General features: G+C 68.4%; 52 protein-coding genes and 2 tRNA genes (1 of these 54 running past the window's edge). 20 read left to right on the forward strand and 34 right to left on the reverse strand.

Annotated features, from left to right (window positions below):
* Positions 1-375: 375 nt before the first annotated feature.
* From ACSG06_RS00005 to ACSG06_RS00030, 6 genes are read right to left on the reverse strand one after another with little or no spacing between them, the layout of a single operon-like run.
* Positions 376-795 carry a NusA-like transcription termination signal-binding factor gene (locus tag ACSG06_RS00005; protein WP_440988207.1) on the reverse strand — a complete coding sequence of 140 codons (420 nt, stop codon included), beginning with the start codon at positions 793-795 and terminating at the stop codon, positions 376-378.
* Positions 795-1997 carry a DNA-directed RNA polymerase subunit A'' gene (rpoA2, locus tag ACSG06_RS00010; RefSeq protein WP_440988208.1) on the reverse strand — a complete coding sequence of 401 codons (1203 nt, stop codon included), beginning with the start codon at positions 1995-1997 and terminating at the stop codon, positions 795-797. Before rpoA2 ends, ACSG06_RS00005 begins: the two co-directional genes overlap by 1 nt.
* The gene (locus ACSG06_RS00015; protein WP_440988209.1) at positions 1990-4926 is read right to left on the reverse strand and encodes a DNA-directed RNA polymerase subunit A'; all 2937 of its coding nucleotides are present in this window, start codon (positions 4924-4926) and stop codon (positions 1990-1992) included. The genes rpoA2 and ACSG06_RS00015 overlap by 8 nt, the downstream gene beginning before the upstream one ends.
* 1 nt (position 4927) lies before the next feature.
* A complete protein-coding gene (gene rpoB, locus ACSG06_RS00020) occupies positions 4928-6757 on the reverse strand; it encodes a DNA-directed RNA polymerase subunit B (protein WP_440988210.1) in 1830 nt (609 codons plus the stop codon).
* Between the two features lie 3 nt (positions 6758-6760).
* Positions 6761-8326 carry a DNA-directed RNA polymerase subunit B'' gene (locus ACSG06_RS00025; RefSeq protein WP_440988211.1) on the reverse strand — a complete coding sequence of 522 codons (1566 nt, stop codon included), beginning with the start codon at positions 8324-8326 and terminating at the stop codon, positions 6761-6763.
* 4 nt (positions 8327-8330) lie between these two features.
* Complete coding sequence (locus tag ACSG06_RS00030; protein WP_440988212.1) at positions 8331-8558, reverse strand: DNA-directed RNA polymerase subunit H; 228 nt, start codon at positions 8556-8558, stop codon at positions 8331-8333.
* 277 nt (positions 8559-8835) lie between these two features.
* Between ACSG06_RS00030 and ACSG06_RS00035 the strand changes: the two genes are divergently transcribed.
* The 3 genes from ACSG06_RS00035 (at position 8836) to ACSG06_RS00045 (ending at position 9699) form a co-directional block, all read left to right on the forward strand.
* Positions 8836-8908: transfer RNA gene (locus ACSG06_RS00035), tRNA-Asp, on the forward strand.
* A gap of 230 nt (positions 8909-9138) precedes the next feature.
* Positions 9139-9558 carry a group I intron-associated PD-(D/E)XK endonuclease gene (locus ACSG06_RS00040; protein ID WP_440988213.1) on the forward strand — a complete coding sequence of 140 codons (420 nt, stop codon included), beginning with the start codon at positions 9139-9141 and terminating at the stop codon, positions 9556-9558.
* A gap of 68 nt (positions 9559-9626) precedes the next feature.
* Positions 9627-9699 (forward strand) — tRNA-Asp (locus ACSG06_RS00045).
* Between the two features lie 274 nt (positions 9700-9973).
* Here the strand turns inward: ACSG06_RS00045 and ACSG06_RS00050 are convergent.
* A complete protein-coding gene (locus tag ACSG06_RS00050; RefSeq protein ID WP_440988214.1) occupies positions 9974-11494 on the reverse strand; it encodes a DUF7343 domain-containing protein in 1521 nt (506 codons plus the stop codon).
* 336 nt (positions 11495-11830) lie between these two features.
* On the opposite strand from ACSG06_RS00050, the gene ACSG06_RS00055 reads away from it, so the two are divergent.
* Positions 11831-12040 carry a hypothetical protein gene (locus tag ACSG06_RS00055; RefSeq protein WP_440988215.1) on the forward strand — a complete coding sequence of 70 codons (210 nt, stop codon included), beginning with the start codon at positions 11831-11833 and terminating at the stop codon, positions 12038-12040.
* A 185-nt stretch (positions 12041-12225) separates the two neighbouring features.
* On the opposite strand, the gene ACSG06_RS00060 is transcribed toward ACSG06_RS00055, so the two are convergent.
* The gene (locus ACSG06_RS00060; protein ID WP_440988216.1) at positions 12226-12927 is read right to left on the reverse strand and encodes a nuclear transport factor 2 family protein; all 702 of its coding nucleotides are present in this window, start codon (positions 12925-12927) and stop codon (positions 12226-12228) included.
* 134 nt (positions 12928-13061) lie between these two features.
* Here ACSG06_RS00060 and ACSG06_RS00065 point away from each other — a divergent pair, with 134 nt between their 5' ends.
* On the forward strand, positions 13062-16058 hold the full coding sequence (locus ACSG06_RS00065) for a bacterio-opsin activator domain-containing protein (protein WP_440988217.1): 2997 nt from the start codon (positions 13062-13064) through the stop codon (positions 16056-16058).
* Between the two features lie 264 nt (positions 16059-16322).
* On the opposite strand, the gene ACSG06_RS00070 is transcribed toward ACSG06_RS00065, so the two are convergent.
* Positions 16323-18185 (reverse strand): ABC transporter substrate-binding protein, encoded by a 1863-nt coding sequence (locus ACSG06_RS00070; protein ID WP_440988218.1) that lies wholly within the window; start codon positions 18183-18185, stop codon positions 16323-16325.
* 287 nt (positions 18186-18472) lie between these two features.
* The gene (locus ACSG06_RS00075; RefSeq protein WP_440988219.1) at positions 18473-19513 is read right to left on the reverse strand and encodes an ATP-binding protein; all 1041 of its coding nucleotides are present in this window, start codon (positions 19511-19513) and stop codon (positions 18473-18475) included.
* An 83-nt stretch (positions 19514-19596) separates the two neighbouring features.
* On the opposite strand from ACSG06_RS00075, the gene ACSG06_RS00080 reads away from it, so the two are divergent.
* Positions 19597-20043, forward strand: coding sequence for a DUF7382 domain-containing protein (locus ACSG06_RS00080; protein WP_440988220.1), 447 nt, complete (start codon positions 19597-19599; stop codon positions 20041-20043).
* Here the strand turns inward: ACSG06_RS00080 and ACSG06_RS00085 are convergent.
* From ACSG06_RS00085 to ACSG06_RS00100, 4 genes are read right to left on the reverse strand one after another with little or no spacing between them, the layout of a single operon-like run.
* Positions 20040-20768 carry a protein-L-isoaspartate O-methyltransferase family protein gene (locus ACSG06_RS00085; protein ID WP_440988221.1) on the reverse strand — a complete coding sequence of 243 codons (729 nt, stop codon included), beginning with the start codon at positions 20766-20768 and terminating at the stop codon, positions 20040-20042. The two genes, ACSG06_RS00080 and ACSG06_RS00085, sit on opposite strands and share 4 nt — an antisense overlap.
* A 23-nt stretch (positions 20769-20791) precedes the next feature.
* Positions 20792-21805, reverse strand: coding sequence for a methyltransferase domain-containing protein (locus ACSG06_RS00090; protein ID WP_440988222.1), 1014 nt, complete (start codon positions 21803-21805; stop codon positions 20792-20794).
* Positions 21806-21857: 52 nt separating this feature from the next.
* Positions 21858-22484 carry a protein-L-isoaspartate(D-aspartate) O-methyltransferase gene (locus ACSG06_RS00095; RefSeq protein ID WP_440990279.1) on the reverse strand — a complete coding sequence of 209 codons (627 nt, stop codon included), beginning with the start codon at positions 22482-22484 and terminating at the stop codon, positions 21858-21860.
* A 2-nt stretch (positions 22485-22486) separates the two neighbouring features.
* Positions 22487-23140: an HVO_0476 family zinc finger protein gene (locus tag ACSG06_RS00100; RefSeq protein WP_440988223.1), complete on the reverse strand. Its 654-nt coding sequence runs from the start codon at positions 23138-23140 to the stop codon at positions 22487-22489.
* 461 nt (positions 23141-23601) lie between these two features.
* Between ACSG06_RS00100 and ACSG06_RS00105 the strand changes: the two genes are divergently transcribed.
* The 7 genes from ACSG06_RS00105 (at position 23602) to ACSG06_RS00135 (ending at position 28817) form a co-directional block, all read left to right on the forward strand.
* Complete coding sequence (locus tag ACSG06_RS00105; RefSeq protein ID WP_440988224.1) at positions 23602-23733, forward strand: hypothetical protein; 132 nt, start codon at positions 23602-23604, stop codon at positions 23731-23733.
* Positions 23734-24177: 444 nt separating this feature from the next.
* A complete protein-coding gene (locus tag ACSG06_RS00110; RefSeq protein WP_440988225.1) occupies positions 24178-24606 on the forward strand; it encodes a 30S ribosomal protein S12 in 429 nt (142 codons plus the stop codon).
* A 2-nt stretch (positions 24607-24608) separates the two neighbouring features.
* A complete protein-coding gene (locus ACSG06_RS00115; protein WP_440988226.1) occupies positions 24609-25223 on the forward strand; it encodes a 30S ribosomal protein S7 in 615 nt (204 codons plus the stop codon).
* A gap of 96 nt (positions 25224-25319) precedes the next feature.
* Positions 25320-26645, forward strand: coding sequence for a PQQ-dependent sugar dehydrogenase (locus ACSG06_RS00120; RefSeq protein WP_440988227.1), 1326 nt, complete (start codon positions 25320-25322; stop codon positions 26643-26645).
* Between the two features lie 72 nt (positions 26646-26717).
* A complete protein-coding gene (locus ACSG06_RS00125) occupies positions 26718-27380 on the forward strand; it encodes a biotin transporter BioY (protein ID WP_440988228.1) in 663 nt (220 codons plus the stop codon).
* On the forward strand, positions 27377-28078 hold the full coding sequence (locus tag ACSG06_RS00130; protein ID WP_440988229.1) for an energy-coupling factor ABC transporter ATP-binding protein: 702 nt from the start codon (positions 27377-27379) through the stop codon (positions 28076-28078). The genes ACSG06_RS00125 and ACSG06_RS00130 overlap by 4 nt, the downstream gene beginning before the upstream one ends.
* Positions 28079-28097: 19 nt before the next feature.
* Positions 28098-28817 (forward strand): energy-coupling factor transporter transmembrane component T family protein, encoded by a 720-nt coding sequence (locus ACSG06_RS00135; RefSeq protein ID WP_440988230.1) that lies wholly within the window; start codon positions 28098-28100, stop codon positions 28815-28817.
* Between the two features lie 7 nt (positions 28818-28824).
* On the opposite strand, the gene fer is transcribed toward ACSG06_RS00135, so the two are convergent.
* Together fer and ACSG06_RS00145 are read right to left on the reverse strand one after the other, a co-directional pair.
* On the reverse strand, positions 28825-29472 hold the full coding sequence (gene fer / locus ACSG06_RS00140; RefSeq protein WP_440988231.1) for a ferredoxin Fer: 648 nt from the start codon (positions 29470-29472) through the stop codon (positions 28825-28827).
* A gap of 523 nt (positions 29473-29995) precedes the next feature.
* Positions 29996-30748: a DUF5781 family protein gene (locus tag ACSG06_RS00145; RefSeq protein WP_440988232.1), complete on the reverse strand. Its 753-nt coding sequence runs from the start codon at positions 30746-30748 to the stop codon at positions 29996-29998.
* A 220-nt stretch (positions 30749-30968) separates the two neighbouring features.
* Here ACSG06_RS00145 and ACSG06_RS00150 point away from each other — a divergent pair, with 220 nt between their 5' ends.
* From ACSG06_RS00150 to ACSG06_RS00160, 3 genes are all read left to right on the forward strand, one after another.
* The gene (locus tag ACSG06_RS00150) at positions 30969-33158 is read left to right on the forward strand and encodes an elongation factor EF-2 (RefSeq protein WP_440988233.1); all 2190 of its coding nucleotides are present in this window, start codon (positions 30969-30971) and stop codon (positions 33156-33158) included.
* Positions 33159-34155: 997 nt separating this feature from the next.
* The gene (locus tag ACSG06_RS00155; RefSeq protein ID WP_440988234.1) at positions 34156-35403 is read left to right on the forward strand and encodes an aminotransferase class V-fold PLP-dependent enzyme; all 1248 of its coding nucleotides are present in this window, start codon (positions 34156-34158) and stop codon (positions 35401-35403) included.
* A 56-nt stretch (positions 35404-35459) separates the two neighbouring features.
* The gene (locus ACSG06_RS00160; RefSeq protein ID WP_440988235.1) at positions 35460-36095 is read left to right on the forward strand and encodes an HD domain-containing protein; all 636 of its coding nucleotides are present in this window, start codon (positions 35460-35462) and stop codon (positions 36093-36095) included.
* Between the two features lie 9 nt (positions 36096-36104).
* On the opposite strand, the gene ACSG06_RS00165 is transcribed toward ACSG06_RS00160, so the two are convergent.
* Positions 36105-37652, reverse strand: coding sequence for an LVIVD repeat-containing protein (locus ACSG06_RS00165; protein WP_440988236.1), 1548 nt, complete (start codon positions 37650-37652; stop codon positions 36105-36107).
* A gap of 115 nt (positions 37653-37767) precedes the next feature.
* Here ACSG06_RS00165 and sufU point away from each other — a divergent pair, with 115 nt between their 5' ends.
* Positions 37768-38193, forward strand: a complete 426-nt coding sequence (sufU, locus tag ACSG06_RS00170; RefSeq protein WP_440988237.1) for a Fe-S cluster assembly sulfur transfer protein SufU — start codon at positions 37768-37770, stop codon at positions 38191-38193.
* 73 nt (positions 38194-38266) lie between these two features.
* Here the strand turns inward: sufU and ACSG06_RS00175 are convergent, their stop codons facing one another.
* From ACSG06_RS00175 to ACSG06_RS00240, 14 genes are all read right to left on the reverse strand, one after another.
* Positions 38267-38875 (reverse strand): helical membrane plugin domain-containing protein, encoded by a 609-nt coding sequence (locus tag ACSG06_RS00175; protein ID WP_440988238.1) that lies wholly within the window; start codon positions 38873-38875, stop codon positions 38267-38269.
* A 10-nt stretch (positions 38876-38885) separates the two neighbouring features.
* Positions 38886-40028 carry an NAD(P)/FAD-dependent oxidoreductase gene (locus ACSG06_RS00180; RefSeq protein ID WP_440988239.1) on the reverse strand — a complete coding sequence of 381 codons (1143 nt, stop codon included), beginning with the start codon at positions 40026-40028 and terminating at the stop codon, positions 38886-38888.
* Between the two features lie 3 nt (positions 40029-40031).
* Positions 40032-40271 (reverse strand): sulfurtransferase TusA family protein, encoded by a 240-nt coding sequence (locus tag ACSG06_RS00185; protein WP_440988240.1) that lies wholly within the window; start codon positions 40269-40271, stop codon positions 40032-40034.
* A 61-nt stretch (positions 40272-40332) separates the two neighbouring features.
* On the reverse strand, positions 40333-40731 hold the full coding sequence (locus ACSG06_RS00190; RefSeq protein ID WP_440988241.1) for a hypothetical protein: 399 nt from the start codon (positions 40729-40731) through the stop codon (positions 40333-40335).
* A 114-nt stretch (positions 40732-40845) separates the two neighbouring features.
* Positions 40846-41217 (reverse strand): DUF8147 domain-containing protein, encoded by a 372-nt coding sequence (locus ACSG06_RS00195; RefSeq protein WP_440988242.1) that lies wholly within the window; start codon positions 41215-41217, stop codon positions 40846-40848.
* Between the two features lie 283 nt (positions 41218-41500).
* Complete coding sequence (gene radA / locus ACSG06_RS00200) at positions 41501-42532, reverse strand: DNA repair and recombination protein RadA (protein WP_440988243.1); 1032 nt, start codon at positions 42530-42532, stop codon at positions 41501-41503.
* 128 nt (positions 42533-42660) lie between these two features.
* Positions 42661-43632, reverse strand: a complete 972-nt coding sequence (locus ACSG06_RS00205; protein ID WP_440988244.1) for an ABC transporter permease subunit — start codon at positions 43630-43632, stop codon at positions 42661-42663.
* 39 nt (positions 43633-43671) lie between these two features.
* Entirely contained in the window at positions 43672-44763 is a 1092-nt protein-coding gene (locus ACSG06_RS00210) for an ABC transporter permease (protein WP_440988245.1), read from the reverse strand.
* A gap of 127 nt (positions 44764-44890) precedes the next feature.
* Positions 44891-45976, reverse strand: a complete 1086-nt coding sequence (locus tag ACSG06_RS00215) for an ABC transporter permease (RefSeq protein ID WP_440988246.1) — start codon at positions 45974-45976, stop codon at positions 44891-44893.
* A 117-nt stretch (positions 45977-46093) separates the two neighbouring features.
* Positions 46094-46291 (reverse strand): hypothetical protein, encoded by a 198-nt coding sequence (locus ACSG06_RS00220; protein WP_440988247.1) that lies wholly within the window; start codon positions 46289-46291, stop codon positions 46094-46096.
* Positions 46282-46887: a PspA-associated protein PspAB gene (gene pspAB / locus ACSG06_RS00225; RefSeq protein ID WP_440988248.1), complete on the reverse strand. Its 606-nt coding sequence runs from the start codon at positions 46885-46887 to the stop codon at positions 46282-46284. The genes ACSG06_RS00220 and pspAB overlap by 10 nt, the downstream gene beginning before the upstream one ends.
* A gap of 36 nt (positions 46888-46923) precedes the next feature.
* Complete coding sequence (locus ACSG06_RS00230) at positions 46924-47382, reverse strand: hypothetical protein (protein ID WP_440988249.1); 459 nt, start codon at positions 47380-47382, stop codon at positions 46924-46926.
* 4 nt (positions 47383-47386) lie between these two features.
* Positions 47387-48262 (reverse strand): zinc metalloprotease HtpX, encoded by an 876-nt coding sequence (gene htpX, locus ACSG06_RS00235; RefSeq protein WP_440988250.1) that lies wholly within the window; start codon positions 48260-48262, stop codon positions 47387-47389.
* A 48-nt stretch (positions 48263-48310) separates the two neighbouring features.
* The gene (locus tag ACSG06_RS00240; protein WP_440988251.1) at positions 48311-48685 is read right to left on the reverse strand and encodes a hypothetical protein; all 375 of its coding nucleotides are present in this window, start codon (positions 48683-48685) and stop codon (positions 48311-48313) included.
* Positions 48686-48800: 115 nt separating this feature from the next.
* On the opposite strand from ACSG06_RS00240, the gene ACSG06_RS00245 reads away from it, so the two are divergent.
* From ACSG06_RS00245 to ACSG06_RS00255, 3 genes are all read left to right on the forward strand, one after another.
* The gene (locus ACSG06_RS00245) at positions 48801-49934 is read left to right on the forward strand and encodes a 60S ribosomal export protein NMD3 (RefSeq protein ID WP_440988252.1); all 1134 of its coding nucleotides are present in this window, start codon (positions 48801-48803) and stop codon (positions 49932-49934) included.
* Position 49935: 1 nt separating this feature from the next.
* The gene (locus tag ACSG06_RS00250; RefSeq protein ID WP_440988253.1) at positions 49936-51075 is read left to right on the forward strand and encodes a class I SAM-dependent methyltransferase; all 1140 of its coding nucleotides are present in this window, start codon (positions 49936-49938) and stop codon (positions 51073-51075) included.
* 65 nt (positions 51076-51140) lie between these two features.
* Positions 51141-51422, forward strand: a complete 282-nt coding sequence (locus ACSG06_RS00255) for a hypothetical protein (protein ID WP_440988254.1) — start codon at positions 51141-51143, stop codon at positions 51420-51422.
* A 172-nt stretch (positions 51423-51594) separates the two neighbouring features.
* Here ACSG06_RS00255 and ACSG06_RS00260 read toward each other — a convergent pair whose 3' ends face one another.
* The 3 genes from ACSG06_RS00260 to ACSG06_RS00270 all read right to left on the reverse strand — a co-directional run.
* Positions 51595-53439 carry a helicase C-terminal domain-containing protein gene (locus tag ACSG06_RS00260; protein WP_440988255.1) on the reverse strand — a complete coding sequence of 615 codons (1845 nt, stop codon included), beginning with the start codon at positions 53437-53439 and terminating at the stop codon, positions 51595-51597.
* An 862-nt stretch (positions 53440-54301) separates the two neighbouring features.
* Entirely contained in the window at positions 54302-55504 is a 1203-nt protein-coding gene (locus ACSG06_RS00265) for an HD domain-containing protein (protein ID WP_440988256.1), read from the reverse strand.
* 77 nt (positions 55505-55581) lie between these two features.
* Positions 55582-55970: the end of a DUF7979 domain-containing protein gene (locus ACSG06_RS00270; RefSeq protein WP_440988257.1), read on the reverse strand. Its footprint extends 595 nt past the window's final position; only the last 389 of its 984 coding nucleotides appear in the window; its start codon lies beyond the right edge, outside the window; it ends in the stop codon at positions 55582-55584.

Below are 55970 nucleotides of genomic sequence, written 5' to 3' on the forward strand. Positions count from 1 at the left end.
TCTCTCGTCATTGCCGGACTACGTCCGGCTGGCAGCCAGAGATCGGAGATCTCTGGCCACATCACGAAAGACGCCTCCGGCGTCTTTCGAACGACAGCGCCAGCGAGCATCGGTCACGAGACGCTTGCGTCTCGTGAGCCCGCCGGAAATCTCTGATTTCCGGTTAGCAGACAGAAAGCTCCGCTTTCTGTCCACATCCAGCGAGAGCTTCGCTCTCGCGTGACAGCGAGCCGCGGGAGTCGAGACGCTCGGGGCTTTCTGGCTGTTCGCGGGTTGAGGCGACGCACTCCCAGTAGAAGGAGCAGGAACGCTCGAACTCGTTACAGGTACGCTACACAGTCGAATCTCAACGGGAGCAAAACGAACGTTCCGATTCTAGGCCAGCTGGATGTCGTCGACGTCGAAGTGCCGCTTCGCCAGCTCGCGTGCGGTGTCGATGTTCCGGCCGTCCGCGCCGATGGCGACGCCGGTGTCGGCCTCGTCGACCTCGGCGTAGGCGACCACGTCACCGTTCTCGCTGATGGTGACGTGGTACACCGCTGCCGGGGCGAGGGCGTTGGCGACGAAGTCCGCCGCGGTGTCGGCGTCCTCGACCAGCTTGACGTCGCGGCCGAGGCGCTCCTCGACCTCCGCGACGTGCTGGCCGCCCGGGCCGATGGCGGTGCCCATGTCGCCGGCGGCGACGAGGACGACGACGCGGTCGTCCTCGACCAGGCAGTCCCGGCCGCTCGCCCCGGTGACCTCCTCGAACAGCCCGAGGATGCGCAGCGCCTCGTCCGTCAGCGTGACCGCCATCAGTCCGCTTGCGAGGACCGGTTGACCGACCCCATCTTGAGGTTCACGTCGCCGGTGCCGAGCTTGATCGGCTTGCCGACGATGACGTTCTCGGTGACCCCGTTGAGGTCGTCGACCTCGCCGTGGATGGCGGCGTCGAGCAGGTGGTTGACCGTGACCTCGAACGCCGCACGCGCGAGGACGGACTCCTTCGAGCCGGAGATGCCGTGACGGCCGATGGACTCGATCTCGCCGCGGTTGGTCATGATGTCCGCGACGAGCATCAGGTGGCGGACGTTCACGTCGTCGAGACCCTGCTCTTCGAGGGTGGTCTTCGTCTCCTCGATGATGATCTCGCGGGCCGCCTCGATGCCGAGCTCGGAGCGGATCTCGTGGATGTTGTTGCAGGTGGTCCGCGAGGCGTCGACGCCCTCGATGGTGAGCACGTCGCCGAACGCCGAGCCCTCGGTGTAGAGGACGAACTCCTCGCCGTCCTCGGTCTCCTCCTTGCGGATGACGACGCGGGCGATCTCCTCGATGCCCTTGAACGTCACGTCGCGGAGCTCCTCGACCAGCTGCAGCAGGTCGCGGTAGGACGGCTCCTCGGGGCCGAACTCGACGCTCGTGCCCTGCTGGACCGTCTGCACACCGAGGGAGTCCTCGATGATGTCGGCGACCTCGCCGGCGATCTCGTCGACGTCGTCGACGGTCGGCCAGCGCTCCTGGAGCGTGTCCGGGTTGAGGTCGATGTGGACGCGCATGTCGGCGACGTTCGTCGAGATGTCACCCAGTGCGAGGATCTTCGTCGCCTCGATCTTCCAGACGACCTCGTGGGCCTTCTCGCGGTTCGTCGCGTACTCGTCCTCGAGGTGGACCGTCATCGTCGGCGTGTCGGGCGTCTTCCGGGCGTCCACCAGCTCGATGAGCCGGGGCAGCCCCTGCGTGACGTCGATCTCCGCGACGCCCGCGTAGTGGAACGTGTTCATCGTCAGCTGGGTGCCCGGCTCCCCGATGGACTGGGCGCTGACGGTGCCGACGGGGTCGAGCGCGTCGACCCGCGTCTCCAGGTAGCGGTGCTCGACGGCGCGGGCGATCTCGTCGGCCTGCTCGACGCTGGCGTCCCGGTCCTCGACGGTCCGGTACACCTCGGCCTTCAGCTCCTCGGGCAGCTCGGTGTCCTCGACGACCGCCTCGACGTCAGCGGAGACGTCGAACTCAGTCATCGGACTCCACCTCCGAGAGGAGGTCCGGGTTGCGACGCGACTCCCCGTGTTCGGAGAGGTTCGTCGGCCGGGCCTTGTCGCCCAGGAACTCCTGCTTCGAGTCGTCGTCCTCGAACTCGGCCTCGATGACGCGGTCGGCGATCTGCTCGACGTCGATGCCGTGGTCGTCGTCGTAGGCGACCTTCGTCGGCGACGTGCCGTCCTCGCCGAACTCGAACTGGACGATGGTGTCGCTCGTGTCGCGCACCGTGCCGTCGTACTGCGTCTCCAGCTCGGAGAGCGCGTTGATGAGCCGGCGCTGCAGGTAGCCGGACTTCGAGGTACGGACTGCCGTGTCGACCAGGCCCTCGCGGCCACCCATCGCGTGGAAGAAGAACTCCCGCGGGGTCAGGCCGCCGGTGTAGGAGTGCTCGACGAAGCCGTGAGCCTCCGCGCTCAGGTCGTCCTTCTGGTAGTGGCTGAGGGTGCGGTCCTCGTACCCGCGGTTGATGCGGGTCCCACGGACCGCCTGCTGGCCGACGCAGCCGGCCATCTGGGTCAGGTTGAGCATCGACCCACGCGCACCGGAGTTGGCCATCACGACCGCCGGGTTGTCGTCCTCGAAGTGCTCCTCGGCGATGTCACCGGCGTTGTCACGCGCCTTCCCGAGCGTCTGCATGATCTTCATCTCCAGCGTCTCGTCGACGGTCCGACCCGGCAGCGACTCGAGCTCGCCTGCGTCGTACGTCTCGATGAGCTCCTGGACGCGGTCGTAGGCGTCCTCTATGGTCTCGTCGATGCGTGCCTGTGCCTCCCCCGGGATGGTCTCGTCGTCGATCCCGATGGAGAACCCGAAGTGCATGATCGAGCGCATCGCGAGCGTCGCGACCTCGTTGATGAAGATACGGGCACGCGTCTCGCCGTACACCTTCGCGAGCGTGTCGACGACCTCGCCGCCGAACGCGCCGACGCCGTCCTCGTCGATGGTTCCCTCCACCAGCTGGCCGTCCTCGATGACGACCGTGTCGCCGGTGTTCGACTGGAACTCGAGGTTGAGGTCGTCGGGCAGCAGCTCGGAGAACAGCTGGCGACCGGTCCAGTACGGCCGGTCGTCGTCGTCGATACCGGCCTCCTCGGGCAGTTCGTCGATGCGGGTCGCCCGGAGCAGGTCGAGCGCCTGCGTCTCGTTGAACTGGGGATTGTCGTGGGTCAGCAGGTACGTCCCACTGATGTGGTCCTGGATGGCCCCGATGATGTTCTCGCCCATGCGGGGGCTCAGGATCTGCTCCTGTACGCGCATGAGGACGCGTGCCTCGGCGCGAGCCTCCTCGTTCTGGAGCGCGTGCATGTTCATCTCGTCGCCGTCGAAGTCCGCGTTGTACGGCGGGCAGACGACGGTGTTCAGCCGGAACGTCTTGTACGGCATCACGACGACCTCGTGGGCCATGATGGACATCCGGTGCAGCGACGGCTGCCGGTTGAACACGACGATGTCGCCGTCGATGAGGTGCCGGTTGACCTCCCAGCCGGCCTCGACCTTCTCCGAGAGCTCCTCGCAGTTCTTCTCGGTCACCTTCAGGCGGCGACCGTCCGGCCGTCGGACGTAGTTCGCGCCCGGGTGGCCCTCCGGCCCGTTGCTGACGTAGCGCCGGGCGTCCTCGAGGTTCCGCTCGGTGACGTTCATCGTCTGGGTCATCTCGGTCGCGACCCGGTCCGGCACGCCGACCTCGTTCAGCGAGAGGGTCGGGTCAGGCGAGATGACGGTACGCGCCGAGAAGTTCACACGCTTGCCGGACAGGGAGCCACGGAAGCGGCCCTCCTTGCCCTTCAGGCGCTGGGACAGCGTCTTCAGCGGACGGCCGGAGCGGTGGCGCGCCGGCGGCGTCCCCGAGATCTCGTTGTCCATGAACGTCGTGACGTGGTACTGGAGCAGCTCCCATAGGTCCTCGATGATGAGCTGCGGTGCACCCGCCTCGCGGTTCTCCATGAACCGCTGGTTGATGCGGATGATGTCGACCAGCTTGTGGGTCAGGTCGTCCTCCGAGCGCTGGCCGTTGTCCAGTGTGATGGAGGGACGCGCCGTCACCGGCGGGACCGGCAGCACGGTCAGGATCATCCACTCCGGACGGGACTTGTCCGACGAGATGCCGAGCACCTCGATGTCCTCGTCCGGGATGTCCTCGAACCAGTCGCGGATGTCCGAGGGCATCAGCTTGTTCATGTCCTCCTCGGTGAGGTCGATGTCGAGCGCCTTCTCCAGCGCCTTCCGGTCCGACTCGCGCGGGCGGAACTCGCCGGAGAGAATCTGGTTGACCCGGGAGAGCTCGATGCCCGTCTCGTTGGCGAGCGCCTCGCGGCTCATCGGCTCGTCGTCGTCGTCCTCGCCCGGCTGCATCGCGGCGGCGATGCGCTGGGAGTACTCCGAGGTCAGCACCTGCTGGACCTCGTAGTACGTCGTCGGCTTCTCGTGCTGGATGTCGAACTGGACCTCGCCGCAGAACGGACAGCGGTCCTTCTTCCGGGCCTGCCGGATGGCCGCCTTCGTCACGTCGTTGAGGTCGCGACCCAGCTTGCGCGTCTGGTCGAGCTGGCCGCGGAACTCGTCGCGCTCGTCCTCGGTGAGACAGAGCCGGGCGCACTCGCGGCAGGTGCCACGGAGCAGGCGTCGGATGAGCTTCGTGAAGCCGACGTGGATGACGGGCGCGGCCAGCTCGATGTGGCCGAAGTGCCCGTTACACGAACCCGAGTGCTTCCCGCAGGTCTTGCACTCCAGACCGGGGTCGATGACGCCCAGTCGCGGGTCCATCAGCCCCATGTCGATGGGGAAGCCGTCGTCGTCGTAGGTGTCCGCCGTGATGATCTTCGTGGCGGACATGTCGCGGTACTCCTCCGGGTCCATCAGCCCGAAGTCGATCTCGCCGATCTCCTTGGGTGTCTGTGAGCTTACCATGTTAGACTGCGTCCTCCAGTTCCAGTCGCGGAGCGATGCCGAGCGCCTTCATCTCGTCGAGCAGGAGCTTGAAGGCGTAGCTCATCTCTATCTCGTGGATGTCGGTCTCCTCGCCGCAGTTCGGGCAGTACACCCGACGCTGGTCGACGTTCTCGACCGCGCTCATCCCACACTGCCCGCAGACGTGGATGAACTCGCGGTCGGACTCGTCGAGCAGGCGCTCCTTCAGCGCCATCGCCGCGCCGTGCCCGATGAGCACGTCGCGCTCCATCTCCCCGACACGCAGGCCACCCTCGCGGGCACGCCCCTCGGTCGGCTGCCGGGTGAGCACCTGCACCGGCCCGCGCGAACGGGCGTGCAGCTTGTTCGAGACCATGTGGTACAGCTTCTGGTAGAAGATGACCCCGACGAAGATCTCCGCCTCGATCTTCTCGCCGGTGACGCCGGAGTAGAGGCGCTCCTTGCCCGAGGACTTGAAGCCGGCCTCCTCCAGCCCGCCACGGAGTTCGTGCTCGTCCTCGCCGGTGAACGGCGTGCCGTCGACACGGCGACCCTCCAGTGCGCCGATCTTGCCGCCGAGCATCTCCAGCACGTGGCCGACCGTCATCCGCGACGGCAGCGCGTGCGGGTTGACGATGAGGTCCGGGACGACGCCCTCCTGCGTGAAGGGCATGTCCTCCTGGGGTGCGATGTGGCCGACGACACCCTTCTGGCCGTGCCGGGACGCGAACTTGTCGCCCATCTCCGGGATGCGCTCGTCGCGCACGGAGACCTTCGAGAGCTTCGAGCCGTCCTCGCCCTCCATCAGCGTGACCGTGTCGACGACCCCGGACTCGCCGGAGCGCATCGTCACGGAGGTCTCACGTCGCTTCTGCGGGGAGAGGCCGCCCATGTCGTCGGGCTCCTCCAGGAACCGCGGCGGCGAGGTCTTCCCGAGCAGCACGTCGTTCTCGCCGACGCGCGTCTCCGGGTTGACGAGGCCGTCCTCGTCGAGGTGTGTGTACGCGTCCTCGCCGCGTGCGCCGCGCACGTCCTGGCTCGGGATCTCGAAGCGGTCCTCCTGGCCGCCGGGGTAGCGCCGTTCCTCGCCCTCGTAGGTCCGGAAGAAGTGCGAGCGGGCGAGTGCGCGGTCGACCGACCCCTGGTTGAGAACGAGCGCGTCCTCGATGTTGAACCCCTCGTAGCTCATGACGGCGACGACGAAGTTCTGCGCCGCGGGGCGCTCGTCGTAGCCGATCTGCTCCGTCGTCTGGGTCTTGACCATCGAGAGCTGCGGGTAGTGCAGGAGGTGCTGGCGCGTGTCCGGCCGGATCCGGTAGTTCGCGCTCGGCAGCCCGAGCGACTGCTTGATCATCCCCGCACCCATCGTGATGCGCGGCGACGCGTTGTGCTCCGGGTACGGGATCATGCCCGCACCGATACCGAAGATGAGCTGCGGGTCGACCTCGAGGTGCGTGTGGTCCTCGGTCAGGTCCTCGCGGTCGACGGCGACGTAGATGTCCTCCTCCTCCTCGGCGTCGATGAACTCGACGTGGCCGTGCTCGACGAGGTCGTCGAACTCCAGCTCGCCGTTGCGGACCGCCTCGATCTCCTCCTCGGAGATGCGGGTCTCGCCGTTCTCGACGACCAGCAGCGGGCGACGTGCCCGGCCGGCGTCCGCGTTGACGATGACCTCGCGGGTGCGGTCCTTGACGGAGACGTTCACCATCTCGCTCACCTCGCCGAGCCGGCGGGCCTCGCGGATCTGCTCCGCGAGCTCGTGCGGCTCGGGGTGTGTCCCGACCAGACTACCGTTGACGTATACCTTCGCTTCGCGCTGTTGACTTGCCATGTGTTAGTCGTCTGCGGGTGTTTCCTGGCCCTGTCCTTCGAGCCCGGGGATACCCTTGACCCCCATCGACGCCAGTTCTCGTTTGAGTCCCTGTTCGTCCTCGATGTTCTGTGACAGCTCCATCGCCTGGGCGAAGTTCTTCACCAGCCCACAGTTCGGCCCCTCGGGCGTCTCGGAGGGGCAGATGCGACCCCACTGTGTCGCGTGCAGGTCACGCGCCTCGAAGTGGGGCTGGCTGCGCGACAGCGGCGAGCGCAGCCGGCGCAGGTGCGACAGCACGCCCATGAAGTCCGTCCGGTCGACCAGCTGGCTCACGCCGGAGCGGCCGCCGACCCAGTTCCCCGTCGCGATGGGGTGCTCCAGGCGCTCGGTGAGCACGTCCGAACGGACGACCGTGCTGACCGAGAGCTGCCGGTTCCGCATGTTGGCGCGCTCCAGCTGGTACTTCACGTCGCGTGCCAGCTTGTTCAGCGCCGTCCGGAACAGGTCCTTCATCAGGTCGCCGGAGACCTTCAGGCGCTTGTTCGCGTAGTGGTCCTTGTCGTCGGACTCGCGCCGCCCGAGCGCGAGCTCGAAACACGCCTCGGCCATCCGGCAGAGGTAGTACGACTTGTTGATGCGGACGTCCTCCTCCTCGACGCCTTCCTCGTGGAGGTGCGGCAGGAGGTACCGGTCGATGACGTAGTTCGCCCGCTTGAGCTGGTAGTTCTTCCCCTGGCCGGAGGCGACCCGCTTGCCCAGCGTCTCGATGGCCTCCTCCTGCGTCTGGACCTCGGCGGCCTCCAGGTTCTCAAGCATGTACTTGACGACCTCGGGGTCGTCGCTGACGCGGTGGACGATCTCCTCGTCCGACTCCAGGCCGAGCGCACGCACGAGCGTGACGAAGTTGATGCTCCCCGAGACGGAGGGGAACGACACCTCGAGCAGGCCCTCGCGGTTGCGCTCACACAGCACCAGTGCGCGGTAGCCACGGCGCTGCGAGAACGTCTTCGCGACCTGGATCTCGTCGCCGTACTTCGTGTCGTACTCCGCGAGGATCTTGTTCGGTGCGAGGTCCTCGCTCGTCATCAGCACGCGCTCGGAGCCGTTGACGATGAAGTAGCCACCGGGGTCGGCGGGGTCCTCGCCGATCTCGATGAGCTCCTCGTCCGAGAAGCCCGCGATGTTGCACTTCTCCGAACCGACCATGATGGGCATCCGGCCGATCTTGGTCTCGGTGGAGTCGACGACCCGCTCCTCGCCCTCCTCGCCCTTCACGATGGACATCTCCATGAAGACGGGCGCGGAGTACGTGATGTTCCGGAGGCGGGCCTCCTGCGGGTAGAGCAGTTCCTCGGAGCCGTCGGCCTCACGCACGCGCGGGGTCACGACACGGACGTCGCCCAGTTCGACGTGGACGGGCTCCTCGCCCTCCTTGTCGCCGATGTCCGTGTCGATGGTCTCCTTCTCGTCCACGACGCGTTGCATCCCCCGGGTGAGGAACGCGTTGAACGAGCGGAAGTGGTGTTCTGCGAGTCTGTCCTTCGAGAAGTACTCACGCGAAATCGCGCGTCGGTTTGCTCTGTCCATTCTGTCAGTCCACCACGAGTCGGTACACGACCGCTGTGTCTGTCGTTCGCGATTCTCGGATGATCTTCACCACGTCACCCATCTCCGCTTCGTCGGGGAGCGCCGGGTCGGTGCGCTTGATCTTGGGAAGGTCCGTCCTGTCGATGTCGTACTCGTCGAGCACGTCGTCGAGCTCGTCCTCGTCGAGGACGACGTGCTCCGGCACGAGTTCGTGTTGGCTTACGTCTACCATGGTTGTGTCTGACCGGAGAGAGAAGCTGCTGTCACGAGATACTACAGGGCACTACCGGCGGGAGGCATTTAACGTTTGCCAAGTACGCGCGGGAGCGTCCGCTACCGGTGCCCGCCTCGTCGGCGGGTGCGAACCCGCGGCCGGGACGACGCGAACGATCTCAGTTTCGTCCGGAAGATTGCGCTACGACCCTAAAGCGTTTGTGCCGCGGTGGACACACGCACACGTCCTCCGATTGGAAAGCCTTAAGCGTACAACCCGGGTACGATAGGGTGAAGCCCGGGTGGTGTAGTGGCCCATCATACGACCCTGTCACGGTCGTGACGCGGGTTCAAATCCCGCCTCGGGCGCTTTCTCAGCAGACAACGTGAGTGAGGAGCGCCAGCGACGAGCGAACCGTCTGCTGAGAAACGCCACGAAGGGATTTGGACTAGCGAGCACGCAGCCGAGCGCAGCGAGGCCCGTGCGAGTGAGGTTCAAATCCCGCCTCGGGCGCTTCTTCGATCTCCTGTTCTGGCGCGAGTCGTCTCTCCGGTGACTCCCGGCCAGCATTCAAACCGGAAGGCGACTCAACGTCGGCATGAATCCCTCTCGACGCGGTGACGAGACGGAAGCGATCCTCCTCGCCAGGCTGCTCGAACTGGGCAATAGCGTCGCGGTCCCGTTCGGCGACAGCGACCGGTACGACCTGCTCGTCGACGACGACGGCTACCTGTTCCGGGTGCAGTGCAAGACCGGGAGCTGGGTGAACGGGACGGTGCGGTTCAAACTGTACAGCTCGACGGTCGACGACGGCGAGCGAGTCGATGCCGACTACACGGCGGCGGAGGTCGACGCGTTCGCGGTTTACGCACCGGAGACGGACGAGGCCTACTGGGTCCCGGTAGCCGAGACGGGAGTCGGTGAGATGCGGCTCCGCGTCGAGGAGCCGGAGCCGAAGGCGCCGCGGTCGCGGTTGAACTGGGCGGACGAGTACCTGCTGGCGGACCGGTTCGGGTGACGGCTGGGCATCGTTCCGAATCGACACCGATTAATAAGTCCAGCAGGAACGAGGAGACGCGTTCGAAAGCCCGGGTGGTGTAGTGGCCCATCATACGACCCTGTCACGGTCGTGACGCGGGTTCAAATCCCGCCTCGGGCGCTTTCTCAGCAGACAACGTGAGTGAGGAGCGCCAGCGACGAGCGAACCGTCTGCTGAGAAACGCCACGAAGGGATTTGAACTAGCGAGCACGCAGCCGAGCGCAGCGAGGACCGTGCGAGTGAAGCTCAAATCCCGCCTCGGGCGCTTTTCCGGACACAACACGAACGAGGAGAGCGTGGTCCGAGCGGAGCGAGGACCACGGCGAGCGGGGAGCGAAGCGACCCGCGAGCGGCGTGACCCCGCGGTTCGGATCGCCCTCGTTCGCGGGCAGGGTCAGGCGCCGGGTTGCACCGTGGCGGCAGCCGGTTCGTCGCCGGGTCTGGTGACGAGGTTCCGGCGGCCGATGGTGATCTTCTGGATGGTCCCGGCATCGGCCATCCGCGAGAGGACGCGGCTCACCTTCGACTTCGACCAGTCGGTCCAGTCGACGATCTCGCTCTGCCAGAGCCGGCCGTCGTTCTCGTCGAGCAGCCGGCAGATCTGGTCCTCGTCGCTGAGCGGCACCGGTTCGCGGGCGTCGTCGTCGGCTGCCTCCGGAGCGGTCGTCTCCCCTTCGGTGTCCACGTCCCGATCGTCGTCGTCGTCCAGCGTTGGCTCGACGGACCACGTCGGGGTCCCACGGCGGACGGTCCACCAGCCGGCCACCGTCGCGAGCACCGCGAGGCCGCCGCCCACGACGGCCAGCGTCGGGAAGCCATCGGACGAATCGGGCGACATCCCGGCGGCGGCTTCGGCGTCCCCGACACCGTCGCCGTCGGTGTCCGGCCGGGTCGGGTCGAGGCCGTACCGCAGCTCCTCGCTGTCGAGTAGGCCGTCGCCGTCGGTGTCCGGGTCGCGCGCGTTGGTCCCAAGTGCGACCTCGCGGCCGTCGTCGAGGCCGTCGCCGTCGGTGTCTGCGACCGTGACGTTGGTCTCGTGGCGGTTGACCTCCGGCCCGTCGTCGAGGCCGTCGCCGTCGGTGTCGGGCGTGGTCGGGTCGGCGCCCCGTGCGAGCTCCTCGCCGTCGTCGAGGCCGTCGTCGTCGGTGTCGGCCGCGGTCGGGTCGGTCCCTTCTGTGACCTCGCGGCCGTCGTCGAGGCCGTCGTCGTCGGTGTCTGCCGCGTTCGGGTCGGTGTCGAGATCGTTCACTTCGCGGCCGTCGTCGAGGCCGTCGCCGTCGGTGTCGGGCGTGGTCGGGTCGGTCTCGTGGACGTTGACCTCGTCGCCGTCGTCGAGGCCGTCGCCGTCGGTGTCCGCGACCCGGAACTTCGTGCCGGCGTCGAACTCGCGGCGGTTGCTCAACCCGTCGTCGTCGACGTCACCGTCGGCGGAGACCAGCCGGAAGTCGAGGCGTTCGCTGGCGAGTTCGGTCGCCGAGCCGTCCGTGGAGGTCGCGACCGCTTCGAGCGTCTGCTGACCGGTCCGGTTCGCGGGGAACTCGGTGACGGTGACGCTGACGGTCTGTGCGCCGTTCGTCCCGTCGACGGTCCGGCACGCGAGTTGGTCGGCGTCGGTGTCTCCCGTCCGCAGACACAGGCGGGTGTCGTTGCTCCCCGTCTCGAGCTCGACGGTGACGGTGACCGGCTGCCAGTCGGTGAGGTAGGGCAGCACGGTCTCGGTCTCGACGACGCCCTCCCCCGACAGCTCGACGTCCTGGATCGTGACGGAGCTGTCCTGCGTCGTGGCGGTCGTGTCCTGTACGGTGGTCGGACTCCCTGCGGCGGCTGCGCTGGCCAGTGGCGTGGCACCCGCGGCCAGAACGAGGAGCGCGAGCAGCACGTATGTCAGCCGTCGTGAACGTGGGGGGCTCGTCATGGGGGGTCATCGCGGCCATTCGGGAGCGTCGTTCATAGTCCTTTGTCATCGGCTGACGGACGTCCGACAGTTGTGGCGGGGACCGACGCGTGAAACAGTGTGAAACAGTCGGATAGGTGGCTGCAACGGTCGGGACGACTGCCCCCGTTTATCGAACACTCCGGCGTATCCCCGGGTGGCGTCATGACCTGGACACCAGACCGACGAACCTTCGCGACCGCACTAGTGTCCCTGCTACTCGTCACCGCTGGGTGCGCTTCGCCCAGTGACGATGGGGGGAACAGTACAGTCGGTAACGAAACCGACGCAGAGGGACCGATCGCGACCGACGACCCGATGAACGGGACCGAGACGACCGGCGACGACCCGACGAGCGGGACCGAGACCAGCGACGACCCGACGAACGGCACCGAGACGACGAGTGACGGACCGACGAACGGCACCGAGACGACCGACGACCCGATGAACGGCACCGAGACGACCAGCGACGGCCCGACGACGAACGGCACCGACGGCGGTACCACGACGAACGGGACCGTCAACTGATCATCCCGGCCTGTCATCCCTGACGACGGCCCCTGCGGCCTCTTCTTCTAGTATTTCACCACGAAGGCCCGGTGTTAGCGTGTCGCGAGCGCGACCGAGGCGCGACCACAGCGGGAATCTTGCTCCCGACGAGCCGGGCTGTCGAGCAGCCTGACCGCCCACCGAGGGTGACCGACGGCCGGCTGTTACGCTCGGACGTCGTACGTGTGGACCCCGATCAGCTGGGACCGTTCGCCGTTGTCCCAGCGGAGCTCGAGTTCGCCCACGGTGTCCTCGGGAACCGAGATGGTCCCGGAATCACCTGGCTCGATGGGTGATCCGATGATCTCGTCGAGCGTGTCTCGCGGTTCTCCCTCGACCCGGACCGTGATCCGTTCGGGCTCCTGCAGGATGTCCCCGCCGGCGTGGACGATGGTGACGGTGTCCGCCGCCGGGTCGTCGGTGTAGTCGAACGCGACACTGGGTGCCCCGTCACCGGGGAATCCGGCATCCCACACCCGCCAGTCGCCGTTCTCCGTCCTGAGTTCGTACTCGACGCGGTCGGTCCTGGAGTTCCCCTGCTGGTCCGAGAGCGTGTACTCGGCGATCACCATCGCGGTACCGTTCTCCTGGGTCCGGATCTCGGTCTCCTCGATGGTGAGTTCCAGGTCCTGGTCGTTCTGCTCCTGGTCGCCGTCCCCCGTGGTCTCGTTCATCGGCCCGTCGGGATGAATGAGTTCGCGTGCCCTGTCCCGGTCCCCCTCGACAGCTTCCGTGAGGAACGCGCGGAGCGTCGCTTCCGGGTCGTCGCCGACATCGCTGTCTTCGCCACCACCGAGGAGGCCTGTACAGCCGGCGAGTGAGGTCAGGGAGAGCGTGGTCGCTGTCAGATAGGTCCGTCGTCGCATGGGAGCCGGGTTCAAGTGGGGGCGTGAAAAGTGTACATATTCTATCCTGTCTGTCGGTCACCGATACCGACGACCAACGACGTGCCACCTCGCCGACTCTAATCCTTTAGTAGTCGTGTGACCTAACGGGTGCCATGGCAAGAGACGGCCCCGGCGAGATGGTGGCCGGGACGCCGACCGTCGAGGAGGTCTCGGTGCTGTTCGTGGACAACGACGCGGACTTCGCCGAGGTCTCGAAGACGATGCTTGAGCGGGCGGACGAGAGCATCTCCGTGACGATCGTCCCGAACGGGGCGGCAGCAATCGAGGTGGTCGAGGACCCGGAGCGCCAGGTCGACTGCATCGTCAGCGACTACGACATGCCCGAGATGGACGGGCTCGAGCTGCTGCAGGCGGTGCGCGAGCGGGACGACCGGCTGCCGTTCGTCCTGTTCACCGGGAAGGGTAGCGAGGAGATCGCGAGCGACGCCATCGCGGCGGGCGTGACCCAGTACCTCCAGAAGAAGCCGGGTCGCGAGCGGTACGCGCTGCTCGGGAACCAGATACGGAACGCGGTGGCGCAGTACCGGACCCAGAGCGCCCTGCAGGACCGGGTCCGCCAGCAGGAGGCCGTGGCCACCATCGGTCAGCAGGCGCTGAACGAGCCACAGCTGGACGTGCTGTTCGAGACGACGGTTCGGCGGGTCGCACGGGCGCTCGACGTGAGTCACGTCCGCATCCTCTCGGAGACTGACGAGGCGCTCCGGACGGAGGCGGCCGTCGGCTGGCGACCGGAGGCGCTGCCGTCGGGGCAGGCCGAGTACGCGGTCACCGACGGGAAGCCGGTGGTGGTCGTCGACGACCTGTCGGCCGAGGACCGGTTCGACGCGAGCGACGCGGCCGAGGTGGAGGGCCTCCGGAGCGGTGCCTGTGCGACCGTCGGTCTGCGCGGCTCCGACTGGGGGGTCCTCGAGGCTCACGCCCGGACGCATCGTCGGTTCACGCAGGACGACGTGACGTTCCTGCAGAACGTGGCGACGGTGCTCGCGAGCGCCATCGAGCGCAACGTCATCGAGGGCGAGCGTCGCGAGAGCAGCGAGCGGTACCGGACGCTCGTCGAGGTGTCGCCGAGCGCGGTCGTCGTGCACAGAGACGGCGACCTCGTCTACACGAACCCGGCGTTCGTCTCGCTCGTCGGGGCCGCCGACGAGTCGGAGCTCCTCGGGTCCGAGCTGGCATCCCTGGTCCACCCCGAGGACGAGGATGCGGTCACGTCCGCGATGGCGCGGACCATGGCGGGCGAGGCCGAGCCGACACGCCGGGAGCGCCGGGTCGTCGGCCACGACGGGTCGGTCGTCCACGTCGAGATGACCTCGCGGGCAATCGAGTACGAGGGCGAGCGGGCGGTGCTGACGGTGGCGACGGACGTGACCGAGCGAAAGCGCTACGAGCAGACGCTCGACACGCTCCACGAGACCTCGCGGGACCTGATGCGGGCGGAGACGCAGGCGGATATCTGCGAGACGGCGGCGGAGACGGCGGCGGACCTGCTGGGCCTGAGCGCGCTCGTCGTCTACACGTTCGAGAGCGACACCGGCACGCTCGAACCGGCCGCGACGACGCCGAGTACGACCGATCTGCTGGGGTCGCCACCGACGGTCGAGCGCGGGACGGGCTACGTCTGGGAGACGTTCAGCGCGGGCGAGTCGCGGTACTTCCCGGACGTGGCGGACGAACCGGGGGCGCTCGACGACGTGGTCGAGAGCCAGCTGGTGATACCGCTCGGGACCCACGGGGCGCTGGTGGCCGTCTCGGACGTCGTCGAGGGGTTCGAGGAGCCGACCATCGAGCTGTTGCACATCCTCGCGGCGAACACCGAGGCGGCGATGGACCGTGCCGAACGCGAGCAGCTCCTCCGGGACCACGACAGCCGGCTGAGCCAGCAGAACGAGGAGCTGCGGAAGCTGAACCACACGAACAAGATCGTCCGCGACGTGAACCGGGCGGTCGCGCAGGCGTCGACCAGACGGGAGATCGAGCAGGCGGTCTGTGACCGGCTGGCCGAGGCCGAGCCGTACGTCGCCGTCTGGGTCGCCGAGGCGGAGGGGCCGAACGGCGCGATGACCCCCCTGGCGTGGGCCAACACCGACGCCGACTACGTCGACCGGATCGCCGACGACCTCGACGACCCGACGCCGGAGGGTAACCTCGTCCGGCAGGCGGCCGACGATCAGGCGGTCGCCGTCGTCGAGGACGTGCTGACAGACGAGTGGAGCGAGCGCCGGACCGAGGCGCTCACGTACGGCTTCCAGACGGTCGTCGCCGTGCCGCTCGTCGACAACGAGCGCGTCTACAGCGTCCTCGTGCTGCACGTCGCGACGCCCGAGACGGTGACCGAGCAGGAGCTGGCGGTGCTCGGCGAACTGGGCGAGACCATCGGCTACGCCATCCACGCCGTCGAGCGGACACGGGCGCTCGTCACCGACAGCGTGGTCGAACTGGAGTTCGAGGTGGCCGACGAGCGCTTCACCTTCTCGCGGCTGTCGGCGGCGGTCGGTGGCTCGATCCGACTCGACGGGGCGGTCTCCCGGCCCGACGGGACGCACCTCTGTTTCGTCCGGACCGAGGGCGTCGACGCGGAGCTCGTCGAGACGACGCTCGCGGACTGGTCGTCGGTGCCGTCGGTGACCTGCATCAACGAGGACGACGACACGGCGCTGTTCGAGATCAGGCTGACGGAGCCACGGCTGTTCGAGCTGCTCCGGGAGTACGACGGGACAATCCGGTCGCTGGAGGCCGAAGACGGCGTGGCGACGCTCTTCGTCGAGCTCCCGCAGGGCGGTGACACGAGGGGGCTGTGGAACGACCTGAGCGAGTCCTACCCGACGACGGAGCTCGCCGCCCGTCGGGAGACGAGCCAGAGCAACCGTCAACACCGCGACCAGCGGTCCTGGGTCGAGAGCGAGCTGACGGAACGACAGTTCGAGGCGCTCCAGACCGCCTACTACGCCGGTTTCTACGCCTGGCCGCGCGAGGTGACCGGGGAGGTGCTCGCCGACGCGCTCGACGTCACGCCGCCGACGTACCACTACCACCTCCGGGCGGCCGAACGCAAGCTTGTGAGCGGTGTCTTCGAGCCCGGTTCTAACTGATTAGTGTCGGTGATTGCGTACCACTAACTGGATAGAATAAAGTGTTAATCCGATTCCATCCTTACCATTGGTTGGCGAAACAGCAGCGAAGCGCTGTCGCCACCCCCATACTCCCCCCAACCCCCCCTTCCTGAAGCATCACCCGACCAGCGACGTCACTGTGGCGTGGCTCGCGACGAGGCCGCAGTCATCCGAAGAAAGAGCGACGGCGCCGACGACCCCGGTGTCGTCGACGGCGGGAGCGCGGACCGGTCGACGCGGGAGTCAGCTCCGCTCGCCGATGGTCACCTGGTTGTACTTCTGGCGGCTGCCGCCGGCGGCACCGTACGGTTCGATGTCGACCCAGTCGTACGCGAACCGCTCGTCACGACGGTGGTAGCAGGGCAGGAGCACCATGTCCTCCCAGTTCGCCTCCTCCATCTGGACGTAGGCGTCCCCACGGGTCGAGGCGGCCTCCTCGTTCGGTGCCTGGTTGTTCTGGACGGTCTCCCAGGCGTTGTTCATCTGCTCGACGGCGTCGCCCTCGGCGTCGTCCCAGTCGACGTACGCACCGCGGGCACCGCCCTCGCGGTCGGTGTTCGTGAGATCGGGGACGAGCTGGCCCCAGAAGTTGTCCGGGGCCGGCCAGTCCATCGCCCAGCCCAGCGAGTAGGCGGCGAGGTTGCCGTTCTGACCGCGGCTGAGCAGCGTCGAGAACGGCGCCTCCTCGAGGTTCATGTTGACGTGGGCGTTGACGAGCTTGTCGCGGAGGATGGTGCCCAGCCCCTGCCACGTCGGGTCGGGGTACGTGGTGAACGTGATCTCGTACTCGTTGTTGGGGCCGTAGCCGGCGTCCTCCATCACCTGGCGGGCATCGCCGATGCGCGTCTCGCCGTAGCCGTAGGGGTAGTTCTGCTCGGCGTGCTCGTCGTACGCACTGGTGCCACCGGGGTAGATGCTCGGCGGGCTGTAGTGGTACGCGGGCGTCCCGCGACCCTTGAACACCTGCTCGACGCCCTCGTGCTGGTCCATCGCGTACGCGATCGCCTGCCGCACGGGCTTGGGGACGTTCTTGGCGTTCAGGCCGATGTAGAACGTGTTGATGGTCGGGATGGCGGTGTAGTCGACCGTCTCGCCGTTCTGCATCGGACCGTATGTGCCGAGCTGTCGCCCGGCCTCGTCGGACTCTTCGATGCTGACCAGGTTCGGGTCGTACTTCGAGGTCGGCATCGGCGGGAGGTCCGCGTTCTTGTTCTGGCCGTAGTTGTACCGGGCGTCGGTGTCGGTGATGATCTGCCAGTGGACGCCCCCGATGAACGGTCCGTCACCGTGGTAGTCGTCGAACCGGCTGACGTCGGCGCTGTTGTTCGTCTCCCAGGCATCGAACGTGAACGGCCCGGCGCTGATGGGGCTGCGGCGGGCGAACTCGTCGTAGCTCATCTCGCCGTCGTAGCCGGGCGTGTCGTCGACGAGTCCTTCGGGGATCGCACCGAAGGCTGTGTACGCGAGCATCTCGAGCGTCGAGTGGAACGGCGCCTCGAGCTGGATCTCGAGTGTCGTCTCGTCGACCGCCGTGACGCCGAGACTGCCGGGTTCGTAGTTGTCCTCGCTGTCCGTCTCGTGCTGGATACCCATGGCGGACGTGACGAAGTACGCGCGCCGGGAGTTCGGCGAGGCGGTGAGGCGCTCGAACGAGTAGACGAAGTCCGAGGCGGTGACGGTGTCACCGTTGTGGAACTTCGCGTCCTCCTTGAGCGAGAACGTGTAGGTGGTGTAGTCCTCGGACACCTCGTACTCCGTCGAGAGCAGCGTCTCGACCTCGATCTCGCCGTTCGGGTAGTTCATCAGCCCGTCGAACACCTGCTGGATGACCCGGCCGTTCGCCGTGTCGGTCGAGGCGACGGGGTCCAGCGTGCTCATCGTGGCGTTCGTGAGCTGGAGGATCCGGTCGCTCTCGCCGAAGCCGTCGTCCTCCTCTTCGGTGCCGGTCCCGGGGTCGTCGGTCCCCTGGGTGTCGGTTCCGGGGGTGTCGGTACCGCCGTCGTCGTCGTTGTTGTCGCCCGTACAGCCCGCGAGGGCCAGGGCGGTCGCTGCGCCGCCGGTCGCTTTCAGGAACTTCCGGCGCTGGAGGGACTGGTCGTCTGACATACACCCACCGGTTCGGTCTTTCGTGTCAAAAAACGACTGTAAGCACTAGTCGTCTCTAGTCCAAAAGAAAATCTTATAAGGGGAATTCAGTTCGTATAACTGGAAAAAGTTAAAATCTCATTTTACTAACTGTGCAAAAGACGAAGCAGCGGCTGTCGACAGGAGCGAACTGGTCTGAAACGCAGTCGCGGAGGCCGAATCGGGGTGGGGATGACAGCAGGCGGCGTTCCTGTCGACGACAAATCCTTGTCCCGGACGGGTATTAAGACCGGTGAAGGGTCAAACCGTCACTTGAGACTTCGACCGGCCAGGGCTGCGCTCGCCGTCGGGCTCCCCCCGTCGTGTGGCGTGTGTCGCTCGCGGACCTGCACCGCGTGGAGTCGCTCGGTGGCGTCGTCGACCACCCTGACCGCGCCCGGTTCGGTGGGCATCCGTTCCGTCAGGTCCTCGTCGACGAACGAGGGCCGTGCCCGTGCCAGTGCCTCGCGGTCCCGTCGGTCGGTGAGTCGGTGGGCGACCAGCAGGTCGGCCTGCGACGCGGCCACCGGCGGCAGCGCACTCGGACGCTGGGTCGCCGCGACGAGGCTCACACCCGGCTGACGCCCACGCGTGAGCAGTGTCCGCAGCGCCGGGGCCGCGACGCCGTCGAAGAACGCGTGGGCCTCGTCGACGAGCAGCCACGGGAGCCGGGCGACCGTGTCCTGCACCCGCGCACGGTACAGCGCCGTCGCCGTCGCCCGGACCACCGCGTTCGCCGCCGCCGTCGGCAGTCCAGAGACGTCGAGCACCGTCGCGGTCCGCGACGAGAGCGCGCTCGCGTCGAGTCCGTCCGGGTCGAACACGTCCCACGACGCGGCGAGGTCGAGGTGGTTCCGGGCCGCGCGTCGCGCCGCCTGGTCGCAGTCGAGCCCGGCCAGCGTCGCCCCCACCTCGGCGACGGTCGTCCCCGTCGCCGCCGCCCGCCACAGTGCCGCACCACCCGGCGACTCCGGGTCGAGCCCCACCAGTTCGCACCAGGCGGTCGGCGGCAGTGCGTCGGGGTCTACCCGTGGCTCCCTGACGACCGTCGCCGACCCGTCGGTCGCGAGCGTCCCGAACACGCCCATCGGGTCGACGACGACCGGCGCGACACCCCCGGCCGCAGCCAGTCCCTCCGCCAACACGCCGAGCGTGTACGACTTGCCGTAGCCGCGTTTGCCGACGACGAGCGCGGCGTGCGGTGACTCGCAGTCCAGCTCGACCGTCGCGCCAGCGCTCCCGTCCGGCGCGCGGTAGTGCCCGAACTCGACCGTCGCACCCGGTCCGCCGTCGCGTCCGATGACGACCATGCCCCGTCTGGTCCCGTGATGGTACTTCAACGGGCGGACGAGCCGGCCGACCATTCAAATACCATCGCGGGCCCAACGATGGCGTGCAACTCACACCGCTCCGGCGCGACGACCGCGCCATCGAAGGACTGCCAATCCGTCTCGTCATCGCGCTCGTCGTCGGTGTCGCCAGCCTCTCCGTCATGATGAACATGATATCCGGTATCGGCGGTCTCGCCGTCACCGAGGTCGACGCACAGCCGACGCCGGACGTCATCACGCCCGGCGAGCAGACCGTCGACATCCGCGTCGTCGACAGCGACGGCAACCCCGTCGAGGGCGCGACCGTCGTCGTGAAGGGTGCGACCGCGCGGCTCGACGGTATCGAGACGGCGAGTACGGGGGCAAACGGCACCGCCGCGATCGAGATCGACCCGTCGCTCGGACCGAATCAGGCCGAGGGCACGCTGGAGATAGACATCAAACCGCCCGCAGGCAGCGAGTACGCCGACCAGCGCGCGAACACGGTCATCCTGGTGGTCGAGGATTAGTCCCAGTCGATCCACTCGTGCTCCCAGCCCGCGCCGAGGGCGGTCTGGGCGCGTTCGCGGTCCTCGCGGTCGGTCCGGTTGCGCTCGAGCGCCCCCGCCTGCTCGCCCTCGACGAGCAGCGGCGCGAACGCGACCGGGCCGTGCTCGTCGACGACCTCCCCGGTCGAATCGATGGAGACGAGCGTCTGCCCGCCCGCGCCGCGGGGCATGACGAGCCGGCCGTCGTCGGCGAGCTGGGAGACGAGCGCACGCGGCGGTTCGACGGCCGCGGCTTCCACCAGTACGCGGTCGAAGGGGGCGTACTCCGCGAGGCCGTGGGTGCCGTCGCGGCAGTCGACGAGCACGTCGCCGTAGCCCGCGTCCGCGAGGTTCGACCGGGCGTCGTAGACGACACGGCGGGTGATGTCCACCGCGTGGACGTTGCGTGCCCCGGCGAGTTCGGCGGCGACAGCGCTCGTGTAGCCGACGCCCGCGCCGACGACGAGCACCGCGTCGTCCGGCTCGACGCGGAGCGCCTCGAACAGCCGTGCGACCGAGCTGGGCGAGAGGATCCGGGTGCCGGCGTGCTCGTGTGACTGGTCGGTGTACGCGCGCTCCGCCTCCGGAACGAACTCGTGGCGGGGCACCTCCCGCAGCGCGAGGCCGACTGCATCGCTGTGCACGACGCCCTTCGCGTCGTGTTCGAGGCTGTCGACCATGTCGTCCCGCAGCGCCGCCTGCTCCATACCCGAAGGTCCGGGATGCTCCGTTAAGAATCTCGCGCCTGTCCCAGCACCGCCTGCCGATCCGTGCCCGGCACCTCGCGCACCTGTACCGCCCGTAATCCCGCGGATTCGAGCCACTCGCGGTAGGCGCCGGGGTCGTGTGCCTCGCCGGCGCCGAGCGCGAGGCGACGGACCGTCTTCCCACGCGCGGCGGGCGAGCGCCCGCGAAGGTAATCGACGATCACGAGCCAACCACCCGGCGCGAGCGCGTCGGCCGCCGCCGCGACGAGTCGCCGGTTCGCCGCCGCCGACCGATCGCTCGTTCGCACGGGGACGAACGCGCAGTCGACGCCGTCGACCGGGAGCGCTGCGGCGTCGGTCCCGTCGTTCTCGCCGTCGCCGTTCCCGGCATCGTCGTTCCCGCCGTCGTCGGGCAGCCCCCACGCGACCGTCTCGACGGGCTCGCGGGCGAGCAGCGACGCCGACGCGTCGAGCCGGTCGGCGGCGTCGAGCAGCGTCACGTCGTAGCCCCGCCGAGCGAACTCCACGGCGTAGGGCCCCGGTGCGCCGCCGACGTCGACGACACGGCCCTCGGGTGCGACGTGCTGGGCGGTGGTGACGCAGGCTCGAACCGTCGCCTCGTCGGTCGCCTGCACGCGACCGAGACGGTTCCGGGTCCACTCGGTCGTGGTGTCCTCTCGCGCCGGCTCCGTGCCGTCGTCGTCGTCGCCGACCGGTGGGGCTGCGCCGCGCATCGTCTCGGGGAGTGCGCGAAGGGCGGTGAGGTCGTCGAGTTCGGCCGGGAAGCGACCCACAGAACGGAGGTCGGCCGCCGCGAGGAAGCCCAGCGCGCGGTTCGTCGGCTCGTAGACGCCGCCCACGTCGCGGAAGAAGCCGGCGTCGGCGAGGCCCTCGACGGTGAGGCGGGCTGCGCGCTCGGTCACGTCGGTCCGCTCGGCGACCTCGCTCGGCGTGTCGGCGTCGGAGAGCAGGGCGTCGAGCACCCCCGTCTCGCGGGCGGCCCACAGCAGGAACAGCGTCTCCCGATCCTCGGTCATGGTCGGAGCGACGGACTGGAGGGGAATAACTCCGGCTACTGCCCGCGGGCGATCACTGCATCCGGACGAACCGCACCCCGCCGCGGTCCTCGCGATCGAGCGAGCCGTCGGCCCGGCGGGTCGCGTGGACGAGCGTCTGCCGGTCGGTGCCGATGGGGGCCAGCAGGACGCCACCCGGTCTGACCTGCTCGACGACCGCGGTCGGGAGCTCGGGCGCGGCGCAGGTCAGGTAGGCCGCGTCGTAGGGCGCGTGCGCTGGCCAGCCACCGCTGCCGTCGCCGGTCCGGATGGCGATGTCGCCGTAGCCGAGTCGGTCCAGTCGCTCGCGGGCCTCGCCAGCGAGCTGCTCACTGTACTCGACGGAGAAGACGTTCTCGGCGCCGACGACCTCGGCGGTGACCGCGGCGTGGTAGCCACAGCCGGTGCCGATCTCGAGCACCCGTTCGCCGGGCGAGAGGTCGAGCGCGTCGACCATGATGGCGACCATGTGCGGCGCGCTGATGGTCGCGCCGTCGCCGATGGGGAGCGGGCGGTCCGCGTACGCCTCGCTCCGGCGTGACTCGGGGACGAACTCGTGTCTCGGGACCGCACGCATCGCCTCGAGCGTCGACTCCCGCCGGATGTCGCTCCGGCGGGCGAGCCGGTCGACCAGCGACTCACGGGCGGCCTCGAAGTCCATGCTCACCAGGCGGACCAGGCCGTGGTCTCCTCGTCCCACGCGTAGACGCGCTTCGTGTCCTTGGCGATGACCGTGTCGCCGTCGTGGTCGAGCTTGTCGTGGTAGTAGCCCTCCGCGTCGGCCCGCACCGCGATGCCGCTGATGGTGAACTCGTCGTTGTCGAACGTCTCCGTCTCGCCCACGACGAACTCGTAGTCGCCGGGGACGTACACGCGCTCCGAGCGCGTCTCGTTGTTGCGGCCGTCGCGCGGGTGGATGGTCACGTTGACCCCGACGTTCCCGACCGCACGGGTCCAGAACGTCTCCACGTCGCCCGCCTCGGCCTCCTCGACGCGGCGGTCGCCGTCGAGTTCGAGGCTGGTGATGCGGACCGTCATGATGGCCTCGTCGGTGTCGAGGATGAACTCCTCGCCCGTCGCGACCGTCTCGTCGACCGGGGCCTCCACCGTCGCGGTGAAGGAGTCCCCGTCCTGACTGACCACGACGTCGACCTCGACCGTCTCGTCCGGCTCGATTCGCTCCTTGTGGACGTGTCCGCACTCCGTACAGCGGACCGTGTACATCTGGCCGCGCTCCTTCAGCACCTCGTGCGCCCGCTCGAACTCGGGCGAACACGAGGGACAGGGCAGCGCGAGCCTGTCGGCGACTTCGCTCATACCCGTTTCTACAGGGCGACGCGGTAAAAGCCGTCGGACCGCTCGTGGGTGTGCTGATGGTTGTCGTTATCGCGTGCTGTTCGTGGCTCCGTGGCCGCGTTTCACTTCGTTTTGGCTGTCCGGAACGGCCGGGATGGCGTGGCAACTGGCCGGGCCGTCAACCGCCAGAGAGCCCCGCTGACCACCGGAATGACCTGGACCGCAAAGAACCAGAGAGCCCCGCTGACCACCGGAATGACCTGGACCGCAAACAACCAGAAAGCCCCGAGGTTCTCGGCTCGGGGGGCTCGCTGCGGTCCTCGCTGCGCTGCGGTCCTTGCGTCGCCCACCTTCGCCGAGAACCTCGCCCCTTTCAGTCCCGCCCCGCACGGCACCGCGACCGCACCGCGCCAGCCCTCCCCCTCGACACCCACGCGCCTGCCGGCGCGGGGTGTCTTGGCCATGTGGCTGGTGACCGTGTCGTGGAACCAACCGGGTGGCGCGCGGGTGGCGAGCGTGCCGAGCGCAGCGAGGTCTCCGCGAGCTTGCGAGCGGAGGGCAGCGAGACGACGGAGGAGTCTCGCCAGGCCGCGAGCCATCCGCGCGAGGGATGAGCGAACCGGAGCGCAGCGGAGGTGAGCGAATCGGCTGGGGAGGCGTGAGGTGCGTGGCGGTGCCGTCGCGGGCGGGACTGAAAGGGGCTGCTGGCTCGGCGAAACAGGAGCCCGCAAGCACCGCAGGAACGAGGAGCGCAGCGTGGCTCCCGGGAGTCGAGCCAGCAGGGGCTTTCTGGTTCTCGCTATCTCCGGTTCACGCTCTCAGCAACCAACTACCGACCAAATCATCCACTACGCCAACCAGAACACCCGAACTCGACGGATGACCAAACGAGCGAGTCTGCGAACCGCTTTCGAGATAAGGAGCGCGCAGAGCGCGTAAATCCAATCCCCGAAACGCCCTCAGATTCCTCCTTCGACCCCTCTCGCGCTCGCTGGGGCCGTAACTCCCGGGGCCAAAAGGGTGGGCTTAAGTGCCTCCGTAAGATAGCGACTGGTACTATGGCGAACGGCAAATACGCCGCGCGCAAGCTCAAGAAGGACCGCCAGAACCACCGGTGGTCCGACTCCGAGTACGCTCGACGCGAGCGCGGACTTCGCAAGAAGTCCGACCCGCTCGAGGGCGCGCCCCAGGGTCGAGGTATCGTGCTGGAGAAGGTCGGCATCGAGGCGAAGCAGCCGAACTCCGCGATTCGGAAGTGCGTCCGTGTCCAGCTCATCAAGAACGGCAAGCAGGTCACGGCGTTCTGCCCGGGCGACGGTGCCATCTCGTTCATCGACGAGCACGACGAGGTCACCATCGCGGGTATCGGTGGGGCGAAGGGTCGCGCGATGGGTGACCTCTCCGGCGTGAACTACAAGGTCGAGAAGGTCAACGGCGTCGCGATGATCGAACTCGTCCGCGGGAACGCGGAGAAGCCGGTGCGCTAACCATGGCGGCCGAAGACACACCCGAGCCGGACAAGCCGGCGGGCACGGACGACGAGGGCGCACGCGCCCAGCTGTTCGGCACGTGGGACGTGACCGACATCGAGTACAACGACCCGTCCACCGAGCGCTACATCTCGGTGACGCCGGTCGCGCACACGATGGGCCGGCACTCCTCGAAGCAGTTCAAGAAGTCCGAGATCTCCATCGTCGAGCGGCTCATCAACCGTCTGATGCAGACCGAGGAGAACACGGGCAAGAAGCAGAAGGCGATCCAGATCGTCCGCGAGGGCTTCGAGCAGATCCACGAGCGCACCGAGGAGAACCCCATCCAGGTGCTCGTCACCGCCGTCGAGAACGCGGCGCCCCGCGAGGAGACCGTCCGCCTGAAGTACGGTGGCATCTCGGTCCCGAAGGCCGTCGACGTCGCACCGCAGCGCCGCGTCGACCAGGCCCTGCTGTTCCTGACCGACGGCATCTACAAGGACTCGTTCAAGACGCCGACGTCCGCGTCCGAGGCGCTGGCCAACCAGCTCATCGGCGCGGCGAACTACGACGTCCAGACGTACGCCGTCAGCCAGAAGGAAGAGAAGGAACGCGTCGCGGCCGCGGCACGCTAACGCTCTCTCTATCTCCCGTTCTCGGTGCGTCCGGAGCCGCTGGCTCGGTGACCGGATAGCACGAAGTATTTACCTGTCCTGTCGATAGCACGTGGTATGGCATCGAACCCTCCATCCCGCCGCCAGTTCCTCGCGGCGGCCGCGGCGGCCGGTCTGGCCGGCTGTCTCTCCGACGTCACCGGCAGCGACGGCACACCGACCGACCCGCCGACGTCGTCGTACGACCCGACGGTCGAGGACGGCGAGTGGCCGCGGTACGACGAGGACTGGGACGCGCCGACGGACTCCCCGCTCGACTACGAGTACGAGACCGAGGTGCTGATCGAGAACCTCGAGATCCCGTGGGACATCTCCTTCACGGGCGAGGACGAGCTGTTCCTGACCGAGCGCACCGGCACCATCCGACGGTTCGAGTCGGGCGACGTGGTCGACGTGGTCGAACCGGACGAGGCCATCGACGCGAGCGCCATCGACAGCCCCGACGAACAGACCTGGTGGGTGGAGGGCGGCGAGGGCGGCCTGCTCGGCGTCGCGGCCCACCCGGACTACCCGGAGCCGCCGCTGGTGTACGCCTACTACACGTACATGGACGGCGGGACGAAGAAGAATAAGGTGTCGTCGTTCGACGCCACCGCGGACGACCCGCAGTCGACCGTGACGCCCATCGTCGAGGGTATCCCGGGCGAGACGTATCACGACGGCGGCCGTATCGCGTTCGGCCCGGAGGGACACCTCTGGATCACGACGGGTGACGCGGGGACGGCCTCGCGCAGCCAGAACATGGACTCGCTGGGCGGGAAGTTGCTCCGCGTCAGCGCCTCGGGCGAGCCGGTCGACGGCAACGCCGAGGGCGGCGACGCCCGCATCTTCTCGCTCGGCCACCGGAACCCCCAGACCATCACGTGGCTGCCGGACGCGACGCCGGTCGCGGCCGAGCACGGCCAGACCGCCCAGGACGAGGTGAACCTGCTCTCGCCCGGCTGGAACGGCGGCTGGCCCGAGGCCCGGACGGCCGACGAGTACCCGGGTACCGAGTTCAACCGCCCGGTCGCACACACCGGGAGGTCCACGTGGGCGCCGAGCGGGGGCGTCTTCTACACCGGCGACAGCGTCCCCGGCCTCCAGAACCGGCTGCTGCTCGGCGGGCTCCGCAGCCAGCGCATCAACGTCGTGACGATATCGCCCGCGGACGCGGAGCTGCCGCCGGTCGGGAACGGCCGCCGGCACGACGCCGACTGGATGACCAACGACTACGTCGCCACCTCGCACCACCTGTTCGAGGACGAGTTCGGTCGCATCCGCCACGTCGAGCAGGGCCCCAACGGCGACCTCTACTTCATCACCTGCAACCGCGACGGCCGCGCCGAGGGCGACTTCCCGAAGGAGAACGGCGACCGGCTCATCCGCGTGCGGCAGGCCTGAGCTGTCGGTCCACTGGTGCTTCGCCGTCCGTAAACCGGTACGCTATTACTGGTTGACGGGGATTCGAGGTGTATGTCCGACTCGCACGAATCGGTCGACCTCGTCGCCGACGAGACGGTCGAACGACTCGCGCTGGCGGCGGTCGTCGCCGCGTTGACCGCCGCGCTCGCACAGGTGTCGATCCCCGTGCCGGGGCTGCCGGCACCGGTCTCGTTCCAGCCGTTCGGCGTGTACGCCGCCGGGCTGTTGCTCGGGGCACGCTGGGGCGGCTTCTCGATGGTGCTGTACCTGCTCACCGGCCTCGCCGGCGTCCCGGTGTTCGCGAACGGCGGGGCGGGGCTGGGCTACGTCCTCGGGCCGACCGGCGGCTACCTCGCCGGCTACCTCGTCGCAGCGGTACTCATCGGCCTCGTCGCCCACGGCGGCCTCGACGCGAAGCCGCCGTCGTCGATGCCGGCGTGGCGACAGACGCTCGCGCTCGGCGTCGGCATCGCCGTCATCTACGCGCTCGGCGTGCCCTGGCTCGCGGAGACGTCCGAGCTGTCGCTGACGGGCACCGCGGCCCTCCCGCTCGACGTGCCGTTCGTCGACGTGCCGCTCGTGGACGCGCCGACGCTCACGATGTCACCGGCGCTCGCGTTCGGGGCGGCCGTCTTCCTGCCCGGCGACGTGCTGAAGATCGCCGCGACGCTCGCCGTCGTCCGCAGCGGCGGCCTCGACCCGCTCGTCGAATGATCCGCGTCGAGGGTCTCTCCCACAGCTACGGCGACACGCAGGTGCTCGACGACGTGTCGACGACGGTCGACGACGGCGCGTTCGTCCTCGTCGTCGGCGCGAACGGCAGCGGGAAGACGACGCTCGTCCGGCAGTGCAACGGCCTGCTCGAGCCCGACGCGGGCCGGGTCGTCGTCGACGGCACCCCCGTCCACGAGAACCTCGTGCGCGCCCGCACCCGCGTCGGCATGGTGTTCCAGCACCCCCGCGACCAGCTCGTCGCCGCGACCATCGGCGCGGACGTGGCGTTCGGCCCCGAGAACCTGGGCCTCGACCGCGACGAGGTGGACGCCCGGGTCGTGGATGCGCTCGACGCCGTCGGGATGGCCGGCCGCGAAGACGAGCGCGTCGACGAGCTCTCCGGCGGGGAGGAGGCCCGGGTCGCCATCGCCGGTGCGCTGGCGATGGACCCGGCACACCTGATACTCGACGAACCGCTCGCCGGGCTGGACGCGACCGGCCGCGAGTCGGTGCGTTCTCGCCTCCTCGAACTCCACGCCGACGGGACGAGCGTCGTCGTCGTCACGCACGACCTCCGCGAGTGGTTCGACGTCGCGGACCGCGTCGTCGCACTCGCCGACGGTCGCATCGTCGCCGACGGCCCGCCCGAGTCGGTGCGCGAGGCACTCGCCGGCGTGGCGGTCGACGTGCCGCCGTGAGTACCCACCCACAGCCCCGATGATCAGCTACACCCCCGGCGACACGGTCGCCCACCGGCTCGACGCGCGCTCGAAGCTCCTGTTCCAGTTCGGCTTCGCGCTCGCCGCGTTCGCCAGCCCGACACCGCGCTGGCTCGTCGCGGTGGCGGTCGTCGCCGGGCTCGTGCTCGCCGGCTCGCGGACCTCGCCCGTCGCCGTCGTCCGGACCTACTGGTTCGTGTTCGTGCTCCTGTGCAGCGGCCCCGTGCTCGACCTCGTTGCGCTCTCGCCCCTCCGGCTCACTCCCGAGCGGGCGGTCGCCCCGACGCTCGACGTCAGTAGGATCGGCCTCGTGCTGTTCGTCGGCGCGGCGTACGTCCGCACGACGCCCATCAGAGAGACCCGGGCGACCATCCAGCGGTACGTCCCCGGGAAGGCGGGCCGGCTGCTCGGCGTCGGCGTCGCGCTCACAGCGCGGTTCCTGCCGGTGCTCCGACGGGACCTGCTCGCCACGAGGACCGCCATGCGTGCCCGCCTGGGTGACCAGCGGCCGGTGACCGACCGGCTGGGACGCCTCGGCCGGGTCGGGCTCGCCCGGGCGTTCGAGCGCGCCGACCGGCTGGCCCTGGCGCTCCGGGCGCGCTGTTTCTCGTGGGAGCCGACCCCACCGACCTTCCGGTTCACCGCCGCCGACGCGGCCGTCTCGCTCGCCGGCGTCGGGCTGGCGGCCGCGGGGCTCTCGGTCACGCTCTCGCCGTGACTCTGAATCAGCGCATCCGAGACGGCAGCTGCAGCTCCTCCAGCCCGGGCAGGTCCTTCACGTTGAACACGACCTGGAGGTCGTCGGTCACCGGTGTCCCGATGCAGGAGAGCTGGATGCCCTGTGCGACGAGGTCGTCCGAGAGCACGTTGTCGACGGTCATCTCCATCTCGCCCCCGACGACCAGCACCGCACAGTTCGCACACGCCCCGCCGCGACACGAGAACGGCCAGTCGAAGCCGGCCTCCTCGGCCGCCTCCAGCAGGTAGTCGCCGGGCTCGACCGTCAGCTCGCCGTAGGCATCCTCGTCGAGGCCCGCCCGGCGTGCCTTCCTGAACAGCTCGTCGTCGCCGAGCTCCCAGCCGTTCGCCACGACCGCCTCGTAGTCGAGGTACTCGACGTACACGTTCGGGTCCGGCTCCGGTTCCGGTGCGGACTCCGCCGCCGTCGCCGGCTCGGCGGTGCCGTTGGTCTCGTACCAGCTGTCAGCGGTCCCCTCGACGATGGTCTCGTAGGCCGACTGGACCAGCTGGAACTCGCGCGCGGACCCACCCTGGTCCGGATGGACCTCCTTCACCCGTCTGCGGTACGCCTGATGCACCGTCTCCTCGTCGGCGTCGGGGTCCACCTGCAACACGTCGAAGGGCGAGGGCACGCGTAGCGCTAGCGATATCAGCGTAATAAGTCTCTCCCACTCAGCAAGGTCTGCTGGGTGGTCGGTGGGTATGCTGGTCGGGGAACTCGCCGGGTCTGGAAGTTGCTCCTTTCTTGGGGCGTTCTGGGACCGCGAACAGCCAGAAAGCCCCGAGGGGCTCGGCTCCCGCGACTCGCTGCGTCCCCGGAAATCGGAGATTTCCGGTGTGCTCACGAGACGCTCCGCGTCTCGTGACCGCTCCTCACTTCGTTGCGGTGCCTGAGCGCTACGCGCTCAGACTAGCGAGAGCTTCGCTCTCGCGTCGCTTGCTTCGTCGGGGTTCGCCGAGCCCCTCGCCCCTTTCAGTCCCACCGTGCGACAGCACCGTACCTCACACCTCCCCAGCCTCTTGCGATGCTCGCTGGCGCTGCGCTTCTCATCCCTCGCGCGCCGACTGGCTCGACGCGCTCGCTATCGCTCGCGCAGTCTCGCCAGCGCGCGCCGGTGGGGAAAAAGCAGGCTCTCGTCGTACCCGGATACTGCCTCAGTCCGCCGCCTGCTGCCCGCCCAGCGCGAACGCCCGGGTGACGTCGACGAGCGCCTTGCGGTACTCGCTCTCGGTGGGGTCGTCGACGAGCGAGACGAACCGCTCCTTGAACCGGTCGAGGCGCACGTCGGGGGCATCGCTGGCGGCGGCGGCGGCGAGATCGTAGAGCCGGTGGTCGGGGCCGGCGAGGTCGTGCCGTTCGACGAGTGCGAGGGCGAAGGCGGCGTTGACCGCGGTGATGTCGGGGTCGGAGCCGGGGTTCGCGGGGACGAGCCCGCCGCGGAACGGGCGGGGCTGGTCGGCGACGGCGGCGGCGAGCCCGGATTCGAGGAAGGACACCAGCTTGTCCGCCGAGGCGACGCGCATCGTGATGTCGTCGGCGTAGATGTCCTTCATGTGGTTGGCGATCTGGTAGCACTGGGCGATCTTGTGGCGCTCGACGCTGTTGCCGGCGAGCCCGAGGAACAGCGCCTCCTCCGTCGACTGGGTGTGCGAGGGATGCGACTCCTCGTACCGGACCATGTGGGCGAACTCGTGGAGCGCGAGCTCGCGGGCCATCGCGCTCGTCGCCGCCCGTTTCGAGATGTTGAGCACGTGGTGGTCGTCGTAGTGACCCGTCCACGTGCGCTCGTCCGGGTTCTCTCGCACGTGGACCCGAACCGGCAGGTCGAGGTCGCACTCGGTCTCGAAGACGTCCCTGGCGCTGAGAAACGGGGCGGTCGGTCCGCCGTCCTGCACGCGAACCTCCATGTACACCAGTAACACGGTTCTCGCGGGTATGAGCGTTGCGGCTGTGTTAGTGGTTGCCGTGACCTGTCCCGTTTCTCTGTCCGTTCGTGTCACCATCGCAGACCGTGTGTATGGTTGTCGCACGAACGTCCGGATCGGCGGTCGACAACCGGATATTCGTCGGGTTCCGCACCGACGGAAAACACTACCCTTTTGAACCTTGTGCCGGTATCAGGCATCAATGGGTAGACGCAAGAAGATCGTCGACGAGTGCGAGCGACTGATGGACGAGCCGGAGCAGATCCGGAACATCGCCATCGCCGCACACGTCGACCACGGCAAGACAACGCTCACAGACAACCTCCTCGCGGGTACGGGCATGATCGCCGACGAAGGTGAGGCGACGAAGCTCATGATGGACACCGAGGAGGACGAGCAGGAGCGTGGGATTACCATCGACGCGGCGAACGTCTCGATGACCCACGAGTACGACGACTCCAACCACCTCATCAACCTCATCGACACCCCCGGCCACGTCGACTTCGGCGGGGACGTGACGCGTGCGATGCGTGCGGTCGACGGTGCGCTCGTCGTCGTCGACGCCGTCGAGGGCGCGATGCCCCAGACGGAGACCGTCGTCCGGCAGGCGCTCCGCGAGGGCGTGAAGCCGGCCCTGTTCATCAACAAGGTCGACCGGCTCATCAGCGAACTCCAGGAGGGGCCCCAGGAGATGCAGGAGCGCCTCCAGAAGGTCATCGCCGACGTCAACGAGCTCATCCGCGGCATGACCGAGGAGATGGACGACGTCGACGACTGGACCGTCTCCGTCGAGGACGGCACCGTCGCGTTCGGCTCCGCCCTCTACATGTGGGGCGTCTCCGTCAACTCCATGCAGCGCACCGGCCTCGACTTCGGCGACATCATCGACCTCGAGCGCGCCGACAAGCGCCAGGAGCTCCACGAGAAGACGCCGCTCTCGAACGTCGTCCTCGACATGGTCGTCGAGCACTTCCCGAACCCGCTCGACGCCCAGCCCCGTCGTATCCCGCGCATCTGGCGTGGTGACGACGAGAGCGACATCGCAGAGCAGATGCGTCTGGTCGACGACGACGGCGAGGTCGTCCTGATGGTCACCGACATCGGGATGGACCCCCACGCCGGCGAGATCGCGACCGGTCGCGTCTTCTCCGGCACCGTCGAGAAGGGCCAGGAGCTGTACGTCTCCGGCACCGCGGGCAAGAACCGCATCCAGTCCGTCGGTATCTACATGGGCGGCGAGCGCGAGGAGGTCGAACACGTCCCGGCAGGCAACATCGCGGCCGTCACCGGTCTGCGCGACGCCATCGCCGGCTCCACCGTCTCCTCCGTCGAGATGACGCCGTTCGAGTCCATCGAGCACATCTCCGAGCCCGTCATCACGAAGTCCGTCGAGGCGAAGAGCATGGACGACCTGCCGAAGCTCATCGAGACGCTCCGTCAGGTCTCCAAGGAGGACCCGACCATCCAGATCGAGATCAACGAGGACACGGGTGAGCACCTCATCTCCGGACAGGGCGAGCTCCACCTCGAGGTCATCACCCAGCGCATCGAGCGCAACCAGGGCATCCCGGTCTCGACCGGTGAGCCCATCGTCGTCTACCGCGAGGCGCCGCGCCAGGCGACCGAGGAGGTCGAGGGCATCTCGCCGAACCGCCACAACCGGTTCTACCTGACCCTCGAGCCGATGAACGAGGATATCGTCGAGAAGATCCGCCTCGGCGAGGTCTCCATGGACATGCCCGAGCAGGAGCGCCGCGAGGTCCTGCAGGAGGCCGGCATGGACAAGGACTCCTCCCAGAACGTCGAGCACATCTACGGCACGAACATCCTGCTCGACGACACGAAGGGTATCCAGCACCTCAACGAGACGATGGAGCTCGTCATCGAGGGGCTCGAGGAGGCCCTCGAGGACGGCCCGCTCGCCGCAGAGCCCGTCCAGGGTGCGCTCCTGCGCCTGAAGGACGCCCGCCTGCACGAGGACACCATCCACCGCGGTCCGGCACAGGTCATCCCGGCAGTCCGGAACGCCGTCCACCGCGCCCTCATCCACTCCGGCGTCGCGCTGCTGGAGCCGATGCAGGACGTCCGCATCGACGTGCCCAACGAGCACATGGGTGCCGCCTCCGGCGAGATCCAGGGCCGCCGTGGCCGCGTCGACGACATGTACCAGGAGGGTGACCTCATGGTCGTCGAGGGCATCGCGCCCGTCGACGAGATGATCGGCTTCTCCTCGGACATCCGCTCCGCGACCGAGGGTCGCGCGTCGTGGAACACCGAGAACGCCGGCTTCGAGTTCATGTCCGACTCGCTCCAGAAGGACAAGATCATGGAGATCCGCGAGCGCAAGGGCATGAAGCTGGAGCTGCCCGAGGGCGCCGACTACCTGAACTGAGGCTTCGGGTTCTTCCGAGTTCTTCTGCGGTTCTTTCGTTCTGTACGGGAGTGCCTAGGCTGGGTATACGGTGACAGTACCGAGTCGCTACCAGCCAGAACGTCCCTTCGTCAGTGAGAACTGCTTGCACCGATACCAGCCAGAAAGCCCCTACCAGTTCGGCTCGGGAGGCTCGCTGCGCTCCTCGTTCCTGCGGTGCTTGCGTCGCCTGCCTTCGCCGAACTGGCAGCCCCTTTCAGTCCCGCCCGACCGCACTGCACCTCATGCCTCCCCAGCCGATTGCGATGCTCAGTCGCTAGCGTTGTCAGAACGCTTCGCGTTCTGACTGCTTGCCAGACGCAGTCTGGCAACGTCCCCGGAAATCGGAGATTTCCGGTGGGCTCACGAGACGCAAGCGTCTCGTGACCGCTCCCTGCGCTTCTCGTCCACTGCGAGAGCAAGCTCTCGCAAGCCTTCGGTCGCAAGCTCCCGAAGACCTCGCGCGGAATGGCTCGCGGCCTGGCGAGACTCCTCCGTCGTCTCGCTGCCCTCCGCTCGCACGCTCGCGGAGACCTCGCTGCGCTCGGCACGCTCGCCAGCCGCGCGCCGGTGGTGAAAGTTTACAACTATTGTAAACCTTGACTGGTTCGACGACGCCTCCACAGGCCACACGGCCAAGACACCCCGCGCCGGCAGGCGCGTGGGTGTCGAGGGGGAGGGCTGGCACGGTTGCGGTGCTGTGCGGGGTGGGACTGAAAGGGGCGGCGGGCTACGCGAACCCAGACCCCGCAAGCACCGCAGGAACGAGGAGCGCAGCGCGGGTCCTGGGAGCGAAGCCCGCCGGGGCTTTCTGGCTGTTCTCGACACCAGCAGTTCCCACGCTGGAACGGGTTTTACTCGGTGTTCACCCGACCGTGGTACCGTACTGGTTCGAACCTATACAGCGAGCCGTCACAGACAGGGGCAGAACACGGAGCGACCGAAGGACAGTTGGGTCCAGAGCACCGAAAACAACGTAATGAGCACGCAGGACATCGAGCCACTCGACGTCGAGCGCATCCGCGAGGACTTCCCGGTCCTCGAGCGGACCGTCGGCGACGACGTCCCGCTGGTCTACCTGGACAACGGGGCGACGAGCCAGACCCCCGAGCAGGTGGTCGACGCCATCGTCGACTACTACTACGGCTACAACGCGAACGTCCACCGTGGGGTCCACCAGCTGAGCCAGGAGGCCTCCATCGCCTACGAGGAGGCCCACGACCGCGTCGCGGAGTTCATCGGTGCGGACGGCCGCGAGGAGATCGTCTTCACGAAGAACACGACCGAGGCGATGAACCTCGTCGCGTACGCCTGGGGCATGGAGGAACTCGGGCCGGGCGACGAGGTCGTCCTCACGGAGATGGAGCACCACGCCTCGCTGGTCACCTGGCAGCAGGTCGCAAAGCGAACCGGCGCGGAGGCGAAGTACATCCCCATCGACGAGGACGGCCAGCTGGACATGGCGGCGGCGGCCGACCTCATCACCGACGACACGAAGATGGTCAGCGCGGTCCACGTCTCGAACACGCTCGGGACCGTCAATCCCGTCGCCGAGCTCGCCGACCTCGCCCACGAGCACGACGCCTACGCGTTCATCGACGGCGCGCAGGCGGTGCCGACCCGCCCGGTCGACGTGGGCGACATCGACGCCGACTTCTACGCCTTTTCGGGGCACAAGATGGCCGGCCCGACCGGCATCGGCGTGCTGTACGGGAAGGAAGCCATCCTCGAGGAGATGCAGCCGTACCTCTACGGCGGCGACATGATCCGGAAGGTCACCTACGAGGACTCGACGTGGAACGACCTGCCGTGGAAGTTCGAGGCTGGTACGCCCCTCATCGCGCAGGCGATCGGCCTCGACGCGGCCATCGACTACCTCGACGACATCGGGATGGAGCGAATCCAGCGCCACGAGGAGCGCCTCGCCCGCTATGCCTACGAGCAGCTCTCGGCGTTCGACGACGTGGAGATCTACGGCCCGTCGCCCGACCAGGGCCGCGGCGGCCTCGTCGCGTTCAACGTCGGGAGCGTCCACGCCCACGACCTCGCGAGCATCGTCAACGACCACGGCGTCGCCATCCGGGCCGGCGACCACTGCACCCAGCCGCTGCACGACAAGCTGGGCGTCGCCGCCTCGGCCCGCGCGTCGTTCTACATCTACAACACCGAGGCCGAGATCGACGTGCTCGTCGAGGCCATCGACGACGCCCGCCAGCTGTTCGCGTAGGCGTTCGACCGTCGGTTCCCGAACCGTTTTTGCACCTGCCTGCGGTGCCAGCACGCATGGACGTTCACGCCCTCCGCGAGCGAGCCGAGACGTACTTCGGCGGGCTCGCACCGACGCACGACTGGCACCACGTCGAGCGCGTGGTCGAGAACGCGGAGACGCTCGCCGCCCGAACCGACCACGCAGTCGACGACGATACCCTGCTCGCCGCCGCGTGGCTCCACGACATCGGCCGCAAACGCGAGGCCGACGGCGAGATAGCCGACCACGCCGAGTGGGGGGCTGCGGAGGCGCGACGCATCCTCGCCGAACAGGACACCCCCACCCACACCGTCGACGCAGTCGCACACTGCATCCGCGCCCACCGGTTCTCGAACGACGTCGAACCCGAGAGCCACGAGGCGAAACTGCTCTCCGACGCGGACAACCTCGACGCCATCGGCGCGGTCGGGCTCGCACGGACGTTCGCCTACGCCGGAGAGCACGGCCGCACGCTCCACGACCCCGACCTGCCGCCCGAGGCGGACGACTCCCCGGCCGGCGAGACGTCGTTCAACCACATCCACAAGAAGCTCCTCCGCATCCAGGACCGGATGTACACCGACGCGGGCCGCGCGATGGCGGCGGACAGACACGGATTCCTGGAGACGTTCGTCGACCGGTTCGAGCACGAGGTCGCGGGCGAGCGCTGACCCGGGCCGCTACTCCTCTTCCTGCTGTCGCCGCCTCGCCAGCCCCGCCGCTGCGCCGACGCCCGCGAGCGCCGCGAGCACGCCGAAGCCGGGCGAGCCGCCGTCGTCGCTGTCGTCGTCGCCCCCGTCGTCCCCGCTGGGACTCGTCGTCGCACCGCCGTCCGTGGTGCCCGACGTGCCGCCGTCGCCACTGCCGGCGTCCGGCGGGCGTGTGGTCGACGCGTCCGAGCCGCGCTGGCTCGGCACCGGCCGGGGCTCCATCGTCGGCGCGGGCTCGCCCTCACCTTCGGGTTCGGGAAACAGCAGCAGACGCGCGCCGACGCCCTGCTGGCGCTCCTCGCGGCTGTTCTCCGGGTTCTGGTAGCTCGCGCCGACGAACCCCTCGTGGATGGGTTCGGCCGTCCAGAACACCGCGGCATCGTCGTCGCGCCAGCCGCCGAGGAGCCGCGGGGCGGTGCGGTCGGCCACGTCGTACACCCGGACGCCGCCGCCGTACCAGGAGGTGTAGAGCCGGTCGCCGTCGACGCCGAAGTTGTGCGAGGTCGCGCCGTCGTTGTCCGGCGGGGGCGCGAGGATGGTCTCGCGGGTCGGGTCGTCGCCCATCGACCAGAGTTCGATGCCGCCGGGGCCGCCGTCGTGCTCGGGAGTGTCGTCGCGGTCCCAGGCCTCCTTGCCGACGTACACCGCCGAGCCGTCGGCGCTGGGCTGGACGTAGTGTGCGTTGCCGGGCAGCTCGATGAACTCCGAGGTGAAGCCGTCGCCGACGTCTGCGAGGTACCCGGCGGAGTGCTCGCCGAGCTTCGCCGACGCGCTCGGGTTCGCGGGGGCGCTCACGTCGACGACCCAGGTGCCGGCGTCCCAGTAGGCGACGTACAGCGTGTCGTCCTGTACGTACACGTCGTGGCACGAGAGGGAGTTCCGGCCGGCGTCGCGCCACGCGTCGTCCTCGTGGACGGCGGACCACTCGCCGACCTGTTCGGGCGAGTCGCCGGTCACGTCGTAGATCATCGTCGGCTCGTTCGGGACGCCGCTGCCGGTGAGGTAGGCGTGTGTCCCGTCGAAGAAGCAGTTGTGGATGCCGTGGTTCGTCGGCTGGAACGCGAGGCGCTCGGGGTTCGCGGGGTCTGCGACGTCGTAGAGGAAGAAGCCGGAGAGCTCGTTCCGGCCGCCCGCGTTCGGGCCGGCGACGACGAGCCGGTCGTCGGCGTACTTCACGTCGTAGACGCGCCGCATCGGCCCCTGTCCGTCGTGGGACAGTTCGCGTTCCTCGTACAGCAGCGTGGGGTTCGCGGGGTCGCTCACGTCGACGGTCGCGAAGCCGTCGCGCGTCGCCGCGAAGACGGTCTCGCCGTCCTCGCTCACGACGGCCTCGCAGACGCCCTCGATGGCGAGTTCGGCGGTCGGCTCGAGCGGCGCGTCCTGGCCGTCGGACCGCGACGCGGCTGCGGCGACCGGGAGCGCGCTCACGGCGGTCGCTCCCGCGAGTCCGGCGAGGACGCGGCGGCGGGCGACGCCGGTGCGGCGGTCGGCTGCATCGTCTGTCGGTCGGGGAACCATGCGGAACGTGACGGGAGACGGCGGCAAGTGTGTGTCCCAACCTCAAAGACTCGTTTGACTCTCCTGGCCCGCTGCGGAACCCTTTTCCACCGAACTCCCCTACCAACGGACAACAATGGGACCTGGCTCGGACATGTACCGGCAGCAGATCCTCGACCACTACAAGAACCCCCGGAACTACGGGGAGATCGAGGACGCTACGTTCTCGCACGTCGGCGAGAACCCGATGTGCGGCGACGAGATCCGCATCGACGTCAAGCTCGAGGACGACGGGGAGACCATCGCGGGCGTCGCCTTCCGCGGCGACGGCTGTGCCATCTCGCAGGCCGCCGCGAGCATGTTCTCCCAGGAGGTCCGCGGCAAGACCCTCGACGAGCTCGCCGAGATGGACCGCGACGACATGGTCGAGATGCTCGGCGTCGACATCTCGCCGATGCGGATCAAGTGCGCGGTGCTCGCGGAGAAGGTGGCACAGGACGGCGCGGACATCTACCGCGGCGAGCTCGACCTGGAGAAGACGACGACCGAAGACGACGAGTGAGCTGCGCGCACGAGTCCTCGACGTTGGAACGACAGGAACCGTAGAAGGGTATCCGCGACCGCACGACTCGTTCTCACGCGGAGCCGAGCGCCCTGGCGATGGCGACCAGGTAGCCGAGCCCGCGCTTCACCTCGGGGTCGCGGGTCGCCTTCATCAGTCCGAGCGCCCCGACCGGCTCGGGGTCCTCAACGCTGGCGTCGCCGACCGCGTGCAGCATCCGCTCCAGCCCGCGGACCGTCTCCGGCTCGGCAGCGGTGTCGGCGAGTTCGCCCAGCCCGCTCCCGGTGCCGGCGAGGCGCATCACCATCTCGTCGTCGAGCGCGCCGTTCGCGAGCGCGAGCAGATCCGACAGTGCGGCGAGGTCGTCGAGCGTGCCGGTGCGCTGGAGTTCGGCGACGGTCCCCATGGCGTCGGCGAGTTCGTCGCCGTTCTCGCCGACCGCCGCGGCGAGCCGGACGGTCTCGTCGGTCGCCATCGCGTCGGCGGACTCGGCCAGCGTCGAGCCGGTGCTGGCGAGACGGGTGACCATCTCGTCGTCCAGCGCGCTCGTCCCGAGTTCGAGCACGTCGAGCAGCTCGTTCACCCGGTCGAGCCGGGCGACGAACGCGGCGACGGCCTCGGGGTTCCGTTCGATGGCCGCGGTGAGTTCCTCGGCCTCGAGTTCCTGTGGTGCTTCTGCCATCTGAATCACCTCAGAGCAGCCCCCTGGCGGTCAGCCAGTAGGTCTCGTTGTACGCGAGCTTCGCCCAGTGGACCGGCCGGGACTCGTCGCGGAGGTCCGGCGGGTGCTCGTAGTCGAACTCGACGAACGTCGCCTCGTCCATGCCCGCCTCGATGAAGCAGACGGTCTTCCCGTCGAACGTCGCCGTCGGGAGCTGGCCGCGGACCTGGCTGGCGATGCGGTCCGCGATGACGTCGGCCTCGTAGTGCGCGACGGAGCCGGCCTTGCTGGTCGGGACGTCGGCGGCGTCGCCCATGGCGTACACGGCATCGGCGTGTTTCGCCTCGAGCGTGTGCTTGTCCACCGCGACCCAGCCGTCCTCGCCGAGGCCGGAGTCCGCGATGAGTTCGTCGCCCGCGTGGGGCGGGATGGCGACGAGCAGGTCGTAGTCGAGCTCCTCGCCCTCCATCGACCTGATGACCTGTTCCTCGGGGTCGACCGCCTCCGCGTTGAAGAAGGTCTCCGTGTGGATGTCCCGCTCCGCGAACCGGGGCTCCATCCAGTCGGAGACGGGTTCGAGCCCGTGCAGGCGCATGATGGGGTAGGTGTACGTGATCTCCACCTCGTCGCGGATGCCGCGCTGGCGGAACCACTCGTCGGCCATCAGCGTGAACTCGACCGGTGCGGCCGGGCACATGTGCGGGACGCCGACGACGCTGAGGACGAGGTGACCGCCGTCGAACTCGGCGAGCGCGTCCCGGAGCTTCTCGGCCCCCTCCGGGCCGTAGAAGTGGTGGCCACCCTCGACGAGGCCCGGTACCTCGTCGGGGACCAGCTTCGCACCGGTCGCGAGCACGAGGTAGTCGTACGACAGCGTGTCGTGGCCGTCCTGCAGCTCGATGGTCTTCGCGTCGGTGTCGATGTCGACGACGCGGTTGATCTCCAGGTCGACCCGCCGGTCGACGAGGTCCGCGAGCGGGCGGGCCGCGTCCTCGACGGTCTTCTTCCCGAACGGGACGTACAGGTACGTCGGCTTGTAGACGTGGTCGGGGGAGTCGTTGACCAGCGTCACCTCGACCTCGCCGGCCGCGACCTCGTGGTCGAGGTCCTCGACGAGCCGGTTGGCGAGTACGGTGCCGCCGGTGCCGCCCCCGACGATGACGATTCGGGTCATGGTTCAGGCCTTCTGGACGTAGATGCTCCAGTAGTCGTCGTGCTCGACGGTCTCGACGAGCTCGTGGCCGGCCTTCGCGACCCACTCGGGGACGTCGCTGACCGAGCCACGGTCGGAGGTCTGCAGTTCGAACACGGTGCCGCTGTCGGCTTTCTTGACCTTCCCGATGAGGTCCATCAGGGGGCCGGGGCAGCCGGCGCCGCGTGCGTCGATCGTTACGTCAGCAGTGAGTTGTTCGCTCATGATTGGATGTCTCGTTGTCGTGGTGGTGTTCGGATGGCGGTGCGCTGGCCGACGGTCGCCCTCAGATGAAGATCACCTGCTTGTCGGCGGCCTTGGTCAGGAACCCGGAGACGCCGAGTTCGCCGTCGAAGATGTCGACGTAGTCCTCGAGCTCGCGGCCCCACATCTCCATGGCCATCGTGCAGGCGTAGACGTGCATCGGGCCCATCTCCTTGGCGTCGCGGAACTGCTCCGTGAACAGGGGTATCTCCGTCTCCTCGCTGGTCAGCATGGCCTCGCCGAGCGGTCCCGTCGCGAAGTCCCGGGTCTCGACGACCTCGTGCTCGAACGGACGGAGCCCGTTCATCGTCACGAACACGTCGACCGGGATGTCCGACGCTGCCGCGATGGAGCTGATGATGCTTGCTGCGGTGATCTTCTCGAATTCGTCCGTCGCGATGACGAGTGCGTAGCCGTTCATGGTGTGTTCACAGCTGATACTTCGACGGAGACGGATATAGTCTTGTGCTGTGATTCCAAGACTGTGAGAAACCGAGTGCTACCCGCTTCAGGACGGGTTGAAGCCGTAGAACGCCTACCTTCGGGTAGACTGTCCCAGCCCTCCGAACTGGTCAACGAGCACCACCGCCACCGCGAGCACGAGACCGCCGACGAGCTGGCCCTGGAAGCCGACGCCGTCGAGGAAGTGCCCGTACCGCAGGAACCAGATGCCGAGGAAGGCGTAGCCGAACGCCGCGTAGCCGAGCACGACGCGTTCGACGGCCGGGCTCGCGCGGCCGAGGCCGACCCAGATGACGACGGCGGCGGCGAGTCCCGCGAACAGCCCGCCGAACACGCCGATGATGCCGCCCGGGATGTCAGGGATGACCGAGAGGATCGCCGCGCCGACGAGCAGGAACGTCGTCGCGCCGCTACCGAGTGCGATGAGGAGGCGTCGCCAGTTCATACCCGTCAGTACGTGGGCAGAAATCGAAAAGGTACCGTCTGGAACGCCGTTACTCGGGCCGCAGCCCGCCGTCCGACACCCGCCCACCTTTTGCTCTGCGCTCGGTCACTCCGTTCCCTCGCTCGGCAAAAGCTGGACCAAAAGCCGCCTCGCTCGCGTTGCTCACAGGTCGTTCCACTCCCCGTTCGCATCGAGGCGACTTTGTCGCCTCGCTTCGCTCGCTCGCCGGCCCGTTCGGTCGCTCCGCTCCCTCACGGTGGAAAACGGAACGAACGGAACGCCGTTACTCGGGCCGCAGGCCGCCGTCCTGCACGCGCATCACGGCCTCGCCGTCGGCGAGGTTCGGCGCGTCCACGAGGCGGACGATGCGCTTGTCGCCCTTGGACTTGCGGAGGTACATCCGGAAGGTGGACTTGTGGCCGAGGATGTTCCCACCGATGGGCTGGGTCGGGTCGCCGAAGAACGAGTCGGGGTTCGACGCGACCTGGTTGGTGACGACGACGGCGCAGTTGAACAGGTTGCCGACCTTGTCGAGGTCGTGCAGGTGCTTGTTGAGCTTCTGCTGGCGCTCGGCGAGCTCGCCACGGCCGACGTACTCGGCGCGGAAGTGCGCGGTGAGCGAGTCGACACAGAGCAGGCGGACGGGCCACTCGCCGTCCTCGTGCTCACCGGCGAGCTCCTGGGCCTTCTCGGCGAGCAGCATCTGGTGGTTGGAGTTGAACCCCTTCGCGACGTGGATCTTGTCGAGGAAGTCGTCGACGAGCGCGTCCATCGTCTCGTCGTCGTCGGGCGAGCCCTCCATCTCGCGGTCCTCGAGGGTGGCCTCGATGCACTCCTCGGGGAGCCCACGGACCATGTCGTCGATGCGCTCGGGGCGGAACGTGTCCTCGGAGTCGATGAAGATGACGGAGCCGCGCAGCCCGCCGACCTCCTTCGGGAGCTGGACGTTCACGGAGAGCTGGTGTGTGACCTGGGACTTGCCGGCCCCGAACTCGCCGTACACCTCGCTGATGGACTGGGTCTCGATGCCGCCGCCGAGGAGGTCGTCCACCTCGTCGATCTGCCAGCTGAGCTTGCCGATCTCGTTGCGTCGTTCGAGCACCTGCGAGCCGGTCTCGAAGCCGCCGATGTCGGCCTCCTCGCGGGCAGCCTGGACGATGTCCGCCGCGCTGGACTCGCCCACGTCGGCCGTGTTCGATAGCTCCGAGGGGGAGGCGACCGCGATGCCCTGGAAGGAGTCGAAGCCTGCGTCGCGGAGCTTGTCTGCCGTTGCCGGTCCCACGCCGGGGAGTTTCTCGAGGTCTGCGTCTGCCATACCAGTCCGTGAGTCCCGATGGGTGATAAAGCCCCGTAAACAGGGGAGTGAAAGTGAAAGTGGAACGTGGCGGCGGGGTGGATTCGATAGCGCGGCGAGGGATTAAACCGGATGGGTCGGTGAGACGGTCAGCGATGGCCGGCTCGCGGCCCGACGCGCGGGTCGACCAGTGCGAGCGCTAGGTCGCCGAGCAGGCGGACCGCGACGACGGCCGCCGCGAACAGTACCACCAGCGTCGCGGCGAGCGGGAGGTCGCCCTGTGCGGCCGCCTGGAAGAACAGGTACCCGAGCCCGGTCAGCTCCCCACCGGGCGCCGTCGGGACCACCATCTCGACGACGACGACCGCGCCGGCGACGTAGGTCACGTCGTCCGCCGTCCGCCGGAGGTGGGCCAGCAGCGCGACCGGCGCGAGGTGTCGCCAGAAGACGGTGCTCCGGGAGAGGCCCTTCGCGCGGGCGGCGTCGACGTGGCCATCCCGCCTGGCCTCGCGGACCGTCCGCGAGACCGTCCTGACCCGTGAGGCGACGAGCGTGGCCACGACCGCGACGACCGCCAGCAGGAGCAGTGCTCGAGTAGAAGCCCATCGGCTGCCCCCGAGGAGGGCGAGTACGACGACGGCCAGCCAGAAGTTCGGGACGGCTCTGCCGAGGGTCGCGAGGGCGTCCACTCCGGCGCCACGACGACCGTCGAGGTGACCGGTGGCGAGGCCGACCGGGACGGCGACGACGGTGACGAGACAGAGCGCGCCGACGCAGACTGCCAGGGTGAACGGTGCGGCCTCGACGATCAGCGGTCGGGCGGCGGCCTGGGAGCCGTAGCCGACCACCCACGTCCGGCCGAACTCGAGCGCGAGCAGGTCACCGACGTAGCCGACGTACTGCTCGCCGAGCGGGGCGGTCGTCCCCAGTTCTGCGCGTATCTCGGAGAGCGGGCGCTGCGGTATCCCCGGACCGGCGAGGAGGTTCACCGGGTCCTTCGGCCCGAGCCGGAACGCGGCGAAGCAGACGCTCGCGGCGGTGAGGAGGCCGAACCCTGCGACGGCGATCCGGGCGGCGAGGTAGCGCCACGGGTCGGTGGGGTGGAGGGCGTCGTATCGCATCGTTTCGGTGGAACACACGCCCGGGACAAAAAACTCGGCCTACTCGTACCCCACGCGCGGATCGATGACGGTGTAGAGGAAGTCCTGCAGGACGTTCATCGAGACGATGATGAGGATGAAGATGTACATCAGCGAGCCGGCCAGCGGGAGGTCGCCCTGCACCATCGCCTGGAAGAACAGGAAGCCAAGGCCGTTGATACCGAAGATGACCTCCATGATGACGGAGCCGCCGATGAGCAGGAACGCCTCGTTCAGGATGATGGGGACGAGCGGGATGAGCGCGTTGCGGAACACGTGCTTCCAGACGATGAGCTCCGGCGGGAGGCCCTTCATCTTCGCCGTGTCGACGTACTTCGCGTTGATGGTCTCGAGCACGGCGGTCCGGCCGAGGCGCATCTCGTTGCCCATCGACGCCGACCCCATGACGAGTGCGGGAGGGAGGACCATCTTCGCCGCGCGGGCGTACACCGTCGGGTCGAAACCGAACGGCAGGGAGAACAGCGTCACGCCGCCGACGGCGACCGGGAACGCTCCGTCCGGGTCGTAGAAGTCGAGCGGTGGTGGTGTCACCACCTTCGAGTGGACGACGAAGTTCTCCCAGTCGAACGAGAGGAGGCCGAACGTGACCGTCTCGGTCACCTGTGCGCTCTGGCTGAGTACGGAGAGCGCCATCACGCCGAGCCAGAAGTTCGGCATGGCGCGCCAGACGATGCCGCCGAAGGAGGCGAAGTAGTCACCCATCGTGTTGGGGTTGAGCCCAGCGTAGAACCCCAGCGGGATACCGATGAAGATCGGGAGGAGCACCGACCAGAACCCCAGCCAGAGCGTCCGCGGCGTGTGGCCGATGATGAGGTCGACCGCCGGTCGCTTGTTCTGGACGACGTACGACCGCCCGAGGTCGAACGTGGCGAGCCCGTGGACGAACTCGAAGTACTGCGCCCACAGCGGGCGGTTCAGTCCGAGCTGTTCCTCGACCCGTGCGTACTCAGAGGGCGGCACGTTCGGCCCGAGGATGGCTGCGACCGGATCCAGCGGCCCGAGCCGCAGGATGAAGAAGGTGACCGTGACCCCGAACCACACCACCGGAATCAGCAACACGACTCGTCGTGCGAAGTAGCTCCATCGACCCATGATTGTCCAGGCACCCCACCAGGTGCACGTTACCAAACAGCACCTGAGGAGGACACTTCAACGGACCGAAGACTCAAAGCGTCGTTTTCGTCACGGCTCGGCGAGCGGGGGGATGCCCGGACACCGGCTACTGGTAGCCGACGCGCGGGTCGATGACGGTGTAGAGGAAGTCCTGGAAGACGTTCATGAAGACGACGATGAGGATGAAGATGTACATCAGCGAGCCCACGAGCGGCATGTCGCCCTGCGTGGCCGCCTGCAGGAACAGGTAGCCGAGGCCGTTGATGGCGAAGATCTGCTCCATGATGACGGAGCCGCCGATGAGCAGGAACGCCTCGCTCAGGATGACGGGGACGAGCGGGATGAGCGCGTTGCGGAACACGTGCTTCCAGACGATCTTCTGTCGGGAGAGCCCCTTCGCGCGGGCGGTCTCGACGTACTTCGCGTTGATCGTCTCGAGCACGGCGGTGCGGCTCAGCCGCATCTCGTTGCCCATCGACGCCGACCCGAGGACGATGGCCGGCGGGAGCACCATCTTCACCGCACGGATGAAGGTGTCCGAGTCGAAGCTGAACAGGGAGATGGTCGTCCCGCCGACGGAGAACAGCTCGGCGCCGTTCGGGTCGTAGAAGTCGAGCGGCGGCGGCGTCCCGATGTTGTTGGAGACGATCCAGGCGTCCCACTGGAACTCGACGAGGCCGAAGGTGAGCATCGACGAGTAGTCCCCGGACTGGCTCAGCACCGAGTAGAGGATGACGCCGAGCCAGAAGTTCGGCATCGCTCGCCAGACGATGCCGCCGAAGGAGGCGGCGTAGTCGCCGTACGTGTTGGGGTTGAGGCCGGCGTAGAAGCCGAGCGGGATGCCGATGAACAGGGGGAGCAGGATGGACCAGAAGCCCAGCCAGAGCGTCCGCGGGGCGTGGCCGACGACGAGCGACATCGCCGAGGTGTTCTGCTGGATGACGTAGGAGTTCCCCAGGTCGAACGTGAACAGGCCGACCATGTAGTCGAGGTACTGCTCCCAGAGCGGTTCGTCCAGCCCGAGCTGTGCCTCGACCCGTCCGTACTGCGAGGGTGGGACGTCGTTCCCGATGATGGCTGCGACCGGGTCCAGCGGCCCCAGACGGAGTATCAGGAACGTGACTGTCGTCCCGAACAGTACGACGGGTATCATCAACAGCAGTCGTTTCGCGAAGTAGGTCCAGCGGCTCATGGTGGTCTCGTACGCCGGTGTCGGCGCGTGTGACTAGCACCCACGAGGACCTACCACTTCAACAGAGTGAATGGTCAAACAGACACTTTCGTCACGCGGGCCTGCTAGCCGCTCCGGTCAGCCGCCGAGCGTCGTGCGGGCCCGACGGGCGACCAGGTAGCCTGCGGTGGCGTTCAGCGCGAGACTGACCACCAGCAGTGCGACCCCGAGAGCCGTGCCGTCGCCTGACTGCGGCCGCAGATAGAACAGCACCAGCGCGAGCGCCCCCAGCGCTGCGAACGCCGCAGGGCGGTCCCTGTCGGCGGTCACTCCCACGGATGCGTCCCGCCGCTGCTCGGCCACAGCGGGTACCAGTACTGCTTGTCGCTCTCGATGTCGAGTTCGCCGTCGAGGTTGCTCTCCAGTTTGAACTCGAGGGCGTCGTCGCGCTTCTGGCCGTCGCGTGGCGCGAACGGGTAGTACGCGCCGCGGCGGAACGAGTAGATCCAGTACGCGGTGCGGTCGCCGTTCGAGAACCCGAAGACGGCCGCGAGCAGCCGGGAGCCGTAGTCGCGCTCGATGAACGTGTCGGCGGCGAAGTGGAGGCTGGTGACGAGGTCCTCGGGGTCGTCGTCGTGGAGGACGACCCACTGGTAGCCGTGGTCGTCCTCGCGCAGGTCGAAGTCGGTGCCGGTCTCCTCGGAGCCGGCGTCGAGGATGTCCTCGACCTCGCGCACGGCGTCGGCGAAGTCGGTACTGTCGACGCCGGAGAAGCAGAGCGCGGCGTCGCCGGTGGACGCGTAGTCGAGCTCGGTGGCCATCGTGATGTACGCCGTGCTCATGCCGAACAGGTCCTCGGGGTCGGCGTCGCGGGCGGCGTCGGCCTCGGCGCGGGTACCGAGCATCTCGCGGATAGAATCGAACAGCCCCATATCGGGGGGAGAAGAGCGGAACCGCCTTAGGCCTCCCTATCGCGGTGCCGGGTCGTCGTCGTCGTCGCCGCGCACGCCGACGTCCCAGATGGTGCGGCCACCGATGAGCGCGGCGAGCACCCCGACGAGTGCGACCAGCGGCGAGACGACGGTGTCGACGCGGTCGAACAGCCCCCCGGCGGGGAACACCTGGACGCGGTAGAGCTGGCCGTCGAGGCGGACGTACTCGGCCTCGATGAGCGGGACGACGGCGGCGCTGTCGGCGCCGCGCCACCGGGTCGCCCGGTCGCCGTCGACCGCCTCGCGGAGGGCCGTCGTCGCCGGTCCGGAGAGGTTCGAGGCGTTGGTGACGCGGTCCTCGGCGACGGCGCCGTCGTCGGCGCTGGCGACCACCTCGACGGTCGTGTCGCCGGGGTTCAGACCGAGGTAGACGGGATGGGCCGCGACGACGAGGCCGACCACCAGCAGGAGCGCTCCGGCGCGTGCCCGGTCCATCGGTTCAGGCCGCCTCCATCTCGCGTTCGAGCTCCTGGAGGCGCTCGACGCGGCGCTCGGTCGAGGGGTGGGTGCTGAACAGCCGGCTGATGGTGCTGCCCTTCACCGGCAGGATGAAGAACGCGTTCATCTCGGCCTGCTCGCGCATGTCCTCCTTCGGGACCTGGTCCATCCGGCCGGAGATGCTGACCAGCGCCGAGGCCAGCGCGGAGGGCTTGCCGGTGATGACCGCCGCGCCGCGGTCGGCGGCGAACTCGCGGTAGCGCGACAGCGCCCGGATGAGCAGGTAGGAGATGATCCAGACGAGCAGCGAGACGCCGATGGCGACGAACACGCCGCCGTTGTTCCGGTTGCGACCGCCGCCGAACCAGAAGCCCATGCGGAACACGAGGAAGGCGATGGTGGAGAGGAACGACGCGACCGTCATCACCATCACGTCCCGGTTCTTCACGTGGGCGAGCTCGTGGGCGATGACGCCCTCCAGCTCGTCGCGGTCGAGCGTCTGCATGAGCCCGGTCGTCACGGCGACGGCCGAGTGCTTCTGCGAGCGGCCGGTCGCGAACGCGTTCGGGACTCGCGAGTCGACGACCGCGACCTTCGGAACGGGGACGTTGGCCTGCTGGGAGAGCCGACGCACCGTCGCGTGGAGTTCGGGGTACTCGTCCTCGGTCACCTCCTTCGCGCCCATGCTCCACAGCGTGAGCTTGTCGCTGAAGAACCACTGCGCGCCGGAGAACAGCGCGAAGACGAGGATGATACCGGTGAACCCGAAGCCGAGATACACCGACAGCGCCCCGATGAAGACGAGATACACCGCCGTCAACAGGAACATCGTGACGAACATGCGGAGCCGGAGCCCCCAGTCCGCTTTCCATTGCATATTCGCAGGAAGGAGTCGAGCGGTCTAAAGTTCGTCGCCGGCCGGTGGTCAGCCGAACGTCGACACGACGGCGAGGAAGGCGGCCGAGAACAGCCCGATGCCGAGACAGAGCGCACCCAGCCGTAGCCGTCTCGGCAACCCGCTCGTGCTGGCCTGGAACAGTGAGGGGTCGGTCATGTCGAAGCCGCCCGCCACGCCGGCCTCGATGGTCTCGGTGCCGCTGTTGCTCGTCGAGAAGCTGACCGCACCGAGGCTGGTGCCGACGGCCGCCGACACGAGGGCGACGTACGGGAGCATCGCGGTGACGTCGCCGCCGTTGGCCGTGACGAGGGCGGCCGCCCCCCCGAGCAGGAGGGCGGTGCAGAGGGCGCCACCGACGAGGGTGTACCTGACGAACAGGGGGACGAGTCGTTTCAGGCCCATGTCGCCGAGTAGCGCCCCGTCCGAAATTAATCTTTTCCTGACCAATCATCTGTGTGCCAGTTGTCTGCTCGCCGAATCCTGCGCTTTATACGGCAGAACGGCCTACGAGTCGGCCATGACCGACCAGCGCTCGTTCTGTCCCCGTTGCGGGGAGGCGATGTCCGACGCGGCCGCCAGCGACCCGCTGGGCAAATCCGACGTGGGCGTCTGCGACGACTGCTACTTCGACCAGTTCGAGCTCGTCGACGCGCCCGACCGCATCGAGGTGCGCGTCTGTGCCACCTGCGGGGCCGTGTTCCGCGGCCGTCGCTGGGTCGACGTGGGCGCCGAGGACTACACCGACGTGGCCATCGAGGAGGTCTCGGAGGCGCTCGCGGTCCACGTCGACGCCGAGGACGTCTCCTGGCAGGTCCAGCCGGAGCAGGTGGACCAGAACACCATCCGGATGCACTGCCTGTTCTCGGGCATCGTCCGCGGGCAGTACCGGGAGGCAGAGGTCACCGTACCCGTCCGCATCGCCCGGCAGACGTGTACCCGCTGTGGGCGCATCGCCGGCGACTACTACGCCTCCATCGTGCAGGTCAGGGCGCTGGACCGGACGCCCGACAGCGAGGAGATAGAGCGCTCGAAGGAGATCGCGAACATGGTCGTCGACCGCATGGAGGCGACGGGCGACCGGAACGCCTTCGTCACGGAGATGGGCGAGACGGACGACGGGCTCGACGTGAAGGTCTCGACGAACAACATCGGCAAGCAGATCGCCGCGAAGGTGGTCGAGGAGTTCGGCGGGGCCTGGACCGACCACGAGACGCTCGTCACCGAGGACGAGGACGGCAACGAGGTGTACCGGGTCACCTACGCCGTCCGCCTCCCGCCGTACCGCCCCGGCGACATCATCGAACTCGACGACGAGGACGACGACGACGGCCCGGTGCTCGTCAGCAGCGCCCGGGGTAACCTGAAGGGCGTACGCGTGACGACGGGCGAGCGCTACGAGGCCAGCTACGAGGAGGGCGACGCGCCGGACGCCCGCAAGCTCGGCACCGTCGAGGACGGCGTCGAGACCTCGCTCGTGACGGTCGAGGACGATCACTCCGTGCAGGTGCTCGACCCGGAGACGTACCAGGCGAAGACCATCGCCCGGCCGGACTACTTCGAGGCCGACGGCGACACCGTCCGCGTGCTCAAGAGCCGGGCCGGACTGCACGTCCTCCCGCCCGACGAGGACGACGAGGACGACTGGTGGTGAGATGACCGACGGCGAGCCGCGCGACGACGGACGCGACGTCGACGCGGAGACACCGGACCGTCTCCCCGAGGTCGCCGACGCGACCGCCGACGGCCCGCTCGCGGCCGTCGTCGAACAGGACCGCGCCGAGATCGCCATCGCGAGTCTGCGCGACGAGGACGTCTACGACGACGACCGCCGGGTGAAGCCGGTCCCCGACGCGGCGCTGGTCGCGCTCCCCGTGACCGCACCGCCGACCGAGACGGACGTCCGACGGGTCGTCCGCCAGACCGACCCCGAGCCGCGTGCGCCCGACCTCGCGACGCTCCTGCGCGAGCGCGGCTGGGACGACGAACGGGTGGCGCGCGCGCCGTCGTCGTGGGCCGTCGTCGGCACCGTGGTACTCGTCTCGCTCGCGGGCCTCGACGAGGAGGAGGAGCAGGTCGTGGGCGAGGCGCTGCTCGAACTCCACGGCGAGGCCGACACCGTCTGTGCCCGCGAGGGCGTCGACGGCGAGTTCCGCGAGCCGAACGTCCGGGTCGTCGCCGGCCTCGGCGACACCGAGACGGTCCACGTCGAACACGGCACCAGCTACGGACTCGACCTCTCCACGGTGATGTTCTCGCCGGGCAACCAGGCCGAGCGCGTCCGCATGGGCGAGGTCACCGGCGATGACGAGCGCGTGCTCGACATGTTCGCCGGCATCGGCTACTTCGCGCTCCCGATGGCCCGCGCCGGGGCGGGCGTCACTGCAGTCGAAAAGAACCCCGACGCGTTCCGCTACCTCGGCGAGAACGCCGCCAACAACGCCGTCCTCGACCGGATGGAGCTCGTCCTCGGAGACTGCCGCGACGTCGAGACGACGGCCGACCGCGTGGTGATGGGCTACTACGACGCGGTCGAGCCGGCACCCGACGGCGACGGCGCCGACGGCACCGACGGGCGGAGCTACCTCGACGCCGCCTTCGACGCCATCGTTTCGGGTGGAACCCTCCACGTCCACGCGACCGAACCCGCGGACGACCCGTGGAGCCACCCCGTCGCCCGGCTGGAGGCGGTCGCGGCGGCGCACGGCCGTGACCTGACGGTGCTTGACCGCCGCGAGGTCAAGAGCCACAGCGAGGGGGTCAGCCACGTCGTCCTCGACGTGCGGGTCGACTGAACGCCGTTCGAGGGGTCGTTCCGAACCAGAAGGGACTTTACCGGTCGCGAGAGCCACTGCCGGGTATGCCTTCCACACGAGACGCGGACCTGCGCTGGCTGCTCGGTGAGCTGCCCTGGATACTGCTCGGTGTCGTGCTGGTGCTGAGCGCGACGTGGTTCGTCGGCGCCGTCACCGGTCTCCTCATCGATATCTTCGAGGCCGTGTTCATCCGCGGGCTCGGCCTCCCGCTGTCCTACGAGTTCATGGGCTGGCTCTACGACCTCGCCGGTCTGGCGACGGCGGTCGTCCGCTGGGGCGGCCTGTTCGCGCTCGGGGCGTACGTCGTCCGGCGCGCGTCGGTCTGAGGCCGAGGGGTTGAAGCCCACGGAGGCAGAATACGGGGGTATGCCCGAGTTCAACCGCCAGCAGATCATCGCGCTCTTCTTCGTCGCGCTGATGCTGCTCTCGTCGGTCGTCGGCGTCCTCGCGGCGTTCTGAGCCGCGCGCCGACCGTCCGGTCAGCCGTCGAGACCCCCGTCAGCCGTCGGTGTCCCACACGTCGGCCATCGGTGACTTCGACGACCCCGACCGACCGCGCCGGCTGCTACGCGACCGGCTGTAACCGCTCTCGCCACCGCTTCCATCGGAACCGCCCTCGCGACCACTGCCGCCACCGCTCCCACCGCTCCCGCGCTGGTACCGCCGTCCGGCGGCGCTGCCCTCGTCCATGCCCGCGAGCGCGGCGTCCGGGTCGAAGGTGGGGAGGTCGGGCGCCGAGAGGCGGGTGACCTGCTCGGCGAACCACGGCGGCGTGTCGGTCCGCGCGCGGTCGAACAGGTCGACGAGGCTCGAATCCGCGAGGTAGGTGTGGCCCCAGTCGTCGGGCGCGCGGACGACCCGACCGCAGGCCTGGATGACCGTCCGCAGGGCCGAGCGGTAGTACCACGCCCACTGGCCCTGTTCGAGCCGGTGCGCGACGCGGGAGTCGCCGGTGTTGAGGAACGGGGCCTTGCAGAGCACCTGCCAGCGGCAGAGGTCGCCTTTCAGGTCCAGCGCCTCCTCCATCTTCACCGAGAGGAACACCTCGGGCTCGTCGGTGGCCTTCCAGCTGTCCAGCTCGCCGTCGCGGTCGTCGCGGGAGTGGGTCCGGACCCGCGCGCCGACGCCGAAATCCCGGAGCAGGTCGGCGAGGCGCTCCTGGATGCCGTAGGAGTGGCAGTGCACCAGCCCCTTCTCGTCGGGATGGTGCTGCATGACTCGCGTGACGACCCTCCCGACCTTCGGCAGCGTCTCGTCCCGGTGCTCGTAGGTCATCTTCCCCTGCGTCACGTCGTACAGCGGCCGGTTCTCCACGGGGAACGTGTGCTCGACGTCGACGAGTGCGGTGCGCTCCGGCGGGAGCCCGACCTGCCGGCAGAACGCGTCCTTGTTCAGGATGGTGGCGGAGAGCAGTGCGAAGCGGTTCCCCCGGTCCCAGACGGTGTGCTGCAGGTACTTCTCGGGGTTCATCGGCTTGATGGTCAGTGGGCCGCCCTCGCCCTCCTCGCCGCCGGGGTCCTGGTCGACCAGCCACTCCGTCGCGCTCTCCGGGTCGCGGTAGTCGCTGACGAACCAGTCAAGCTCGCCGATGCGCTCCTGCAGCCGGTCCCGGCGCGACACCTCGGCGGCCGACAGCTCAGGCTTCCCGATGAGCTCGTCCTTCCGCCGTCTGAGGGTGCCGAGCAGCGCGTCCGCGTAGTCGACGGCCCTGTCCAGCGAGTCCACCTCCGGAACTCGCAACTCGTCCCAGTTCGGCAGCGTCTGCGGGCTCAGCTCGATGGTCGCGTACATCTCCGCCCACTCCGCCAGCCCGTGCGCCTCGTCGACGACCACGACGTCCCGCGTCCGGAACACCTCCGAACCGGCAGTCTGCATGAAGTACGCCAGCGTCATCGCCGCGATCTCGCGGTTCGACGCGATGGCCCGGTCCGAGAAGTAGGGACAGCGATGCCGGACCGAGCAGTCGTAGCCCGACTCGCGGACACACGGTGCCCGGTTGACGGGTGTGTCCCGCTCCCCGGGCAGGATGCAGTTGTAGTTCGACTTCCCCCGGATGACGTTCAGGTCGTCGAGCAGGGAGTCGGCGGCCACGTCGTCAAGCTGTGACACCTGCGGCGTCGTGTAGTACGCGCCGCTCGCGTCGCTCGGCGCGACCTCGTCCACCTTCTCCGCACAGCCCGCGATCGCCCTCGCGAGCAGGGACTTCCCGCTCCCCGTCGGCGCGCGGATGAGCACGACCTCGTTGCCCGCGTCGAACGCCGCCTGGATGTCTCTCAGCGCCTGTTCCTGGGCGCCGCGGTAGGAGGGCGCGGGGAACTCCTCGAAGATTCGCGACGGGTCCACTCTGTCAATCTGGTGTACTGCGGACGGTGTAAAGTCTCCGAATGAGGCTAGTACGTTTCCCGTGTCACGTTGTCGGGTGTCACTTCGTGAGGCGGCAGGCGCGACGACAACAGCCAGAAAGCCCCTGCCTGCTCGACTCCCGGGACCACGACTGCGCTCCTCGTACCTCGCGCGAGCGTTGGCGAACGGCCTGGCGAGACTCCTCCGTCGTCTCGCTGCCCTCCGCTCGCACGCTCGCGGAGACCTCGCTGCGCTCGGCACGTTCGCCAGGGTGAGAGCGAGCTCTCACTGGCCATCGGAATCGCAAGCGATTCCGAGACAGCCGCGCGCCACGGTGGAAGGTTCACAACTATTGTATGCCATGAATGGCCCGACGACGACGCCGTCACCAGCCACACGGCCAAGACACCCCGCGCCGGCAGGCGCGTGGGTGTCGAGGGGGAGGGCTGGCGCGGTGCGGTCGCGGGGGGTGGGACTGAAAGGGGCGAGGCTGTCGGCGAAGGCAGGCGACGCAAGGACCGCAGCGCAGCGAGGACCGTAGCGAGCCTCCCGAGCAGACAGCCTCGGGGCTTTCTGGCTGTTAGCGGTTCCAGAGGGTCACACGACTGCTGGAGCGTTCTGGGTGTTGATGGTCCACAGGAGTCCGGTCGGTGCGCCAGCAGTCACGTCCCGGCCGAAGCGACACACAGACCAAGCTATCGTCGGTCGGTTTCGCGCCACCAAAAGGATATGATAGTGGCGTATCCCAGTCCCCACTCGGTCCCGGCCGAGCAGGGCATCGATCAGGAGGCAACGACTGATCCGATCTGGGGGGTCGTAACCCCGTATACGATTCCGAGACGAACCATTGTAAACGTATTGGCTAAACGAAGGCTTCGCGGTCGCCGGAGGGGCGCGTACCGGACGCGGGGAGGTCGAGTGTCTCGAGGGCGGCCTCGCGCACCGACTCGACGTGCTCCTCGGGGGCGTAGACGCCGAGGCGCCACTGGACGGTGCTGGCGGCCTGGAGGCCCTGCACCAGCGGCGAGGCGTCCTGCAGGAGGCGGACCTCGCCGTTGACGACGACGCGGGTCGAGGACTCCGGCATGGCGGGGCGGCCGGGCACGTCCAGCAGGACGGCGCGCTCGGGGACGCCGGCGGCCTCGGCGATGGCGCGTTCGGCCGCGCGCTCTTCGTCGTGCCCCGAGTCGACGATGCGGTCGGGGACGTCCGCGAGCTCCGCCCAGACGGCGCGCTTGTAGAGGTCGCGCTCGGCGAGGCGGGCGGCGGCTTCGGCGGTGGGGTCGTGGTCGCGCAGCGCGGCGAGCAGCTCGTCGTCGGTCATCCGGGCGAAGCGCTCGGCGTCGAGGTCGGTGCCGTCGAGCAGGCGCTCGCAGGCGCTCTCCAGCATCTCGCCGGCGATGCGGGGGACGTGGTGGCGGTAGACGGTGGCGTTCATCAGCGCCCGGGCGACCAGCATCGACTCGGCGGTGGCGAGGTTGCCCTCCGCGAGCGCGAGGTCGCCGTCGATGAAGGTGAGCGCGCGGAGCAGGCGCGCCTGGTCGATGGTGCCGTAGGGCACGCCGGAGTGGTGGGCGTCGCGGACGAGGTAGTCCATGCGGTCGACGTCGAGCTCGCCGGAGACGAGCTGGCCGAGCTTGCCCTGGCCGTCGATGAGGTCGGCGACGACCGACGTGGAGAGGCCGTGCGACTCGAGCACGTCGGCGAGCTCGGTCTCGGCGAGCAGGTCGTGCACCTCGTCGTGGTGCCGGCCGAGCCGGCGCTCGATGATGCCCTCGGTCTGGTGCCCGTACGGGCCGTGGCCCACGTCGTGGAGGACCGCGGCGGCCTGGACCGCCTCGGCGCGCCCGCCGTCGACGTCGAGGTGGCGGCAGGCGCGGCGGGCGAGGTGGTAGACGCCCAGCGAGTGCTCGAAGCGGGTGTGGTTCGCGGAGGGATAGACGAGACGCACCGTCGAGAGCTGCTTGATGTGGCGGAGTCGCTGCATCGCCGCCGTGTCGAGCAGGTCGGCGACCACGCCCGACACCTCGATGTAGTCGTGGACGCTGTCCTTGATCGCGTGCATTGTCGGAACCTCGCAGTGGCGTGGCAAAAGAAGCCCGGAACGGTCGAGGGGGCGGTGCGTGATGGTCGCCAACCCGGTCAGCGCGCGGCCGTCGTGGTGCCGTCCTCGTCTTCGTCGGTCGTCCGGTACGGCGGACCCGGGGTGCGGTCCGCGCGGTCGTTGTCGTCCACCTCGGTCCAGTACGTGGTGCCATCGTAGCGGAGGACGTACCACCGGTTCGCGTGCGACCGGTGGACCGGCTCGTGGGCGCTGATGTGCTCGATCAGGTCGGCGAAGCCGTCCGACAGTTCCCGCTCCTCGCCGTAGCCCTCCTCGATGGCGGTGTCGACCATCTCGCGCTGCTCCTCGGAGAGGTCGCTCGCGGCGAGGGTGAACACGTGCTCGTCGACGACACGCTCGACGTACGTCGCCACGTCGGGCGCGAGAGGTTCGAGCTCGTAGCGGAACCGGCCGTTCTCGACGGTCC

This window comes from Haloarchaeobius baliensis, from assembly GCF_052060055.1.
GTDB lineage: Archaea > Halobacteriota > Halobacteria > Halobacteriales > Natrialbaceae > Haloarchaeobius > Haloarchaeobius baliensis.

Coding starts and splice junctions, on each gene's coding strand:
- ACSG06_RS00005 (WP_440988207.1), bottom strand. CDS start 795: ATGGCGGTCACGCTGACGGACGAGGCGCTGCGCATCCTCGGGCTGTTC.
- rpoA2 (WP_440988208.1), bottom strand. CDS start 1,997: ATGACTGAGTTCGACGTCTCCGCTGACGTCGAGGCGGTCGTCGAGGAC.
- ACSG06_RS00015 (WP_440988209.1), bottom strand. CDS start 4,926: ATGGTAAGCTCACAGACACCCAAGGAGATCGGCGAGATCGACTTCGGG.
- rpoB (WP_440988210.1), bottom strand. CDS start 6,757: ATGGCAAGTCAACAGCGCGAAGCGAAGGTATACGTCAACGGTAGTCTG.
- ACSG06_RS00025 (WP_440988211.1), bottom strand. CDS start 8,326: ATGGACAGAGCAAACCGACGCGCGATTTCGCGTGAGTACTTCTCGAAG.
- ACSG06_RS00030 (WP_440988212.1), bottom strand. CDS start 8,558: ATGGTAGACGTAAGCCAACACGAACTCGTGCCGGAGCACGTCGTCCTC.
- ACSG06_RS00040 (WP_440988213.1), top strand. CDS start 9,139: ATGAATCCCTCTCGACGCGGTGACGAGACGGAAGCGATCCTCCTCGCC.
- ACSG06_RS00050 (WP_440988214.1), bottom strand. CDS start 11,494: ATGACGAGCCCCCCACGTTCACGACGGCTGACATACGTGCTGCTCGCG.
- ACSG06_RS00055 (WP_440988215.1), top strand. CDS start 11,831: ATGAACGGGACCGAGACGACCGGCGACGACCCGACGAGCGGGACCGAG.
- ACSG06_RS00060 (WP_440988216.1), bottom strand. CDS start 12,927: ATGCGACGACGGACCTATCTGACAGCGACCACGCTCTCCCTGACCTCA.
- ACSG06_RS00065 (WP_440988217.1), top strand. CDS start 13,062: ATGGCAAGAGACGGCCCCGGCGAGATGGTGGCCGGGACGCCGACCGTC.
- ACSG06_RS00070 (WP_440988218.1), bottom strand. CDS start 18,185: ATGTCAGACGACCAGTCCCTCCAGCGCCGGAAGTTCCTGAAAGCGACC.
- ACSG06_RS00075 (WP_440988219.1), bottom strand. CDS start 19,513: ATGGTCGTCATCGGACGCGACGGCGGACCGGGTGCGACGGTCGAGTTC.
- ACSG06_RS00085 (WP_440988221.1), bottom strand. CDS start 20,768: ATGGAGCAGGCGGCGCTGCGGGACGACATGGTCGACAGCCTCGAACAC.
- ACSG06_RS00090 (WP_440988222.1), bottom strand. CDS start 21,805: ATGACCGAGGATCGGGAGACGCTGTTCCTGCTGTGGGCCGCCCGCGAG.
- ACSG06_RS00095 (WP_440990279.1), bottom strand. CDS start 22,484: ATGGACTTCGAGGCCGCCCGTGAGTCGCTGGTCGACCGGCTCGCCCGC.
- ACSG06_RS00100 (WP_440988223.1), bottom strand. CDS start 23,140: ATGAGCGAAGTCGCCGACAGGCTCGCGCTGCCCTGTCCCTCGTGTTCG.
- ACSG06_RS00110 (WP_440988225.1), top strand. CDS start 24,178: ATGGCGAACGGCAAATACGCCGCGCGCAAGCTCAAGAAGGACCGCCAG.
- ACSG06_RS00115 (WP_440988226.1), top strand. CDS start 24,609: ATGGCGGCCGAAGACACACCCGAGCCGGACAAGCCGGCGGGCACGGAC.
- ACSG06_RS00120 (WP_440988227.1), top strand. CDS start 25,320: ATGGCATCGAACCCTCCATCCCGCCGCCAGTTCCTCGCGGCGGCCGCG.
- ACSG06_RS00125 (WP_440988228.1), top strand. CDS start 26,718: ATGTCCGACTCGCACGAATCGGTCGACCTCGTCGCCGACGAGACGGTC.
- ACSG06_RS00130 (WP_440988229.1), top strand. CDS start 27,377: ATGATCCGCGTCGAGGGTCTCTCCCACAGCTACGGCGACACGCAGGTG.
- ACSG06_RS00135 (WP_440988230.1), top strand. CDS start 28,098: ATGATCAGCTACACCCCCGGCGACACGGTCGCCCACCGGCTCGACGCG.
- ACSG06_RS00145 (WP_440988232.1), bottom strand. CDS start 30,748: ATGGAGGTTCGCGTGCAGGACGGCGGACCGACCGCCCCGTTTCTCAGC.
- ACSG06_RS00150 (WP_440988233.1), top strand. CDS start 30,969: ATGGGTAGACGCAAGAAGATCGTCGACGAGTGCGAGCGACTGATGGAC.
- ACSG06_RS00155 (WP_440988234.1), top strand. CDS start 34,156: ATGAGCACGCAGGACATCGAGCCACTCGACGTCGAGCGCATCCGCGAG.
- ACSG06_RS00160 (WP_440988235.1), top strand. CDS start 35,460: ATGGACGTTCACGCCCTCCGCGAGCGAGCCGAGACGTACTTCGGCGGG.
- ACSG06_RS00165 (WP_440988236.1), bottom strand. CDS start 37,652: ATGGTTCCCCGACCGACAGACGATGCAGCCGACCGCCGCACCGGCGTC.
- sufU (WP_440988237.1), top strand. CDS start 37,768: ATGGGACCTGGCTCGGACATGTACCGGCAGCAGATCCTCGACCACTAC.
- ACSG06_RS00175 (WP_440988238.1), bottom strand. CDS start 38,875: ATGGCAGAAGCACCACAGGAACTCGAGGCCGAGGAACTCACCGCGGCC.
- ACSG06_RS00180 (WP_440988239.1), bottom strand. CDS start 40,028: ATGACCCGAATCGTCATCGTCGGGGGCGGCACCGGCGGCACCGTACTC.
- ACSG06_RS00185 (WP_440988240.1), bottom strand. CDS start 40,271: ATGAGCGAACAACTCACTGCTGACGTAACGATCGACGCACGCGGCGCC.
- ACSG06_RS00190 (WP_440988241.1), bottom strand. CDS start 40,731: ATGAACGGCTACGCACTCGTCATCGCGACGGACGAATTCGAGAAGATC.
- ACSG06_RS00195 (WP_440988242.1), bottom strand. CDS start 41,217: ATGAACTGGCGACGCCTCCTCATCGCACTCGGTAGCGGCGCGACGACG.
- radA (WP_440988243.1), bottom strand. CDS start 42,532: ATGGCAGACGCAGACCTCGAGAAACTCCCCGGCGTGGGACCGGCAACG.
- ACSG06_RS00205 (WP_440988244.1), bottom strand. CDS start 43,632: ATGCGATACGACGCCCTCCACCCCACCGACCCGTGGCGCTACCTCGCC.
- ACSG06_RS00210 (WP_440988245.1), bottom strand. CDS start 44,763: ATGGGTCGATGGAGCTACTTCGCACGACGAGTCGTGTTGCTGATTCCG.
- ACSG06_RS00215 (WP_440988246.1), bottom strand. CDS start 45,976: ATGAGCCGCTGGACCTACTTCGCGAAACGACTGCTGTTGATGATACCC.
- pspAB (WP_440988248.1), bottom strand. CDS start 46,887: ATGGGGCTGTTCGATTCTATCCGCGAGATGCTCGGTACCCGCGCCGAG.
- ACSG06_RS00230 (WP_440988249.1), bottom strand. CDS start 47,382: ATGGACCGGGCACGCGCCGGAGCGCTCCTGCTGGTGGTCGGCCTCGTC.
- htpX (WP_440988250.1), bottom strand. CDS start 48,262: ATGCAATGGAAAGCGGACTGGGGGCTCCGGCTCCGCATGTTCGTCACG.
- ACSG06_RS00240 (WP_440988251.1), bottom strand. CDS start 48,685: ATGGGCCTGAAACGACTCGTCCCCCTGTTCGTCAGGTACACCCTCGTC.
- ACSG06_RS00245 (WP_440988252.1), top strand. CDS start 48,801: ATGACCGACCAGCGCTCGTTCTGTCCCCGTTGCGGGGAGGCGATGTCC.
- ACSG06_RS00250 (WP_440988253.1), top strand. CDS start 49,936: ATGACCGACGGCGAGCCGCGCGACGACGGACGCGACGTCGACGCGGAG.
- ACSG06_RS00255 (WP_440988254.1), top strand. CDS start 51,141: ATGCCTTCCACACGAGACGCGGACCTGCGCTGGCTGCTCGGTGAGCTG.
- ACSG06_RS00265 (WP_440988256.1), bottom strand. CDS start 55,504: ATGCACGCGATCAAGGACAGCGTCCACGACTACATCGAGGTGTCGGGC.